A 54,027-nucleotide genomic window follows, 5' to 3' on the forward strand; every position below is an offset into this window, starting at 1 on the left:
GCGTTCGCGCGGGATCCTCGGGTGGCGCTGTGTGTGGATCTCGAGCAGCCGCCGTATGCGTTGGTCGAGGTCCAGGGGACGGTGACGTTGTCCGAGGATCTCGATGAGTTGGTGCGCACCGCTACCGCGATCGCCGCCCGGTATATGGGGCCCGAGAAGGCGGCGGAGTTCGGGAAGCGCAATGGGGTGCCCGGTGAACTCGTGGTGCGGGTGCGGCCGACGAAGGTCATCGCGCATTTCAACATGACGGGTTAGCCGGTCATCGGGACGGCGTCGGGGCCAGGGGGAGTCGGGTCGTACGGCGGGGGATTGTTGCGGTCGAACAGGGGCGACGAGCAGGTCGCGCCGACTTCCGGTGTGGTGTAAGGGTTTTCGCGCAGCGCGACGATGAACTGGTCGATGCGTTCGTCGTCGGCGGAGGTCAGGGGCAGTTGGTGTCCCCAGGATTGCAGCGAGATCGGGTGGTCCATGCCGGGGATGGGTGACATCAGGGTGTACTGGCGGTCGGTCACCCGCGCGCGCAACAGCGCCTGATCCGCCGCGCTCACCTTCGCCGGGTCGTAGGCGATCCAGACGGCGCCGTGTTCCAGGGCGTGCACGGCGTTCTCGGTGCGCAGTGCCTGCGCGTAGACCACGCCGGTGCAGGCCGCCCATTGCGCGTCGTGGGGTCCGCCCACCGGGGGGATCGACGGGTAGGCCACGCGTTGAGTGGGCCGCACGTGCGGCTGGCCCGGTGCGATCTCGGTGACGACGATGCCGGGGATCTGCAGGGACGGGTCCTGGTTCTCGGGGGCGGGCGCGTAACTGTCCCCCGACGCGGTGGCCTTGCCCTCGACGGTGGCCATCGAGCACCCCGCTGTCAGCGCGACGACCGCGACCGCCGCGGCACCGATCCCACGGACGAAGCCGCTCCTGCTCGAATCCTGCATCCCAGACCCCTTCGTCAGCACTGTCCGACACAGAACCTACTGGCTGCGCAACGGCGAGACCTACCGGCCGTGTTCCACGAAGTCGCCCTCACTACGTCCCGGTCCGCGGGATTGCCAGACGTCGACGCGAATTCCCTACACTCCTCCCCATGACGGTGCATTTCATCGGCGCGGGCCCCGGCGCGGCCGACCTGCTCACGGTGCGCGCGGTGAACCTGCTGCGCAACAGCCCGGTCTGCCTCTACGCGGGCACCTACCTCGACCCCGAGGTGCTGGCCCACTGCGCCCCCGGCACCGAACTGATCGACACTCAGCACCTGAACCTGGACCAGATCATCGAGCATCTGGTGCGCGCACACGAGGCGGGTCGGGACGTGGCGCGGCTGTGCTCGGGCGACCCGTCGATCTATTCGGCGCTGACCGAGCAGACGCGTCGACTGGATGCCCGTGCGGTCCCGTGGGACATCACCCCGGGCGTGCCCGCCTACGCGGCCGCAGCGGCGGTACTGGGCACCGAACTGACCGTCCCTGAAGTCGTCCAGTCCGTCGTTCTCACCCGAACCCAAGCCCGCTCCACCGCGATGCCGCAGGGCGAGGCCCTCGCGAACTTCGCCGCGACCGGCGCGACCCTGGTCCTGCACCTCGCGATCACCCGGATCGGGACACTCGCGCAGGAACTGATCGCCGAGTACGGCGCCGACTGCCCGGTGGCCGTGGTCTACCGCGCCAGCCAACCCGAGCAGCTCGTGCTGCGCGGCACCCTGACCGACATCGCCGATCAGGTCGAAGCCGCGGGCCTGCGGCAAGCCGCGGTGATCCTGGTCGGCCGGGCGCTGTCGGCATCGATCGACTGCGCGCAGTCGCACCTCTACGACCCCGCTCGCGTCCGCGCCGACCAGTAGTTCGACGGCTGCCCATCGCAAGCAGACCGGTCGGTGTGATCCATCCCTCAGTTCCCGCGCCGCGCAGCGGTTCCGGCGACGATGTGAGACCGCGGACAAGCGTCAGCAAACGCTGGTCGACGGGCTCACCTGGGCCGATGTCGGCCAGCTATGGACGTGGTTGGTTGCCGGGGGAGCGCACCGGTAGATTGGTGCGATGGTTTGCCACGTGCGGACCGGCGCTGGCGGTGAGGATGATCGCGGACATGGTCTCGGCTGTGTAACGAGATGGCCCTGACCGGCAGATAGTGCCAATGGACATTTTGCCTGATTGATTCGAGAACTGAACCCGAGACGCGGGCGCCACGCTGGACATGGTGGGCGCCCGCGTTCCGGTGTCGTCGGGGAGCGCCTGACCGGGCGTTCCGGAAACGAGGTTTGGGTTGGACCGGCTGGATTTCGGCGGAAACGGCGAAACTGGTGACGGACGTGGAGACTCTTCGGAGTACTTCCCGCTCTCGCCCGCACAGCTGGGTATCTGGTACGCGCAGCACGTCGACCCACAGGTGCCGATCAACATCGCCCAGTACGTCGACCTGCGTGGACGCCTCGACGTCGCCGCCCTGGAACGGGCGAGCGCCGGCGCGGCATCGGACCTGGAATCGGGCTGGTTGCGCATCGTCGAGGTCGACGGTGAGCCCATGCAGACCGTGGACCCCAGCCAGGACGCGACGCTGATCTATGTCGACGTGCGTGGCGAAGCCGACCCCGAAGCCGCCGCCGCCGCGTGGATGCGCGCCGAGTACAGCCGCCCGCTCGACATCGTCGCCGACCGTCTCGTGCAAGCCGCCGCGCTGCACCTGGCCGACGACCGCTGGTACTGGTATGCCCGCGTGCACCACATCGTGCTCGACGGTTTCGGCGCCAACAACTTCGTCAATCGCACGGCACAGCTCTATACCGCGGAGGTCACCGGCACCCCGGCCCCGCCGAACAAGGCGACCGATCTGCGGGCGCTGTACGAGTCCGAGATCTCCTACCGCGACAGCACCCGGTTCCAGTCCGATAAAGCGCACTGGGCGCAGCGTGTGGCGGGTCTGGAAGAGGGCAGCAGCCTCACCGGCCGCTCGGCCCCGCCCTCGCCGGTCAACGACATCACCAGCGCCGCACTGAACCCGGTACAGGACCAGCTGCTCACCGCGGCGATCGCCCGCCATGACAGCACCGCAGCGCCGTTGCTCATCGCCGGTTTCGCCGCGTATCTGGCCCAGATCACCGGCACCGAAGACGTGATCCTGAGCCTGCCCGTCACCGCCCGCACCACCGCGGTGATGCGACGCTCGGGCGGCGCGACCTCCAACATCGTCCCGCTGCGCCTGCGCGTGGGCCACGACACCACCGTCGCGCAGCTGCTGCGCGCGGTGACTACCGAGGTCTCCGGCGCCCTGCGTCACCAGCGCTACCGCCACGAGGACATCCGTCGCGATTCCGCGGGCGACGGCATGGTCTCCACGGAGTTCTTCGGCCCGTGGGTCAACATCATGCTGTTCGACAATCACCTGCAGTTCGGTGACATGGAGGGCACGCTCAACGTGCTGTCCACGGGCAGCATCGAAGACCTGGGCGTCAACTTCTATCAGTCGCACGGCGGCACCCGCTCGCACATCGACTTCGAGACCAACCCGAACCTGTACTCCGCGACCGAGGCACAGACCCACCACGGCCGGTTCCTCGAGTTCTTCGACCGCTTCCTGGCCGCCGACGCCGAGCTGCCGGTCTGGAGTCTGCCGGTCACCGGTGCGGCCGAGCTGGAACGCTCGCTGACCGAGTGGAACGACGCCGCGCACGAGGTCCCCGCGACCACGCTGCCCGCGCTGCTAGACGCGCAGATCCCGCTCACCCCCGACAACATCGCCTTGGATTTCGAAGGCGAAACCCTCACCTACGCCGAGTTCGCCGCGAAGGTGAACCGCCTGGCCCGTTTCCTGATCGCCGACGGCGTCGGCCCGGAATCGCTTGTCGCCCTTGGCATGCGCCGCTCGCTGGACCTGGTCATCGGCATGCACGCCGTGCTGCGGGCCGGTGGCGCATACGTGCCGATCGACCCCGATCACCCCGCCGATCGCACCGCCTACATCCTCGAGTCCGCGGCACCGGTCTGCGTGCTGACCACCAGCGCAGACGACCTGGACCTGCCCGAAAACGTCGCCCGCGTGGAGATCGATCGACTCGACACGACCGGTTTCGACGCCACACCTGTCACCGATGCCGACCGCCTGTCCCCGCTGCGCCCGGACAACACGGCCTACGTCATCTACACCTCGGGTTCCACCGGCCGCCCCAAGGGCGTCGCGGTCACGCACCACGCGATCGTGAACCAAGAGCTGTGGATGCTGGACGAGTACCAGCTCAGCGCCGATGACGTCTACCTGCAGAAGACCGCCACCACCTTCGACGTGTCGCTGTGGGGTTACTTCCTGCCGCTGATGGTCGGCGCGAAGCTGGTCATCGCCTCGCCGGACGGTCATCGCGATCCGCTGTACGTCGCGGACATGATCGCTCGGCACGGCGTCACCGTGACCGACTTCGTCCCGTCGATGCTGACGGTGTTCGTCTCGCACGCCACACGCGCCCAATGCGCAACGCTGCGTGCGGTTTTCGTCATCGGCGAAGCCCTGCCTCCCGAGACCGCCGCGGGTCTGCGCGCGATCTCCGACGCGGGCCTGCACAACCTCTACGGCCCCACCGAGGCCGCGGTCTCGGTGACCTACTGGGAGGCCACCGAAGCCGACACCACACAGGTGCCGATCGGTATCCCCGAGTGGAATGTCGAAGTCTACGTACTGGATTCGCGCCTGCGCCCGGCCGCGATCGGTGCCCCGGGTGAGCTGTATCTGGCGGGCCGTCAGCTGGCGCGCTGCTACCGCGGCCGCCCCGACCTGACCTCGGATCGCTTCGTCGCCAACCCCGTCGCCAACCCCGGCGAGCGCATGTACCGCACCGGTGACCTGGTGCGCTGGAACGCAAGTGGCGTGCTCGAGTACATCGGCCGCACCGACTTCCAGGTCAAGTTCCGTGGTCAGCGCATCGAGCTCGGCGAGATCGAAACCGACCTGCTCGCGCACCCGACCGTCAGCCAGGCCGCGGTCCTGGTGGTCGACACCGCGACCGGCCAGCAGCTGGTGGCCTACATCGTGCCCGCGCCCGGCCAGTCCGCCGATCCGGCGACGCTGACCCGCTTCGTGTCCGAGAAGCTGCCCGCCTACATGGTGCCCGCGTCGATCATGGTGCTGGACGCCTTCCCGCTCAACACCTCCGGCAAGCTGGACCGTAAGGGCCTGCCCGAACCCGTCTTCACCGCTGCCGCAGGCGATTTCCGTGCCGCGCGGACCCCCGCCGAGCAGATCGTGGCCGGCATCTTCGCCGACGTGCTCAGCCAGGAACGGGTGGGCGCCGACGACAACTTCTTCGAACTGGGCGGCAACTCGCTGGTCGCCACCCAGGTCGTGGCCCGCATCGGCGCCGCCTTCGGCATCCAGCTCGGCGTGCGCGCGCTGTTCGAGACCCCGACCGTGGCCGGGCTGGCCGCGCGGGCCGAATCCGCCACGCCCGCAGAGACTTCCGCTACCCGTCCGGCGCTGGTCGCGCAGCCGCATCCCGAGCGGGTGCCGCTGTCGCTGGCGCAGCAGCGGATGTGGTTCATCAACCAGTTCGATCCCGCCGCGCCCACCTACAACTTGCCGTTCGTGGTGCGGATGAAGGGTCGCGTCGAAGTCGACGCCCTGATCGCCGCGCTCAATGATGTTGTGGTGCGCCAGGAGTCGCTGCGCACGATCTTCCCCGACGCCGACGGCGGCTTCCAGCGGGTGCTGGGCCCCGACGAATTCGACCTCGGCATCACGGTCACCCCGATCGACCAGTCGCTGCTGCAGAACACGCTGATCGACTTCGCGTCGACCGGTTTCGACGTCACCCTCGAACTGCCCATCCGCGTGCAGATCTTCAAGGTCGTCGGTGGAAACACCAACGGCACACCGGAATACGCCGTCGCCTTCGTCGTGCACCACATCGCCGCCGACGGTTTCTCCTTCGGTCCGCTGGCCCGCGACGTCGCCTCGGCCTACCTCGCGCGCGCCGCGGGGGAGTCGCCCGCGTGGGTGCCGCTGCCGATCCAGTACCGCGACTACACCGTGTGGCAGCACGAGCTACTGGGCGCGGAATCCGACCCGGCATCCATCGCCGCCCGCCAGATCGATCACTGGCGTCGTGCCCTCGACGGCCTGCCCGACCAGCTCGACCTGCCCGCGGATCGCATCCGCCCGCAGCGGCAAAGCTTCCGCGGCGCGCAACTGGGCTTCGACATCGACCCCGCGCTGCACGCGGAACTGAACGCACTGGCACGGGCGCAGGGCGTCACGCTGTTCATGGTCATGCACGCCGCCCTTGCGGTGCTGTTGTCGCGACTGTCCAACACCCGCGACATCGCCGTCGGCACGCCGATCGCCGGTCGTGGCGAACAGGCCCTCGACGACGTGATCGGCATGTTCGTCAACACCCTGGTGCTGCGCTCCGACGTGGACCCCGGCCTGTCGTTCGCGGACTTCCTCGCCCGCACCCGCGAGACCGACCTGGCCTCGTTCGGCAACGCCGACGTGCCCTTCGAACGCCTGGTCGACGTGCTCAACCCGACCCGCTCGCAGGCGCGGCACCCGCTGTTCCAGGTGATGCTGTCGTTCCAGGAGATGTCGCACGGCGAACTGGAACTGCCCGGCCTCACCGTCAGTGCCGACGAGCTCGAGGTCGGCATCGCCAAGTTCGACCTGCAGTGGACCATCACCGAACAGCACAGCAGCACCGGCGCACCGCAGGGTCTGGCCGCGGTCGCGCAGTTCGCCACCGATCTGTTCGACGTGGAGACGGTGCAGTCGTTCATCGACCGGCTGATCTCGATCCTGCGGGCGATCACGGTCGACCCCACGGTCGCGGTGGGCGATATCGACCTGCTCGAGGCGCAGGAACGTCGCGATGTGCAGCAGCGGTGGGTGAGCTCGGCGCCCGACGGTGGTACCGGTCGGTTCGCCGACCGCGAGATCACCCTGGTCGACCTGTTCGAGTCCGCGGTCGCGGCGCATCCGCACAATATCGCCGCCCGCTACGGCGCGGAATCACTGACCTACGCCGAGCTCGATCGTCGCGCGAATGCGTTGGCGCGCAAGCTGATCGCCGACGGCGCGGGCCCGGAGTCGCTGGTCGCGGTGATCCTGCCGCGTTCGCTGGACCTGGTCGTCGCGCTGCTCGCGGTGGTCAAGACCGGCGCGGGTTACGTCCCGGTCGACCCGACCTACCCGGCCGAGCGCATCGCGTACGTGCTCGAGGACTCGCGCCCGACCAGCGTGGTCATCGACGCCGACACCGAGGTCGAGCTGTCCGACGACCTGCCCGTGCTGGTGCTGCGCGACTTCGACGATGTCGACGACGCCCCGATCACCGACGCCGACCGCCTGGCCCCGCTGTCGCCGGACAACGTCGCCTACGTCATCTACACCTCCGGCTCGACCGGCCGCCCCAAGGGTGTCGCCGTCGCGCACCGCAATGTGGTGCGCCTGTTCGCCAACACCGACCGCGACTTCGGTTTCGGACCCGACGATGTGTGGACGCTGTTCCACTCCTACGCCTTCGACTTCTCGGTGTGGGAACTGTGGGGCCCGCTGCTGTTCGGCGGCACCGTCGTGGTGGTCGACTACTTCACCTCCCGTTCGCCCGAGCAGTTCCTCGACCTGCTGCGGACCGAGCGGGTCACCGTGCTCAACCAGACGCCGTCGGCGTTCTACCAACTCGCCGAAGCCGACCGCAACGCCGGATCCACGGCCGCCCCGCTGGCCCTGCGCTACGTCGTGTTCGGTGGTGAGGCGCTCGAGCTGCGCCGCCTGTCCGACTGGGTGAGCAGGCACGGCGACGGCCACGGCCCCGACGCCACCGGTCCGATGCTGGTCAACATGTACGGCATCACCGAGACCACGGTGCACGTGTCCTACCGTGCGCTGGACGCGGACACCATCGGCGCGGCCTCGGGCTCGATCGTGGGTCGCGCGATCGCCGGACTCAGTGTGTACGTGCTGGATTCGCGACTGCGGCCGGTGCCGGTCGGTGTCGCGGGCGAGATGTATGTGGCGGGTCCGCAGCTGGCCCGCGGCTACCTCGGTCGCCCCGATCTGACCGCGACCAGGTTCGTCGCGAGCCCGATGGGCGACGGCGCGCGGCTGTACCGTTCCGGCGACCTCGCGCGCTGGAACCGCTTCGGCGAACTGGAATACCTCGGCCGCGCCGACGACCAGGTCAAGGTGCGTGGTTTCCGCATCGAACTCGGTGAGATCGAAGCCGCCGTGCTCGCGGTGCCCGGCATCTCCCAAGCCGCGGTCATCGTGCGCGAGGATCAGCCCGGCGGCCAGCGGATCGTGGCGTACGTCGTGGCCGATGAGGGCAGGCTCGATCTCGACGAGGTCCGCCAGTCCGCCGCCGAACAGCTCCCGGCGTACATGGTGCCGTCGGCCTTCGTGCAGATCGACACCGTCCCGCTGACCGTCAACGGCAAGCTGGATCGCCGTGCGCTGCCCGCGCCGGTGTTCGAGGTGCGCGAATTCCGTGCTCCCACCACGCCGATCGAGCAGATCGTGGCGCAGATCTTCGCCGACGTGCTCGGTGTGCCGCGCATCGGCGTGGACGACGACTTCTTCGAACTGGGCGGCAACTCGCTCATCGCGACCCAGGTGGTCTCGCGCGTGGGCATCGCCCTGGACACGCGTGTTCCGGTCCGGATGCTGTTCGAGGCGTCCACGGTCGCGGCGCTGGCCGCGCGGGTGGAGTCGCAGGCCGGCGACGGTGCGCACAAGGCGTTGGTCGCGCGCGAACGCCCCGATCGGGTGCCGCTGTCGCTGGCGCAGCAGCGCATGTGGTTCCTCAACCGCTTCGACACCGCCTCGGCGGTCAACAACATCCCCGTCGCGATCCGGCTGTCCGGTGACCTGGACGTGGCCGCGCTGCAGGTCGCGGTCATCGACGTCATCGACCGGCACGAGTCGCTGCGCACGGTGTTCCCCGACTCCGGCAACGGTCCCGTGCAGGTGGTTCTGGACGCCGCGCAGATCGTGCCCGACCTCACCCCGTACCGGGTCACCGAGGAAAACCTCATCGATCACCTGATCGATCTGGCCTCGATGGCGTTCGACGTGACCAGCGAAGTGCCGTTGCACGCACGGCTTTTCGAGGTGTCGGAGTCCGAGTACGTGCTCGGCATGGTGGTGCACCACATCTCCGCCGACGGCTGGTCGATGTCGCCGCTGTCGCGCGACGTGATCATGGCCTACGCCGCGCGCACCTCGTGGGAGGCGCCGACCTGGGCCGAATTGCCGGTCCAGTACGCCGATTACGCGCTGTGGCAGCGTGAGGTCCTCGGCTCGGAATCCGATCCGAAGTCGCTGATCTCCTCCGAGATCGCCTACTGGGCAAAAGAACTCGCGGATCTGCCCGACGAGCTCGTGCTGCCCGCCGATCACCCGCGTCCGCCCGCCGCCTCCTACCGTGGCGGCACGTACAGCTTCGTGATCGCCGGCGAAACCCAGCGCGCCCTGGTCGAATTGGGTCGCCGCTACAACGCCTCGCTGTTCATGGTCATGCACAGCGCGCTGGCCGTGCTGCTCGCGCGCGCCAGCGGCACCACCGACATCGCGATCGGCACCCCGGTCGCAGGCCGTGGTGACCAGGCCCTGGACGACCTGGTCGGCATGTTCGTCAACACCCTGGTGTTGCGCTCGCAGGTCGAGGGCGCCACCCCGTTCGCGACCCTGCTCGACCAGGCCCGCGAGACCGACCTGCAGGCCTTCGCGCACGCCGACGTGCCCTTCGAGCGCCTGGTCGAGGTGCTCAACCCGGCTCGTTCGCAGGCCCGCCACCCGCTGTTCCAGGTGATGCTGTCGTTCCAGAACAACAAGCAGGCCTCGCTGCAGCTGCCCGGCCTCGCCGTGAGCGGCATCGATTACGACCCGCAGCTGGCCAAGTTCGACCTGCAGCTCACGCTGACCGAGGTGCAGGACACCGACGGTGAAGTCGGCGGCATGGCGGCCGAGTTCTCCTATGCGCTGGACCTTTTCGAGGAACCCACGATCGCCGCGTTCGCGCGCAGGCTCGACAACATCTTCGCCGCGATCGTGGCCGATCCCGAGGTGTTCGTCGGCGATATCGACCTGCTCGCGCCCGAGGAGCACGCACAGGTCCTGGTCGACTGGAACGACACCGCGCACGCGGTGCCGCACGCCACCCTGGTGTCGCTGTTCGACGCGCAGGTGCAGCGCACCCCCGACGCCGTGGCCCTGGTCTTCGACAACGAGGAACTGTCCTACCGCGAGCTGCAGGAGCGTGCCAACCGCATCGCCCGCCGCCTGATCGCCGACGGCATCGGCCCCGGCGACCATGTGGCACTGGCGATTCGGCGTTCCACCGAACTGGTCGTGGCCATGTACGCGGTGCTGCAGACCGGCGCCGCCTACGTGCCGCTGGACCCGGATCAGCCCGCCGATCGCATCGGCCACATCATCGAGACCGCGCAGCCGCGACTGGTGCTCACCAGCCGTCGCGACGGTTTCTCCGCCGACGGTGTCACCGTGCACGCGGTGGAGAACATCGAATCGCCCGCCGAGTTCAGTGGCGCGCCGATCACCGATGCCGAACGCGTGCAACCGATTCGGGCCACCAACACCGCCTACGTGATCTTCACGTCGGGCTCGACCGGTCGCCCCAAGGGTGTGGCGGTCGACCACGCCGCGATCGTGAACCGCCTGCTGTGGATGCAGCACGAGTACCCGATCGACGCCGCCGACGCCGTGCTGCAGAAGACCCCCGCCACCTTCGACGTGTCGGTGTGGGAGTTCTTCTGGCCCTTGCAGACCGGCGCCCGCCTGGTGGTGGCCAAGCCCGACGGCCACCGCGACCCGGTGTACCTGGCCCAGATCATCGCCGAACGCGGCATCACCACCGCGCACTTCGTGCCCTCGATGCTGTCGGTGTTCGTGTCCACGCTGGGCACCAACGGCAACGGCACCGCCGTGCGCCTGCGCCAGGTGTTCGCCTCCGGTGAGGCGCTGCCCGCGCCGACCGCGCAGCGCCTGCGCGAGCTGACCGGCGCGCGCCTGCACAACCTGTACGGCCCCACCGAAGCCGCGGTCGACGTGACCTATCACGAGGTCACCGACGCCGACACCGAGTCGGTGCCGATCGGCCGCCCGGTGTGGAACACCCGTGTGTTCGTGCTGGATTCGCGTCTGCATCCGGTGGCCCCCGGTGTCGCGGGAGAGCTCTATCTCGCGGGCGATCAGCTGGCCGTGGGTTACCTCAACCGCGCCGACCTCACCGCCGACCGCTTCGTGGCCAACCCGTACGGCGCGGCCGGTTCGCGCATGTACCGCACCGGCGACCTCGTCACGTGGTCCTCGGTCTCCGACGGCTCGGGCCTGACCTACGGTGAACTGAACTACTTGGGCCGCACCGACTTCCAGGTGAAGCTGCGCGGTCTGCGCATCGAACTCGGCGAGATCGAAGCGACCCTGCTGGCTCAGCCGGGCGTCGCGCAGTCGGTCGTGGTCGTGCGCTCGGACCCGCACTCCGGTGACCAGCTCGTGGGTTACGTTGCGCCCGAAGCGGATACGGTGCTCGACGTGGCCGCCGTGAAGGCCGGCATCACCGCGGAACTGCCCGCCTACATGGTGCCCGCGGCACTGGTGGTGCTGGATGTGTTCCCGCTCAACGCTTCCGGCAAGCTCGACCGCAAGGCGCTGCCCGCGCCGGTGTTCGAAGCCAAGATGTTCCGTGCGCCCTCCACGCCGATCGAGGAGATCGTCGCCGAGATCTTCGCCGACCTGCTCGGTGCCGAACGCGTCGGCGTCGACGACGACTTCTTCGCCCTCGGCGGCAACTCGCTGGTGGCCACCCAGGTCGCCGCACGCCTGAGCAAGGCCCTGGACGCCGAGGTCGGCGTGCGTACCCTGTTCGAAGCGCCGACGGTCGGCGCACTGGCCGCACGCGTGGAATCGCACGCGGGCACCGGTCTGCGCGCCGAGCTCACCGCCGGGCCGCGTCCCGAGCAGCCGCCGCTGTCGCTGGCGCAGCAGCGCATGTGGTTCCTGAACCGCTTCGACGTCGCCGATACCGGCACCTACAACATCCCGGTCGCGGTCCGCCTGCAGGGCCTGCTCGACCTACCCGCTCTGCGCGGCGCGGTCGCCGACGTGATCGCCCGCCACGAAACCCTGCGCACGATCTACCCGGTGTTCGTCGCGCCGGAGTCCGCGCGCGCCACCATGCCCGACGGCACCCCCTTCCAGAAGGTGCTGTCCGCCGCCGCCTCGATTCCCGACGTGGAACTCATCGAGGCCGACGAAACCGACATGGCGTCCTCGCTCTACGAGTTCGCCCGCCGCGGTTTCGACGTCACCGCCAATGCCCCTGTGCGCCTTCGTGTCTACGAGCTCAGCGAACGCGAACACGTGCTGGTGATGGTGGTCCACCACATCGCCGCCGACGGTTTCTCGCTGCGCCCGCTGGTGCGCGACCTGATGACCGCCTACGTGGCCCGCACCGCCAACACCGAACCCGGCTGGCCGCCGCTGGCCGTGCAGTACGTGGACTACGCGCTGTGGCAGCGCGAAATCCTCGGCGACGAAGCCGACCCGACCTCGCTGATCTCCGAACAGCTCGACCACTGGCGCGGCGCGCTGGCCGACCTGCCCGACGAACTGCGACTGGGCTACAAGTCGCGGCCCGCACAGCCCAGCTACCAGGCGGGCACGCACCGCTTCGAACTCCCGGGCGAGCTCGTGGAGGCACTGAACCAGGTCGCCCACGACCACAGCACCACCCTGTTCATGGTGGTGCACAGCGCGTTCGCCGTGCTGCTGTCGCGCCTGTCGGGCACCGACGACATCGCCATCGGCACCCCCGTCGCCGGTCGCGGCCAGCAGGCACTCGACGACCTGGTCGGCATGTTCGTCAACACCCTGGTGTTGCGCGCGCAGGTCGACCCGGCCGCCACCTTCACCGAACTGCTCGGCCAGGTCCGCGAACACGACCTGGCCGCGTTCGCGCACGCCGACGTGCCGTTCGAGCGCCTCGTCGAGGTGCTCAACCCAGCCCGCTCGCAGTCGCGGCACCCGCTGTTCCAGGTGATGCTGTCGTTCCAGAACCTGGGCCGCACCACCCTGGAACTGCCCGGACTCACGGTCTCCGAGCTGGGCATCGACCAGCACATGGCCAAGTTCGACCTGCAGCTCGCGCTCAGCGAAGTCCCCGACGACAGCCACATGGAAGCCGAACTGGTCTACGCCACAGACCTTTTCGACGCCGAGTTCGCCGCGAAGTTCGGTGCCCGCCTGCTGCGCGTGCTCACCGCCATCGTCGTGGACCCCGCAGCCCCCGTCGGTGACATCGAACTCCTGGATACCGCCGAACGTTCGCTGGTGCTCGACCGCTGGAACGACACCGAATTCGCCGTCGACGCCGCGCTGAGCACCCCCAGCGACGACGACCCGGCCACCCTGCACGCCCTGTTCGAAGCCCAGGTCGCGCGCACCCCCGACGCGATCGCGCTCACGTTCGAGGGGACGAGTCTGTCCTACGCCGAGTTCGCGGGCAGGGTGCGTCAGCTGGCGCGCTGGCTCAAAGACGCCGGTGTCGGCCCGGAATCGTATGTGGCCCTTGGCATGCGGCGCTCGATCGACCTGCTGGTCGGCATGTACGCCGTCTCCGCCGCCGGTGGCGCCTACGTGCCGCTCGACCCCGATCACCCGGCCGAGCGCATCGAGCACATCCTCGACACCGCGCAGCCGGTCTGCGTACTGACCTCCGGCGAGAGCCTGCCCGCCGCCGCCGGTCGCGAAGTGCGCATCGACCAGCTCGACCTGTCCGGTCACTCGACCGAGCCGGTCACCGACGCCGACCGGCACCGCCCGCTGCGCTCGGACAACACCGCCTACATCATCTTCACCTCCGGCTCCACCGGTCGCCCCAAGGGCGTCGCGGTCAGCCACGCGGCCATCGTCAACCGCCTGGTGTGGATGCACGCCGCCTACGGCCTCGCCGCCGACGACGTGGTGCTGCAGAAGACCCCCGCCACCTTCGACGTGTCGGTCTGGGAGTTCTTCTGGCCCTTGCAAGTCGGTGCGCGCCTGGTCGTGGCCAAGCCGGACGGGCATCGCGACCCGGCCTACCTGGCCCGGCTGATCGCGGCCGAGCAGGTCACCACGGTGCACTTCGTGCCGTCGATGATGGCCGTGTTCGTCACCGAACCGCTTGCCGCCGACTGTGTTTCGCTGCGTAACGTCTTCGCCTCCGGTGAAGGCCTGCCCGCGCCGACCGCGCAGCGTCTGCGTGAGCTGACCGGCGCCGCACTGCACAACCTGTACGGCCCCACCGAAGCCGCCGTCGACGTGACCTATCACGAGGTCACCGACGCCGACACCGAGACGGTGCCGATCGGTGCCCCGGTGTTCAATACCCGTCTGTACGTGCTCGATTCGCGACTGCGCCCCGTTCCCGTGGGTGTCGCGGGTGAGCTCTACCTAGCGGGCGTGCAGCTGGCCCACGGCTATGTGGGCCGCGCCGACCTGACCATGGACCGCTTCGTCGCCGACCCGTTCGTGCTCGGCGAGCGCATGTACCGCACCGGTGACCTCGTCACCTGGACCGCGGACGGCGAGCTGGAGTACTTGGGCCGCACCGACTTCCAGGTGAAGTTGCGCGGTCTGCGCATCGAGCTCGGCGAGATCGAGTCCGCTTTGACGGCGCTGCCGGAGATCGCCCAGTCGGTGGTCGTGGTGCGTGCCGACGAGCACACCGGCGATCAGCTGGTCGCCTACGTCATCCCGGCCACCGGCGCCACCGTCGACACCGACGCGGTCAAGCTGGCCCTCGGCACCGAACTGCCCGTGTACATGGTGCCCGCGGCCTATGTCGTGCTGAATGCGTTCCCGCTCAACGCTTCCGGCAAGCTCGACCGTAAGGCGCTGCCGTCGCCGGTGTTCGCCGTGCGCGCGTTCCAGGCCCCGGTCACGCCGGTGCAGCAGATCGTGGCCGCCACCTTCGCCGAGGTGCTGGGTGCCGGTCAGGTCGGTCTCGACGACGACTTCTTCGAACTCGGCGGCAACTCGCTGATCGCCACTCGGGTCGCCGCGCGGCTGTCCGAGGCACTGGACACCCAGGTGCCGTTGCGCGCGCTGTTCGAAGCATCGACCGTGGCCGCGCTGGCCGCCCGCGTGGAAACGCACACCGGTCGCGGCGGACGCGTTCCCCTCGCGCCGCGCCCGCGTCCCGAACTGGTGCCGCTGTCGCAGGCCCAGCAGCGGATGTGGTTCCTCAACCGCTTCGACAACCGCACCGCCGTCAACAACATCCCGGTCGCGATCCGCCTCACCGGCGACCTCGACGTCGCCGCGCTGGAAGCGGCCATCGCCGATGTGGTGGCCCGGCACGAGTCGCTGCGCACCTTCTACCCGGCCGCGGACTTCACCGCGGGCGCGGTCGAAGAGGGCGCCGGTTACCAGCAGGTCCTGCCCGCCGACGAGGTCCGCTTCGCTCTGCCCGCCCAGCCGGTCGCCGCGAGCGATGTGGTCGCGCGCGTGATCGAACTGGCGAGCGTGCACTTCGACGTGACCCGTGAAATCCCGTTCCGCGCAAGCCTTCTGCGCGTCGACGACCGCACCCACGTGGCCGTGCTCGTCATGCACCACATCAGCGGTGACGGCTTCTCGCTGCGTCCGCTGCTGCGCGATGTCGTCATCGCCTACACCGAGCGCACCCGAGGCGAGATCCCCGCCTGGGCGCCCCTCGAGGTCCAGTACGCCGACTACACCCTGTGGCAGCGCGAAGTTCTCGGCGAAGAGTCCGATCCCGAGTCGGTCGCCGCGAGCCAGCTCGCCTACTGGACCGAGCAGCTGCGCGACCTGCCCGACCAGATCGAACTGCCCGCCGACCGCCCGCGCCCCGAGGTCGCCACCAATGCCGGTGACCTGCACCGCTTCTCGGTCGACGCGCAACTGCACCACGCGCTGACCGAGATCGCCCGCGCGCGCGGCGTCACCCTGTTCATGGTGATGCACGCGGCACTGGCCACCTGGGCCGCGCGCCTGTCCAACAGCACCGACATCGCCATCGGCACCCCCATCGCGGGCCGTGGCGAGCGCACCCTCGACGACCTGGTCGGCATGTTCGTCAACACCCTGGTGCTGCGCAGCGAGGTCGACTCGAGCGCCAGCTTCAGCGACCTGCTCGACCAGATCCGCAAGGTGGACCTGTCCGCCTTCGCCAACGCCGACGTGCCCTTCGAGCGCCTGGTCGACGTGCTCAGCCCCGCCCGCTCGCAGGCACACCACCCGCTGTTCCAGGTCGCGCTGACCTTCGAAGCGGCCACCGCCGCCGACACCGGCACCATCGCGCTGCCGGGTCTAGACCTCGATGTCGTCGACTTCGATCCCGGCACAGCGAAATTCGACGTGCAGCTCACCGTCGGCGAAGCAGCCGATGGCTCCCTCGCGCTGTCGTGGAACTACGCCACCGATCTGTTCGACGTCGAAACCGTCGCCGCCTTCGGTGACCGCCTCGTGCGCATCCTGCGCAGCGTCGCCGAGAACCCCGACGTGATCGTCGGCGACATCGACCTGCTCGGCGAGGCCGAACAGCGCGACGTCGCCCAGCGCTGGGTGTCCTCGGGCGCCGACGCCATCGGCCTGCCGGTCATCCACGACGCCAGCACCCCCGCCGGCTACCGGCGCGGCCTGTTCGGCAACAAGCACACCACCCTGGTCGACCTGTTCGACGCGGCGGCGCAGGCCTACCCGGACCGCATCGCCGCCAAGTTCGGTGTCGAATCGCTGACCTACGCCGAACTCGATCGTCGCGCGAATGTGTTGGCGCGCAGGCTCATCGACGACGGCGCTGGCCCGGAATCGCTGGTCGCGGTGATCCTGCCGCGCTCGCTGGACCTGGTCGTGGCGTTGCTCGCGGTGGTCAAGACCGGTGCCGGTTACGTGCCGGTCGACCCGACCTACCCGGCCGAGCGCATCGCCTACGTCCTGGAAGACTCGCGTCCCACCAGCGTCGTGCTCGACTCCACGGTCCAGGTGACCGTGCCCGAGCACCTGCCCTCAGTGATCCTGGACGGCTTCGCGGTGGAAACCGGCAATGTCGAAGACGCCGACGACGCCCCGATCACCGACGCCGATCGTCTCGCGCCGCTGTCGCCCGACAACGTCGCCTACGTCATCTACACCTCCGGCTCGACCGGCCGCCCCAAGGGCGTCGCGGTCGCGCACCGCAATGTGGTGCGCCTGTTCGCCAACACCGACCGCGACTTCGGCTTCGGCCCGCGCGACGTGTGGACGCTGTTCCACTCCTACGCCTTCGACTTCTCGGTCTGGGAACTGTGGGGACCGCTGCTGTTCGGTGGCGAGTTGATCGTGGTCGACTACTACACCTCGCGCTCGCCCGAACAGTTCCTGGAACTGCTGCGGGTGGAGCAGGTGACGGTGCTCAACCAGACGCCGTCGGCGTTCTACCAGCTGGCCGAGGCCGACCGGAATGCCGGACCGGGCCTCGAGCCCCTCGCGCTGCGCTACGTCGTGTTCGGTGGCGAGGCCCTCGAACTGCGCCGCCTGTCGGATTGGGTTGCGCGCCACGGCGACAGCTCGCCGACGCTGGTCAACATGTACGGCATCACCGAGACCACGGTGCACGTGTCGTTCCGTGCGCTCGATGCGAAAACCATTGCGGCCGCGGCCGGTTCGGTCGTCGGCCGGGCCATCGCGGGCCTCGGCGTGTACGTGCTGGACAACCGGTTGCGTCCGGTGCCGGTGGGTGTCGCGGGCGAAATGTACGTCGCCGGACCGCAGTTGGCGCGCGGCTACCTCGGCCGCCCCGACCTGACCGCCACCCGCTTCGTCGCCAACCCCCTCGCGGGTCCGAACCAGGGCGGCTCGCGCCTGTACCGCTCCGGCGACCTCGCGCGCTGGAACCGTTTCGGCGAACTCGAATACCTCGGCCGCGCCGACGACCAGGTCAAGGTCCGCGGCTTCCGTATCGAACTCGGTGAGATCGAAGCCGCCGTGCTGGCCCAGCCGGGCATCGCCCAGGCAGCCGTCATCGTGCGCGAGGATCAGCCGGGTGACCAGCGGATCGTCGCCTACGTGGTCGCCGAGGGCGAACTCGAACCCGACCTCGAAACCATCCGCAGCGGCGCCGCCGAACAGCTGCCCGCCTACATGGTTCCCGCCGCGCTCGTGCGGCTCGAGTGGATCCCGCTGACCGTCAACGGCAAGCTCGATCGCCGTGCGCTGCCCGCCCCCGCGGTGCAGGCGCGCGCCTTCCGCGCGCCCGTCACACCCGTGCAGGAAACCGTCGCCGCGGTCTTCGCCGACGTGCTCGGCCTGGACCGGGTCGGCGTCGACGACGACTTCTTCGACCTCGGCGGCAACTCGCTCATCGCCACCCGCGTGGTCGCCCGCATCGGCGCGGCACTGGGCACCACGGTTCCCGTACGCGCGCTGTTCGAGGCCTCCACCGTGGAAGCCCTTGCGGCACGGGTGGAATCGCACACCGGCGGCACCGCCCGCGCGGCGCTGGTCGCCCGCGAACGCGCCGACGGTGAACTGGTACCGCTGTCGTTCGCGCAGCAGCGCATGTGGTTCCTCAACAAGTACGACACCACGTCCGCGGCCTACAACCTGCCTGTCGCGATCCGCCTCACCGGCGAACTCGACACCGAGGCACTGTCTTTGGCCCTGGCCGACCTGGTCCGCAGGCACGAATCGCTGCGCACCCGCTACCCCGAACACGGTGGCACCCCGGTGCAGCAGATCGTTGCGGCGGAACGCATTTCGCTGGACCTGCGCCCGATCGCGATCGCGCAGGACGAGCTGTTCGCCACCGTCACCGAGTTCGTGTCCACCGGTTTCGATGTGGCCGAACAGGTTCCGATGCGCGCGCGCCTGTTCAAGGTGAACGGGGTCGACGAGCACGTGCTCGTCGTCGTGGTCCACCACATCGCCGCCGACGGATTCTCCATCGCGCCGCTGACCCGCGACGTGATGCGCGCCTACACCGCCCGCGCCCAGGGCACCGCCCCCGGCTGGGCACCCCTGCCCGTCCAGTACGCCGACTTCGCCATCTGGCAGCGCGCGGTCCTTGGCACCGAGGACGACACCGACTCGCTCATGTCGCGCCAGGTCGGCTACTGGCAGACCCAGCTCGCCGGTGTCCCCGACGAACTGACCCTGCCGTTCGACCGCCCCCGCCCGGCCATCGCCTCGCACATCGGCGCCAGCGTGCACCGCGAACTCTCGCCCGAGCTGATCGCCAAACTCGACGAGGTCGCCCGCCGCCAGGGCGCATCGCTGTTCATGGTCATGCACACCGCGCTGTCGGTCCTGCTGTCCCGCCTGTCGGGCTCCGACGACATCGCCATCGGCACCCCCATCGCGGGCCGCGGCGAGCAGGCCCTCGACGACCTGGTCGGCATGTTCGTCAACACCCTGGTCCTGCGCACCGGCGTGCGCCCGGCCGACTCCTTCACCGACCTGCTGGAACAGGCCCGCATCGCCGACCTCGACGCCTTCGGCAACGCCGACGTCCCGTTCGAGCGCCTGGTGGAACTGCTGGCCCCCGAGCGCTCGCAGTCGCGCAACCCGCTGTTCCAGGTGATGCTGGCCTTCCAGAACCTGGACCGCACCACCCTCGAACTGCCCGGCCTCGCCGTCTCCGCGCTCGACCTCGAGGAGAGCGTCGCCCGCTTCGACCTGCAGTTCACGCTGTCCGAGCTGGGCGAACCCGGCCACGGCGGCATGGCGCTGGCACTGAACTACGCCACCGAACTCTTCGACGAGGACACCGTCGCCGGCATCGCCGTGCGCTGGCAGCGTGTCCTGGAAGCGATCGCCGCCGACGCCACGATCCCGGTCGGCGCGATCGACGTGCTCGACGCCGCCGAGCGTTCCGACCTGGTGTTCCGGGTCGGCGAACCGCCGGTGCCCGCCCGCACCCTGCGCAACCTCCTGGCCGCGGCCGTCGCCCAGAACCCGACCGGCGATGCCGTGGTGTTCCAGGGGACAGCTGTGTCCTACGCGGAGCTCGACGAACGCTCGAACCGGTTGGCGCGCTTGCTGATCGCCGAAGGGATCGGCGCCGAAGACCTCGTCGCCATCGGTGTGCCGCGATCGGCCGACTCGGTGCTGGCCGCGTGGGCTGTCGCCAAGACCGGTGCGGCTTTCGTTCCGGTCGACCCGACCTACCCGGCCGACCGCATCGCCCACATGGTCACCGACTCCGGTTCGCCGCTGGGCATCACCGTCGCGTCGGTGCTGGGCGGACTGCCCGACATCGCCTCGGCCGGGTCGACCGCAGATGCTCCCGCGTCCGGTTGGCTCGTGCTGGACGAACTCGATCTCGCTCGCTTCGACGGTGGCCCGATCGCCGACTCGGAACTGGTCCGCCAGACCAGCCCCGAACAGCCCGCCTACGTCATCTACACCTCCGGCTCCACCGGCGTCCCCAAGGGCGTCGTAGTCACCCACGCCGGTCTCGCCAACTTCGGCGAAGAACAGGCCAAGCGTTACGGCCTCGACTCCGCAACGCGCGCACTGCATTTCGCGTCCCCCTCGTTCGACGCCTCGATCCTGGAACTGCTGCTGGCCCTGGCCCGCGGCGGCACCCTGGTCGTCGTCCCGCCGGGCGTCTACGGCGGCGACGAACTGTCCGAACTGATCCGCACCGAGCAGGTCACCCACGCCTTCATCACCCCCGCCGCGCTGGCCACCTTCGACCCCAGCGGCCTCGACTCCCTGCGCGTCCTGGTCGCCGGTGGTGAAGCGGTCCCCGCGGACTTGGTGTCGAAGTGGGCAGTTCCCCTGGAAGACGGCACAACTCGCGCCTTCCACAACGGCTACGGCCCTACCGAAACCACGATCATGACCAACATCAGCGCCGCGCTGGTGCCGGGCGAGCTGGTCACCATCGGTGGACCCACGCGCGGCATGCGGTCGCTGATCCTGGACGCCCAGCTCCAGCCCGTTCCGGTGGGTGTCGCAGGTGAGCTCTACCTGTCGGGCATCCAGCTGGCCCGTGGCTACCACGCCCGCGCCGGCCTCACCGCCGACCGGTTCGTCGCCGACCCGTTCCTGCCGGGGGAGCGGATGTACCGCACCGGTGACGTCGTGCGCTGGACCGCCGACCGCACCGTCGAATACGTCGGCCGCTCCGACTTCCAGGTCAAGATCCGCGGCTTCCGCATCGAACTGGGCGAGATCGACTCCGCCCTCGCCGCGCACGACACCGTCGACTTCGCCACCACCGTCGGCCACAAGAGCACCGCGGGCGCCGTCTCGCTGGTCGCGTATGTGGTTGCCGCACCGGGTCATTCGATCGACATCGCCGCTCTGACCGCGCACGTCGAGGACCGACTGCCCGCGTACATGGTGCCGTCGTCGATCATGGTGATCGACCATGTGCCGCTGACTCCGGTCGGCAAGCTCGACCGAAAAGCATTGCCGGAACCAGTGTTTGCCACCGAGGTCACCTTCCGTGCCGCGCGCAATCCGATCGAACAGACCATCGCCGAAGTCTTCGCCGAGGTCCTCGGGGTGGAGCGCGTGGGTGTCGACGATTCGTTCTTCGCCCTCGGCGGCGACTCGATCGTCTCCATCCAGCTCGTCTCCCGCGCCAAGGCACGCGGCGTGCTGTTCTCCCCGCGCAACGTCTTCGAACAGCGCACCGTCGCCGGACTCGCCTCGGTCGCCGAAACCGCCGATGTCGCAGCAGCTTCCGCGATCACCCTCGCCGAACTGCCCGGTGGTGGCGTCGGCGACATGCCGCTGACCCCGGTCGTCCGCTTCATGGCCGAGCGGGCCGGTTCGTACAACCGGTTCAACCAGACCATGGCACTGGAACTGCCGGTCGGCATCGACCGCGCGGGCATCGCCGCCACCGTCGGCGCGGTCATCGACCGCCACGACATGCTGCGCTCGCGCCTGCACCAGGTCGACGGCCGCTGGGTCGTCACCACCGCCCCCACCGGCACCGTCGACGCCACCGAGCTGATCGACCGCACTGTTTTCGACCCGAACGTCTCCGATGACGAACTGGTCGAAATCGCCTCGGCCGCACTGGATGCCAGCCTCGACCGCCTCGATCCGGCCAACGGCATCGTCGTGCGCTTCGTCTGGCTGGAACCGGATGTCGCGTCCTCTCGCGCAGGTCGCCTGATCGTCGTCGCCCACCACCTCGTGGTCGACGGTGTTTCGTGGCGCATCCTCGTGCCCGACTTCGTGTCCGCGTGGGGTCAGCTCTCTTCGGGCCAGCAGCCCGAACTCGGCGCCCCCGCCACCTCCATGCGCGCCTGGGCGCACGCACTGGCCGACGAGGCGCGCAGCACCGACCGCGCCGCCGAGCTGGACTTCTGGCGTGCGGTTGTCGAAACCCCGGACCCGCTGCTCACCGAGCGGCCGATTGACCCCGCGGTCGACGTCTCCGGTGTCGTGGAGAAGCTGCCGGTCGAGGTGTCCGCCGAGGTCACCAAGGCCCTGCTCACCACCGTTCCCGCCCTGTTCCACGGCGGCGTCAACGACGGCCTGCTCACCGCGCTGGCCCTCGCGGCGGCGAAGTGGCGCTCCACCCGCACCGGCGCGCTCGGCAACGGCCGCCGCACCGACGCGGACAACGACGCCCTGCTCGTGCGCCTCGAAGGCCACGGCCGTGAGGAAGAGGTCGCGCCCGGCGCCGACCTGTCCCGCACCGTCGGCTGGTTCACCGCCATCTTCCCGGTCCGCCTCGACCTGGCAGGCATCGACATCGACGCCGCCCTCGCCGGTGGCCCCGCACTGGGCCAGGCCGTCAAGGCCGTCAAGGAACAGCTGCTTGCGGTGCCAGACAAGGGCATCGGCTACGGCCTGCTCCGCTACATGAACGCCGAGACCGCCGCCGAACTGCCCACCCAGCTCCCCGGCCAGATCAGCTTCAACTACCTGGGCCGCGTCGCCGACAGCGATGTCCCCGACGCCCTGCGCGGCTTCGGCTGGATCCCCGCACCCGAGCTCGCTGCCCTCGGCGGCGCCTACGACGCCGACATGCCCGCCATGGCACCCCTCGACGTCAACGCGATCGTCGTCGGCGACAAGCTCAGCGCCAATATCGGCTACCCGAGCACCCTGCTCGCCGAAGCCGAGGTCCGCGAATTCGCCGACCTGTGGATCACCGCACTGGAAGCCGTTGCCCGGCACGCCAACTCGGCCGACGCGGGCGGCCACACACCGTCCGACTTCGCCCTCGTGCGCGCCACCCAGCGCGACATCGACACCTGGGAAACCCGCTACCCCGAACTCACCCAGGTGTGGCCCCTCGCCGCGCTGCAGGCAGGCCTGTTCTTCCACGCGCGCCTGGCCGCCACCTCGGTCGACGTCTACACCGCCCAGGCTGTCCTCACGCTCACCGGTCGCGTCGACGCCACCCGTCTGCGCGCGGCAGCCCAGGCCCTGCTGGACCGCCACGAAACCTTGCGCACCGCGTTCGTCACCGACCACGACGGCAATGCCGTGCAGGTCGTCCTCGACACCACCCGCGTGGCCTGGACCGAACACGACCGCATCGAGACCGGCGAATACGCCGACCTCGTCGAGGCCGACCGCACCGCACGCTTCGACCTCGCGAACCCGCCGCTGATCCGGTTCACCCTGATCCAGATCGCCGAGCACGAATGGCGCTTCGTGGTGTCCAACCACCACATCCTTCTCGACGGCTGGTCCACCCCGCTGGTCATGCGCGACCTGCTCGCCCTCTACGCCCTGCACGGCGACGCGAGCGCGCTGCCCGCCGTTCGCTCCTACCGGCACTTCCTGGAATGGGTTGCCCGCCAGGATCATTCGGTCTCGGTCGAAGCCTGGTCGCACGCGCTGCGTGGCGTCACCGAGCCGACCATGCTGGCCCGCCCCGACGCGAGCCGCGAGATCGCCGCCCTGTCCGACGAGTACCTGTTCGACCTCGACGAGGCCACCACCGCGCGCATGGTCGCGCTGGCCGCCGACCTCGGCGTCACCCCGAACACCGTCCTGCAGGTCGCCTGGTCGATCGTGCTCGGTCGGATGACCGGCCGCGACGACGTGCTCTTCGGCACCACCGTCTCGGGTCGCCCCGCGCAGCTGTCGGGCGTGGAATCCATGGTCGGCCTGTTCATCAACACCGTCCCGGTGCGCGTGCGCTTCGACGCCGCCGAATCGGTGCGCGACGTGCTCACCCGCACCCAGGGCGAGCAGGCCGACCTCCTGGATCACCACTACATCGGCCTCGCCGAAATCCAGACCGCCGCCGGTATCGGCGGCCTGTTCGACTCCCTGGTGGTCTTCGAGTCCTACCCCGTCGACGCCGAAGGCATCAAGGCCCAGGCCGCCGACATCGACGGCATGGCCGTCACCGGCCTCGACGCCGCCGACGCCACCCACTACCCGCTGTCGCTGATCGCCCAGCTCGACACCCAGCTGCGCATCCGCGCCGGCTACCTGAGCGACCTGTTCGACGCCGCCACCGTGCACCGCATCGCCGAACGCCTCATCCGAGTGCTCACCGCGATCACCACGGAACCGACTGTGGCAGTGGGCGATATCGCACTGCTCGATGCCGCCGAACGCGAACTGGTTATGCGCGAGTGGAACGCGACCGCGCACGAGGTCGACCAGCAGGCAACCTTGGTCTCGATGTTCGAGGCCCAGGTCGCCCGCACACCGCAGGCGATCGCCCTGTCCTTCGAAGGCACGAACCTCACCTATGCCGAATTCGCCCACCGCGTCTACCGCCTGTCGCGCTGGCTGATCGACCGCGGCGTCGGCCCGGAAACCTATGTGGCACTGGGTATGCGCCGCTCGATCGACCTGGTCGTGGGCATGTACGCGGTGAGCATGGCCGGTGGCGCCTACGTGCCGCTGGACCCCGATCACCCGGCCGAGCGCACGGAATACATTCTGGCAACGGCGGATCCGGTGTGCGTGCTCACCTCGGGCACCGATCTGGACATCGACACCGCGCAGGTCCGCATCGACCTGCTGGACCTCGACGGCTACACCGACACCCGCGTCACCGACGCCGAGCGCATCGCCCCGCTGCGCCCGGAGAACACCGCGTACGTGATCTTCACGTCGGGTTCGACGGGTCGTCCGAAGGGCGTGGCGGTCAGCCATGGCGCGATCGTCAACCGTCTCGTGTGGATGCAGGAGGCTTACGGTCTGACCGAGGCCGATGTTGTTCTGCAGAAGACGCCTGCCACGTTCGACGTGTCGGTGTGGGAGTTCTTCTGGCCCTTGCAGATCGGCGCTCGCCTCGTTGTGGCGAAGCCCGACGGCCATCGCGATCCCGCGTACCTCGCGGAGATCATCCGTGCCGAGGGTGTCACTGTCACGCACTTCGTGCCGTCGATGCTCGCGGTGTTCGTCGCCGATGCCGCTGCCGCACAGTGTGATTCGCTGCGAATGGTGTTCGCCTCCGGTGAAGCGTTGCCGCCCAAGCCCGCTCACCGTCTGCGCGAGCTCACCGGTGCCGCGCTGCACAACCTGTACGGTCCCACCGAAGCCGCGGTCGACGTCACCTTCCACGAGGTCGTCGACACCGATGTGGACACCGTCCCGATCGGCGCGCCGGTCTTCAACACCCAGGTCTACGTCCTCGACGCGCGCTTGCGCCCCGTCCCAGTCGGCGTCGCGGGTGAGCTGTACCTCGCCGGTGATCAGCTGGCGCGTGGTTACGTCGCACGGCCGGATCTGACCGCGGACCGCTTCGTCGCCAGCCCGTTCGGTGCGGACGGCGAACGCATGTACCGCACCGGTGACCTCGTCGCCTGGACCGAACAGGGCGAGCTGGAATACCTGGGCCGCACCGACTTCCAGGTGAAGCTGCGCGGTCTGCGCATCGAACTCGGCGAGATCGAATCGGCACTGACCGGCCTCGACGAGGTCGCGCAGTCGGTGGTCGTCGTGCGCGGCGATCAGCACACCGGCGACCAGCTCGTCGCCTACGTCATCCCCGCGACCGGCCGCACCGTCGACATCGAGGACGCCCGCGAGGAACTGGGCAACAACCTGCCCGCCTACATGGTGCCCGCGGTGATCATCGTCCTCGACGAGTTCCCGCTCAACGCCTCCGGCAAGCTCGACCGCAAGGCGCTGCCCGCGCCGGTGTTCGAGGCCGCGGTGTTCCGCGCCCCGACCACACCGGTCGAGGAGATCGTCGCCGCCACCTTCGCCGGTGTGCTCGGCCTTGACCGGGTCGGCCTCGACGACGACTTCTTCGCCCTCGGCGGCAACTCGCTCACCGCCACCCAGGTCGCCGCCCGCCTGTCGTCCGCGCTCGACACCGATATCGGCGTGCGCGAGCTGTTCGAGTCCTCCACCGTCGCCGGGCTGGCCGCCCGCGCGGAGACGCACTCCGGTACCGAACGCCGCGCGCCGCTGGTGCCGCAGCAGCGTCCGGAACGGGTGCCGCTGTCGCTCGCGCAGCAGCGCATGTGGTTCCTCAACCGCTTCGACCCCGAGTCCGCGGTGGACAACATCCCCGCCGCCGTTCGTCTCTCGGGCCTGCTCGACCGCCAGGCGCTGCAGGTGGCCGTGGCCGACGTGCTCGCCCGGCACGAATCCCTGCGCAGCTACTACCCGGAGGTCGCGGGCGCCGGCTACCAGGTGATCGTCCCGACCGGCAAGGTCATCCCCGACCTCGCGCCGATCGAGACCACCGCCGCCGAACTGCCGCAACGCCTTTCGGAGCTGGTGCTCACCGCGTTCGACGTCACCGCCGAGGTGCCGTTCCGCGCCGCCCTGTTCGAGATCAGCCCCACCGAACACGTGCTCGCCCTTGTCGTGCACCACATCTCGGCCGACGGCTTCTCCATGGGCCCGCTGACCCGCGACGTGATGACGGCCTACAGCGCCCGCGTCGAAGGCGCCGAACCGGCTTGGCGACCCCTCGACGTCCAGTACGCCGACTTCGCCCTGTGGCAGCGTTCGGTACTCGGCGACGAGGACGATGCGAAATCGGTGATCGCCCAGCAGATCTCGTACTGGGGCTCGACCCTGCGCGGCCTGCCCGAGCAGCTCGACCTGCCCGCCGACCGACCGCGCCCCGCGGTCGCCAGCGGACGCGGCGCCACCCACACCTTCGAGATCGACGCGAAAACCCATGCGGCACTGACAGATCTGGCCCGCGCCCGCGGCGCGACGCTGTTCATGGTCACCCACGCCGCCCTGGCCCTGCTGCTGTCGCGCCTATCCGGCGAGCACGACATCGCCATCGGCACCCCCATCGCGGGCCGCGGTGAACGCGCCCTCGACGACCTGATCGGCATGTTCGTCAACACCCTGGTGCTGCGCACCGAGGTCGACAGCGACGCCACCTTCACCGACCTGCTCGGCGAAGTCCGCGCCGCCGACATCGCCGCCTTCGGCCACGCCGACCTCCCCTTCGAGCGCCTGGTCGAGATCATCAACCCCGCCCGCTCCCAGGCCCGCCACCCGCTGTTCCAGGTCATGCTGGCCTTCCAGAACACCGCCCAGAACAGCCTCGAACTGCCCGGCCTCACGGTCAGCGGCGTAGACCTGCCGATCGACGTGGCGAAGTTCGACCTGCAGGTCGTGCTCACCGAGAAGCCGGGCGACGCCTCCGGCATCGTCGCCGAGCTGATCTACGCGACGGACCTGTTCGACGCGGCGACGATGGATCGCTTCGGCGCCCGCTTCGCCCGCCTGCTCACCGAGATCGCGGCGACCCCGAACCGCGCTGTCGGCGACATCGAGCTGCTCGATTCCGCCGAAACCGCACTGGCCGTGCACGGTTGGAACGACACCGCACGCGAGCTGCCCGGCGCGGGCACGCTGGTGGACGAGTTCGCCCGCCAGGCCGCGGCCACGCCGGACGCGGTCGCGATGGTCGACCCCGCCACCGGCGAAACCCTCACCTACGCCGAATTCGCGTCGCGCGTGCACCGCTTGGCGCATCGCCTGATCGAAGCAGGTGTCGGCCCGGAGACCCTGGTCGCGCTCGGCCTGCGCCGCAGCATCGACCTGGTCGTCGCCGCCTACGCGGTGCAGGAAGCAGGCGGTGGCTACGTGCCGCTCGACCTGGACCAGCCCGCCGACCGCATCGCCTACGTGCTCGAGACGGCCGCCCCGGTCGCCGTCCTCACCACCACCCGCGACGGGTTCGGACTCGACGGCGGCGCGGCTGATAATGCCGCCGGATCGCGGGCCGTCACAGACGCTGCCGCGGCCGACGCGGCCGACGCGACCGGCCCGGCCGCGAACCCGGTCCCCGCGACCGGGGACGTTTCGGGCTCGTCGATCAACGATGTACCGGCGAGTGCGCCGCAGACGCTGGTCATCGACGCACTCGACCTCGCGGCGTACCCGGCGACCCCGGTCACCGACGCCGAGCGGATCGCACCGCTGCTCCCGCAGCACCCGGCCTACGTCATCTTCACCTCCGGCTCGACCGGCCGCCCCAAGGGCGTGGCCGTGCCGCACTCGGCCGTGGTCAACCAGATCCGCTGGATCACCGGCGAATACGGCATCAATGCCGACGATGTGGTGCTGTTCAAGACCCCCGCCACCTTCGACGTGTCGGTGTGGGAGCTGTTCGGCCCGCTGAGCACCGGCGGCCGGATCGTCGTGGCCAGCCCCGACGGCCACCGCGACCCGCAGTACCTCGCGGATGTCATTGCCGCGCAACGGGTCACGATGACCTCGTTCGTACCCTCGATGCTGACCGTTTTCGCAGGCAGCATCGATGAAGCCGCCATCGAGGGCGGAGCTCTGTCCTCACTGCGTGCCCTGTTGATCGCCGGTGAGGCGTTCACCGCCGACACCGTCGTCGCGTTCCGCAAGGTGAGCGACGCGGCCCTGTTCAACCTGTACGGACCCACCGAGTTCACCGTGCACGCGACGCACGGCCCGGTCGCCGACCAGGTCGACGGCGCCGTCCCGATCGGCTCGCCGGTCTGGAACTCGCAGGCCTACGTCCTGGACTCGCGCCTGCACCCGGTCCCCGCCGGTGTCGCCGGTGAGCTGTACCTCGCGGGTGCCCAGCTGGCCCGCGGCTACTTCGGCCGCCCCGACCTGACCGCCGACCGCTTCGTCGCCGACCCATTCGCCACTGGCAGCACCGCCCAGACCATCGCGGGTTCGCGCGCCGGTTCCGCCGAGGGTTCGCACACCGACTCCAGCGACGGCACCGCAGGCGCCCGCATGTACCGCACCGGTGACCTCGTCCGCCGCGACGAGAACGGCGTGATCACCTACCTCGGCCGCACCGACTTCCAGGTCAAGCTGCGTGGTCTGCGTATCGAGCTCGGCGAGATCGAGGCCGCGCTCACCGCGCAGAACACCGTCGCGCAGGCCGTGGTGGTCGTGCGTTCGGATGCGCGCACCGGTGACCAGCTCGTCGGCTACGTCGTTCCCGCCGCCGGCGAGACCGTCGACATCGACTCGCTGCGTGCGCATCTCGCCGCACAGCTGCCGTCCTACATGGTCCCGGCCGCGTTCGTCGTCATCGACGAGATGCCGCTCAGCGCCAACGGCAAGCTCGACCGTCGTGCCCTGCCCGATCCGGTGTTCGAGGCGCGTGAGTTCCGTGCGCCGCGTACCCCGATCGAGGAGATCGTCGCCACCACCTTCGCCGAGGTGCTCGGCCTGACCGGCGACAGTGCGGTCGGCCTCGACGACGACTTCTTCGACCTGGGCGGCAACTCGCTCATCGCCACCCAGGTGGTCGCCCGCCTCGGTGCGGCACTGGACACCCGCGTCCCCGTGCGCGTGCTGTTCGAGGCGCCGTCGGTGGCCGCACTGGCCGCCAAGGTGGAAACCCACGCGGGCAGCGGCAGCCGTCGCGAGCTCGTCGCCGGATCGCGCCCCGAGCAGATCCCGCTGTCGCTGGCTCAGCAGCGCATGTGGTTCCTCAACCGCTTCGACAGCGCCACCGGCGTCAACAACATCCCCCTCGCCGTCCGCCTGACCGGCGACCTCGACATCGACGCCCTGCGCCAGGCCGTCGTCGACGTGGTCGAACGCCACGAGGTCCTGCGCACCGTCTACCCCGAAACCGCTGACGGCCACGGCGTGCAGGTCGTGTTGCCCGTGAGCCAGATGCCGATCGCGCTGAACCCGATCACCGTGGGCGAGGACGAGATTCGCGATCGGATCAGCGAACTCGTGCTCGCCGGATTCGACGTGACCGCCGAGGTCCCGGTGCGCGCCGAACTGCTGCGCATCGCGGGCTCGATGGACGGCTCGCACCCCGACACCCACGTGCTGGTCTTCGTCGTGCACCACATCTCCGGCGACGGTTGGTCGGTGCGTCCGCTGGCCCGCGACGTGATGATCGCCTACGCGGCCCGCTCGCGCGGTGAGGCGCCCGGTTGGGCGCCGCTGCCCGTGCAGTACGCCGACTTCGCCCTGTGGCAGCGCGAAACCCTTGGCTCCGAAGCGGATTCGGCGTCGATGATCGCCCAGCAGGTGGCCTACTGGTCGCAGAATCTGGCCGGGCTGCCCGACCAGCTCGACCTGCCCGCCGATCGCGCCCGTCCTGCCGTCGCGTCCAATCGCGGTGGCGTGCACGAGTTCTCGATCGACCCGACCCTGTCGGCCAGCCTCAATGCCCTGGCTCGCGAACACGGCGCCAGCCTGTTCATGGTCGTGCACGCCGCGTTCGCGGCCCTGCTGGCCCGCCTGTCGGGCAGCGACGACATCGCCATCGGCACCGCCGTCGCGGGCCGTGGTGAAGCGGTCCTCGACGACGCCATCGGCATGTTCGTCAACACCCTTGTCCTGCGCAGCACCGTCGACCCGGCCCAGCCGTTCGCCGACCTGCTCGCCCAGACCAGGGAGAACGACCTCGCCGCCTTCGGCCACGCCGACCTGCCGTTCGAGCGCCTGGTCGAGATCCTCAACCCGGCCCGCTCGCAGGCACGGCACCCGCTGTTCCAGGTGATGCTGTCGTTCCAGAACACCGGCGAGGCATCCTTCGAACTCCCCGGCCTCGAGGTCGCGGGCGTGCCCCTTGATGTGGTCACCGCCAAGTTCGACCTGCACCTGAACCTGACCGACCGGCACCGCGCCGACGGTTCCGCCGACGGCATGACCGCCGAATTCGCCTACGCGACAGACATGTTCGACGCCGCGACCGTCGCTGCCTTGGCGCAGCGACTGGTGCGGATGCTGACCGCGGTCGTGGCCAAGCCCGATCGCGCGATCGGCGAGGTCGGGCTGCTGGCCCCGGCCGAATACCGCCAGGTGGTCACCGACTGGAACGCCACCGAGCACCCGGTCGACCAGGCCGCGACGCTCGTGTCGATGTACCAGGCACAGGCCGCGACCAGCCCGAACGCGACCGCCCTCACCTTCGAGGGGACGAGTCTGTCCTACGCCGAGTTCGACGCTCGCGTGAACCGCCTGGCCCGCCACCTCATCGCCCAGGGCGTCGGCCCCGACACCATGGTCGCGCTCGGCATGCGCCGCTCGCTCGACCTGGTGATCGGCATGTACGCGGTGAGCGTGGCCGGTGGTGCTTACGTGCCGCTGGACCCCGACCACCCGGCCGAGCGCACCCACTACGTGCTGGAAACCGCAGCGCCGGTGTGCGTACTGACCACTGCCCGCGACGAATTCGACGCCGGTTCGACCACGGCGCTGAACATCGAGAGCCTCGACCTGTCCGGCTACTCGGCCGAACCGGTCACCGATGCCGAGCGGATCGCCCCGGTGCGTCCGGAGAACACCGCGTACGTGATCTTCACGTCGGGCTCGACGGGTCGCCCGAAGGGCGTTGCGGTCAGCCACGGCGCGATCGTCAACCGTCTGGTCTGGATGCAGGAGCAGTACGGCCTGACCGAGGCCGACGTGGTCCTGCAGAAGACGCCTGCCACGTTCGACGTGTCGGTGTGGGAGTTCTTCTGGCCCTTGCAGATCGGTGCGCGTCTCGTTGTCGCCAAGCCCGACGGTCACCGCGATCCGGCGTACCTCGCCGAGATCATCGCGACCGAGGGCGTCACCACCGCGCACTTCGTGCCGTCGATGATGTCGGTGTTCGTCGCCGAACTCGCCGACCGTGCCGCTGTCGCTTCGGCCGGCACCGCGACCGCACCCGCCGACGGCACGGTTGCCGATTCCGTGGTCGCGGGAGCGACCGCAGGCACCGTGACGGCGTCGACCTTGCGTTTGGTGTTCGCCTCCGGTGAGGCGCTGCCCGCGCCGACCGCCCAGCGGATGCGCGCGCTCACCGGCGCGGCCCTGCACAACCTGTACGGCCCCACCGAAGCCGCCGTCGACGTCACCTTCCATGAGGTCGTCGACGCCGACATCACCTCGGTGCCGATCGGTGCCCCGGTCTTCAATACCCAGGTGTACGTGCTGGATTCGCGCCTGCACCCGGTACCCGTCGGTGTCCCCGGCGAGCTGTACCTGGCCGGTGTCCAGCTGGCGCGCGGCTACGTCAACCGACCCGACCTCACCGCCGACCGCTTCGTCGCCGACCCGTTCGCCGCTGTGTCCGGCGGCGGATCAGCAGCGAGCCCAGAGTCCGGGACCGCCGACACCCTCGCGGTCGGTGCCCGCATGTACCGCACGGGTGACCTCGTCGCTTGGACGGCCGACGGCGAGCTGGAGTACTTGGGCCGCACCGACTTCCAGGTGAAGCTGCGTGGTCTGCGCATCGAACTCGGCGAGATCGAGTCCGCGCTCACCGCACTGCCGTCGATCGCCCAGTCGGTCGTGGTCGTCCGGTCCGACGAGCGCCTCGGCGACCAGCTGGTCGGCTACCTGATCCCGGCCGCCGGTACGAGCATCGACCTCGACGCTGTGCGCGCCGAACTCGGCAGCGCGCTGCCGACCTACATGGTCCCCACCGCGTTCGTGATCCTGGAAGCCTTCCCGCTCAACGCTTCCGGCAAGCTCGACCGCAAGGCGCTGCCCGCGCCGGTGTTCGAAGCCAAGGTCTTCCGCGCGGCGTCCACCCCGATCGAAGAGATCGTGGCGGGCACCTTCGGCGATGTGCTCGGCGTGACCCGCGTCGGTGCCGACGACGACTTCTTCGAACTCGGCGGCAACTCGCTGCTGGCCACTCAGGTCACCGCCCGCATCGGCGCAGCCCTGGACACCCAGCTGTCGGTCCGCGATCTGTTCGAGGCCTCGACCGTGTCCGCGCTGGCCGCCCGCGCCGAGCACAACGCCGGTTCCGGCCGGGCCCGTCCGCGCCTGGTCGCGGGGGAGCGGCCCGCCGTGATCCCGCTGTCGCCGGCCCAGCAGCGCTACTGGTTCCTCAACCAGTTCGATACCTCCACCTCGGCGGTGGACAACATTCCGTTGGCCGTCCGCCTCACCGGCGACCTCGACGTGCCCGCGCTCGAGCAGGCGATCGGCGACGTGTTCGCCCGCCACGAGATGCTGCGCACCACCTACCCGGCGTCGGCCGACGGCCCGCGTCAGGTGATCCTGCCGAACTCGCAGGTCAGCGCGCAGGTGCACCACATCGACGTCGACGAGTCCGAATTGCTCGGTGCCGTCATCGAATTCGCGATGACCACCTTCGACGTCACCCGCGAGGTGCCGCTGGCCGTCGCACTGTTCGAGCTCAACTCCACCGACCACGTGCTCGCGTTCACCGTGCACCACGTCTCCGCCGACGGTTCGTCGATGGGCCCCCTCGCACGCGACATCATGGCCGCCTACGTGGCCCGCGTGCAGGGCGAAGCGCCGCAGTGGGCGCCGCTGCCCGTGCAGTACGCGGACTACGCGTTGTGGCAGCGTGAGGTTCTCGGCGACGAGTCCGACACCGAATCCCTGGCCGCCAAGCAGGTCGCCTACTGGACCGAAGCCCTCGCCGGGCTGCCCGACCAGTTGGAACTGCCCACCGACCGGCCGCGCCCGCCCGCGCAGTCGTTCCAGGGCCAGGCCATCCGCTTCGAGATCGACCCGGTCCGCCACGCGGCCCTGCACGACCTGGCCAGGGCGAACAACGCCTCGCTGTTCATGGTCGTGCACGCCGCACTGGCCGTGCTGCTCGCGCGTCTGTCCGGCACCGACGACATCGCCGTCGGCACGCCGATCGCGGGCCGTGGTGAACGCGAACTCGACGACCTGATCGGCATGTTCGTCAACACCCTGGTGTTCCGCACCGCCGTGAACCCCGGCGCCTCCTTCGCCGAACTGCTCGCCGACGTGCGCAACCGCGACCTGGAAGCCTTCGCCAACGCCGACGTGCCGTTCGAGCGCCTGGTCGAGGTCCTCAACCCGGTCCGCTCCACCGCGCGCAACCCGCTGTTCCAGGTGGGCCTGTCGTTCCAGAACCTGGCCGACACCACCTTCGAACTGCCCGGCCTGACCGTCAGCGCCGTCGACTACGACTCCCAGCTGGCCAAGACCGACCTGCACGTCACCCTCTACGACCGCTACACCGACGACGGCGCACCCGCCCAGCTGGTCACCGAATTCGGCTACGCCATCGACCTTTTCGACGAGTCGACGGTCCAGAGCTTCGCCGACCGCTTCCTGCTCGTCCTCGACGCGGTAGCCGCCGACGCCACCATCCCGGTCGGCGACATCGACCTGCTCACCACGCCGGAATCCACGCAGATCGTCACCGCGTGGAACGACACCGCGCACGCTGTCGACACCGACGCCACCCTGGTCTCGCTGCTCGACGCGACCGTGGCGGCCACGCCCGACGCGATCGCCCTAGTTGTGGACGCCACCGAGGGGCGTATTCCCGTCGGCCTCTCCTCGGAGACGTTCGCTTCGGTCAGCGCGACAGCTGTCGAAACTGCCGGTCGTATCGAGCTGACCTATGCCGAGTTGGACGCGGAAGTGAACCGCCTCGCCAGGCACCTGATCTCGCTCGGTATCAGCTCCGAGGATCGGGTGGCGCTGGCGATGCGCCGCTCGGCCGAACTGATCATCGCGATGTACGCGGTGGCCCGCACGGGTGCTGCGTATGTGCCGATCGACCCGGATCAGCCCGCCGAGCGCACCGACTACATCCTGGAAACCGCAGCCCCGGCTGTTGTGCTGACCACGGCTAACGCCGAATTCAGCACGGCGGCAGCCGAAGTGGTCGTCCTCGACGAGCTCGACCTGAGCGATGTCAGCGATGCCGCGATCACCGGTGTGACGCTGGTCCCGGCGAACACCGCGTACGTGATCTTCACGTCCGGCTCGACCGGTAAGCCCAAGGGTGTCGCGGTCTCGCACGGCGCGATCGTCAACCAGTTGCTCTGGGAGACAGCCGAATTCGGCATCGGTGCCGACGACGCGGTGCTGCTCAAGACCGCCGCCACCTTCGACCTCTCGGTCTGGGAATTCTGGACCGCCGCCGTCGCGGGCGCCCGCCTGGTGGTCGCCACTGCCGACGGTCACCGCGACCCGGCCTACCTCAACGACCTGATGCGGGCCACCGCCGTCACCACGCTGCACGCGGTGCCGTCGATGCTCGACGCGCTGCTCACCGAATCCGGTGCGGCACTGCCACGTACGCTGCGTCGCGTCCTCGCCATCGGTGAGGCGCTGCCCGCCGCGACCGCCCAGCGTTTCCGCGCGGCCAACACCGCCGCGCTGTTCAACCTGTACGGCCCGACCGAGGCCGCGGTCTCGATCACCAGCCACGCGGTCACCGACGCGGACACGGTGTCGGTCTCGATCGGCGCCCCGGAGTGGAACAGCCGTGTGTACGTGCTGGATTCGCGCCTGCGCCCGGTCCCGGTCGGCGTCTCCGGCGAGCTGTACCTGGCCGGCGCCCAGTTGGCCCGCGGCTACTACGGTCGCGCCGATCTCACCGCCGACCGCTTCGTCGCCGACCCGTTCTCGGCAACCGGCGAGCGCATGTACCGCACCGGTGACCTCGTCGCCTGGAACGCCGACGGCGAACTCGACTACCGAGGCCGCACCGACTTCCAGGTGAAGATTCGCGGCTTCCGCATCGAACTCGGCGAGATCGAGGCCGCGCTGCTGCGTCAGCCGGGCATCACGTCGGCTGCCGTGCTTGCCCACACCGACCCCGTCGTCGGCGATCGCCTCGTCGCCTACGTCGTTGCGGATGCCGCTGCTGTCGCCGACGGCACTGCTGCTGCCAACTCGGCCGATGCCGCTGTCGCCGCCGATGACGTTGCAGCCGACGACGCTGCCGTGGACGCCGCATCTGCGGATGCCGCCGTTGCCGCGCAGACTCGCGCCACCGCCGAGCTCGACAAGCTCGCCCTGCGCACAGCACTCGCCGCCGAACTGCCCTCCTACATGGTCCCCACCGTGTTCCTGCAGCTCGACGCCCTGCCGCTGAACGCCAACGGCAAGCTCGACCGCAAGGCCCTCCCGGAGCCCGAGGTCGAGAAGGCCGTGTTCCGCGCGCCGGTGAGCCCGAGCGAACAGCTCGTCGCCGCCACCTTCGCCGAGGTCCTTCGCCTCGACGCCGACAAGCAGTTCGGCCTCGACGACGACTTCTTCGCGTGGGGCGGCAACTCGCTGCTGGCCACACAGGTCGCCGCCCGCTTGGGCGAAGCCCTGGATACCCGCATCCCCGTGCGCTTGCTGTTCGAGGCGTCCACGGTCGCTGCCCTGGCCCAGCGGGTCGAGCAGCATGCCGAAACCGGTGACCGCAAGGCACTGAAGGCGGGCCCGCGTCCCGAGTTCATCCCGCTGTCGCTCGCGCAGCAGCGGATGTGGTTCCTCAACCGCTTCGACACCCAGTCCGCCGCCTACAACGTGCCGGTCGCGGTGCGCCTCACCGGCGAGCTCGACGTGAACGCGCTGCGCACGGCGGTCACCGACCTGGTGGCCCGCCACGAGATCCTGCGCACGATCTACCCGCAGACCGAAGCTGGTGCGGCACAGGTGATCCTGTCGCCCGCGCAAGCCGCGCCGGAACTGCTCGAGCGCACGGTCGCCGCCGACGAGATGGAAACTGCTGTCGCGGAACTGATGTCGACGATGTTCGACGTCACCACCGAGGTTCCGCTCAAGGTCGCTCTGTTCCGTGTAGAGAACACCGACGAGTTCGTCCTCGCCCTGGTCATCCACCACATCTCCGGTGACGGCTCCTCGGTCGCCCCGCTGACCCGCGACCTGATGACCGCCTACGCCGCCCGCTCCATGGGCACCGAACCCGGCTGGGCGCCCCTCGCGGTCCAGTACGCGGACTACAGCATCTGGCAGCGCGACCTCCTCGGCAACGAGGACGACGCCGACTCCATGGCGGCCAAGCAGGTCGCGCACTGGAAGCAGGCACTGGCCGACCTGCCCGATCAGCTCGACCTGCCCGCCGACCGTCCGCGCCCGGCGGTGCAGACCTTCGCCGGTAGCAAGGTCGACGTCCAGATCGACGCCGACACCCACCGCGCGCTGGTCGAACTGGCCCGCGCCGAAGGTGCGACGCTGTTCATGGTCGTGCACACCGCCCTCGCGGTGCTGCTCGCGCGCCTGTCGGGCACCGACGACATCGCCATCGGCACCCCGATGGCCGGTCGTGGCGAGGCCGCCCTGGACGACATGATCGGCATGTTCGTCAACACCCTGGTGTTCCGCACCAAGGTCGACGGCGGCGAAGCCTTCACCGAGCTGCTGGCCCGCCAGCGCGAGGACGACATCGCGGCGTTCGCCAACGCCGACGTGCCGTTCGAGCGCCTGGTCGAGGTGCTCAACCCGGTCCGCTCCACCGCGCGTCACCCGCTGTTCCAGGTCGGCCTGTCGTTCCAGAACCTCAGCCGCGCCACCCTGGAACTGCCCGGTCTCACGGTCTCCGGACTCGACATCGACTCCAAGCTGTCGCAGTTCGACCTGCACCTGATCGCCACCGACCGCTACACCGATGCCGGTGAGCCCGAAGGCATTTCGGGTCTGTTCACCTACGCCACCGACCTGTTCGACCACGCCACGGTCGAAGGTTTCGTGGAGCGGTTCGTCCGCCTGCTCGGCGCGATCGTCGCCACCCCGCGCACCGCGGTCGGCGACATCGAACTCCTCGCACCGGCCGAACGCACCCAGATCCTCGACGGCCGCAACTCCACCGCGTACGCGGTCGACACCGAGGCCACTCTGGTCTCGCTACTCGACGCGACTGTGGCCGCCGATCCGAAGGCGACCGCGCTGGTCACCGACGACGGCGCCCAGCTCACCTACGCCGAACTCGATGCAAAGGTGAACCGCCTTGCGCGGCACCTGATCTCGCTGGGTGTGGGTCCGGAGTCGCGGGTCGCGCTGGCGATGCGTCGCTCGGTGGATCTGGTTGTCGCGATGTACGCGGTCGCCAAGTCCGGTGGTGCGTATGTGCCGGTCGATCCCGATCAGGCGGCGGAGCGCACGGACTACATCCTCGAGACGGCGGCACCGGTCTGCGTGTTGACCAATGCCGAGTTCGCCACCGATGTCGCCCCCGTGGTGCGCATCGACGAGCTCGACCTGGAATCACTCAGTGCCGCACCGGTTTCCGATGCCGAGCGCACGGAGCCGTTGCGTCCGGAGAACACCGCGTACGTGATCTTCACGTCCGGCTCGACCGGCCGCCCGAAGGGTGTCGCCGTCCCGCACGGCGCGATCGCCAACCAGCTGCAGTGGAAGCTGATCGAGTTCGGCATGGACGCCGCCGACGCGGTCCTGCTCAAGACCGCCGCCACCTTCGACCTGTCGGTCTGGGAATTCTGGTCGGCCGCGGTCTGTGGTGGTCGCCTGGTGATCGCCTCGGCCGACGGCCATCGCGACCCGGCCTACCTCAACGAGCTGATGGCCCGCGAATGGGTCACCACGCTGCACGTGGTGCCGTCGATGCTCGACGCGCTGCTCGCTTCCGGGATGCCCGATTCGCTGTGGCGGGTCCTCGCCATCGGTGAAGCGCTGCCGGGCTCGCTGGCCCAGCGCTTCCGCGCCGAGTTCAGCCGCACCGAGCTGTTCAACCTGTACGGGCCGACCGAGGCCGCGGTCTCGATCACCTCGCACCGGGTCGACGCCGCCGACCAGGGCTCGGTCTCCATCGGTTCGCCCGAATGGAACAGCCAGGTCTACGTCCTCGACGAGCGCCTGCGCCCCGTGCCCGACGGTGTCGCCGGTGAGCTGTACCTGGCCGGCGCCCAACTGGCCCGCGGCTACTACAGCCGCGCCGATCTGACCGCCGACCGTTTCGTCGCGAACCCGTTCGCCGACGGTGCCCGCATGTACCGCACCGGTGACCTGGTGGCCTGGCACAACGGCGAACTCGACTACCGGGGCCGCACCGACTTCCAGGTGAAGATCCGCGGCTTCCGCATCGAACTCGGCGAGATCGAGGCCGCACTGCTCGCGCTGCCCGAGATCGCCCAGGCCGCGGTCATCGCCAAGTCCGATCCGCTCACCGGCGACCGCCTCGTGGCCTACCTGGTCGGCGCACAGCCCAAGGGTGAAGCGCCGTCCACTGACGGCACCATTGCCCGCGCGGCAGTGGAAGTCGATGTGGCCGAGGTCAAGTCGACGCTGGCCGCCGGTCTGCCGTCGTACATGGTGCCCGCCGCGTTCGTCGTGATGGACGCCCTGCCGCTGAACGTGAACGGCAAGCTCGACCGCAAGGCCCTGCCGGAGCCGGAGTTCGAGGCGCAAGCCTTCCGCGCACCGTCGACCCCGATCGAAGAGATCGTGGCCGGTGTCTTCGCCGACGTCCTCGGCGCCGAACGTGTCGGTGCCGACGACGACTTCTTCGCCCTCGGCGGCAACTCGCTGCTGGCCACCCAGGTCGCGGCCCGCCTCGGCGCCGCTCTCGACAGCCGCGTGCCCGTGCGCCTGCTGTTCGAGGCATCGACCGTGGCCGGTCTCGCGGTCAAGGTCGAGCAGGGTGCGGGCGCCGGTGGGCGTCGCGCGCTGGTCGCCGGACCGCGCCCGGAGCAGGTGCCGCTGTCGCTCGCACAGCAGCGCATGTGGTTCCTGAACCAGTTCGACACCGAATCCTCGGTGAACAACATCCCCGTCGCCGTCCGACTGTCGGGCGCGCTGGATGTCGACGCGCTGCAACTGGCCGTGGCCGACGTGCTCGCCCGCCACGAAACCCTGCGCACGGTGTACCCGTCGGCCGATGGCACACCGCACCAGGTGATCCTGCCGGTCGAAGGCAATGTCCCGGACCTGACGCCGGAAACTGTTACGCCCGAACAGGTTCGCGACAAGATCGCCGAAGTCATCTCCACCGGCTTCGACGTACTCAGCGAAGTTCCCTTGCGCGCCAAGCTGCTTCAGGTAGAGGACGACGACTACATCCTCGTGTTCGTCGCCCACCACATCAGCGCCGACGGCTGGTCCATGGGCCCGCTGACCCGCGACGTGATGATCGCCTACGCCGCCCGCGCGGCCGGTGAACGCCCGGGCTGGGCGCCGATGCCGGTGCAGTACGCCGACTTCAGCGTCTGGCAGCGTGAGGTCCTCGGCTCCGAAACCGACGCGACCAGCCTGATCGCCCAGCAGGCCGACTACTGGAAGCGCGCCCTGGCCGGCGTCCCCGACGAGCTGAACCTGCCCCTCGACAGGCCGCGTCCGAGCACGCAGTCCTTCGCCGGTGGCCGGGTGCTGTTCCCGATCGGCGGCGACATCCACGCCGGACTGTCCGCCATCGCCCGCGAACAGAACGCAACCCTGTTCATGGTCGTGCACACCGCGCTCGCGGTATTCCTGGCACGCATGTCGGGCACCGAGGACATCGTCATCGGCACCCCGATCGCGGGCCGTGGCGAGGCCGAACTCGACGACGTGATCGGCATGTTCGTCAACACCCTCGCCCTGCGCACGCAGGTCGGCGGCCAGCTCACCTTCGCCGAGCTGCTGACCCAGGCCAAGGAAGCCGACCTGGCCGCCTTCGCCCACGCCGACATCCCGTTCGAACGCCTGGTGGAACTGCTCAACCCCGAGCGCTCCACCGCACGACACCCGCTGTTCCAGGTGGCGCTGTCGTTCGAGAACCTGCCCGACGCCGGCTTCGAACTGCAGGGTCTGTCGGTCTCGGCCGTCGACTTCGACGTCGACACCGCCAAGTTCGACCTGCTGCTCACCGTGCGTGAAGCCGCAGCAGGCGACGAAGCGGGCGCCTACGCCGAGTTCTCTTACGCCAGTGCGCTGTTCGACCAGTCGACCATCGAGAAGTTCGCGCAGCGTTTCCAGCGTCTGCTCGCCGAGGTCGTCGCCGACACCACCACCCCGGTCGGCGATCTCGAACTCCTCGACGCGACCGAGCGCACCGAACTACTCACGCGCACAGGCGGTCCCGCCGCGGCGGTGAGTACCCTGCCCGAGCTGCTGGCCCAGGCCGTGACGACCAACCCGACCGGTCAGGCCATCGTCGCGACCGGCGCGTCGCTCACCTACGCCGAGCTGGACGCGGCCTCCTCGCGTCTGGCACGGGTCCTCATCGAGCGTGGTGCGGCACCGGAAACGGTCGTCGCCATCGCCATGCAGCGCTCCCTCGACACCACCCTCGCCATCTGGGCCGTCATCAAGACCGGCGCCGCGTTCCTGCCGGTGGACCCGAAGTACCCGGCCGAGCGCATCGCGCACATGATGTCGGACTCCGGTGCGGCACTGGGCATTACGGTGTCGGCCGAGGTCGACCACCTGCCCGCACCCGCACTGGGTGACTGGCTGGTGCTCGACGACAAGGCCACCCGTGTCGAGATCGCCGCACAGTCCGACGCTCCGATCGCCGATGCCGATCGCCGCGCAGCCGTGCGTGCGAGCAACACGGCCTACATGATCTACACCTCGGGTTCGACGGGCCTGCCCAAGGGTGTCGTCGTCACCCACGCCGGTGTGCCCAACTTCGCCGCCGCCCAGGTCACGCAGTTCGACCTCGACTCCAGCACCCGCACCCTGGCCTTCGCCTCCCCGTCGTTCGACGCGTCGATCCTCGAGTTCCTCCTCGCGGTCGGCTCGGCGGGCACCCTCGTGATCACGCCGATCGGCGTGGTCGGCGGCGAGGAACTGGCCGAGATCATCCAGAGCCAGCAGCTCACCCACGTGTTCCTCACCCCGCTGGTCGCGGCGTCGATGGAACCCGCGGCGCTGGCCGGCCTGGAAGCGCTGATCGTCGGTGGCGACAAGGCCCCCGTCGACCTGGTCGCGAACTGGCACAGCGCGGGCACCCACCCCGCCCACCACCGGTTCTTCAACGCCTACGGCCCGACCGAGGCGACCATCGCGACGAACCTGTCCGATCCGCTGCTCCCCGGCGACATCATGAACATCGGTGGCCCGATCCCCGGCGCGACCGTGTACGTGCTCGACAACCGCCTGCGCCCGGTCCCCGAGGGCGTGGCCGGTGAGCTGTACCTCGGTGGTGTCCCGCTGGCTCGCGGCTACCACGCGCGGCACGGCCTCACCGCCGAGCGTTTCGTGGCCAGCCCGTACGTGGCAGGCGAGCGTCTGTACCGCACCGGTGACGTGGTCGCCTGGCGCACGGTCAACGGCAAGCCCGTCGTGGAGTACGTGGGCCGCAACGACTTCCAGGTCAAGATCCGCGGTTTCCGTATCGAACTGGGCGAGATCGACGCGGTCCTCACCGCGCACGACAACGTCGAGTTCGCTGCCACCATCGGCCGCAAGACCGACGCGGGCGCCACCATCCTGGTGTCCTACGTGCGCGGCAACGTCGACCCGGCCGCCCTGATCGAGTACGCGGCGCAGCACTTGCCCGCGCACATGGTCCCGGCCGCGGTGATGGTCCTCGACGAGATCCCGCTGACGCCTGCGGGCAAGCTCGACCGTCGCGCACTGCCCGAGCCGGTCCTCGCCCCGCGCGAGTTCCGCACTCCCACAAGCGAAGTCGAAGCGATCATCGCGACCGTCTTCGCCGAGGTGCTCGGTGTGGACGCGGTCGGCTTGGACGATTCGTTCTTCGCCCTCGGCGGTGACTCGATCCTGTCCATCCAGCTCGTCTCCCGCGCCAAGGACCGCGGCGTGCTGTTCAAGCCGCGCGACGTGTTCGAAAAGCGCAGTGTCGCAGGGCTTGCCGAGATCGCCGTGCTCGCGGGCGACGCCGAGCAGATCGTGCTGGAAGAACTGCCGGGCGGCGGTGTCGGCGACATCCCGATGCTGCCGATCATGCGCCAGATCCTGGCGAGCGGTTCCACCTACGACCGGTTCTCCCAGTCGATGGTGCTGCGCCTGCCCGAGAACATCACCGCCGACGTCCTGCACGCCACCATCGGCGCGGTCTTCGACCACCACGATGTGCTGCGCTCACGGGTCGCCAACGACGAAAACGGTTGGGTCTTCGAGGCTTTGGCGCCGGGCGAGGTCGACGTGACCACGCTCGTGCGTCGCGTCGAGGTCGCCGGTGACATCGCCGACGACCAGCTGTCCAAGCTGGCCAGCGTCGAATACGACGAGGCCATGGGCCGACTCGACCCGGCCAGCGCCGCCATGGTGCAGTTCGTCTGGTTCACCTTCGGCGAGCCGACGCAGGGCCCGCGCCGTCGCGACGCGTTGCTCATCGTCGGCCACCACTTCGTGATCGACGGCGTCTCCTGGCGCATCCTGATCCCGGACCTCGGCATGGCCTGGGGGCAGATCGCCGCAGGTCAGCAGGTCACGCTGCCCGCCAACGGCACGTCGATGCGCCGCTGGGCACACAGTCTGGTGGAGCAGTCGGCCGACCGTCGCGTGGAACTGCCGTTCTGGCGTGAGGTCGCGGCCACCGCCGATCCGCAACTCGGCAAGCGCGCGTTCGACCCGTCGGTCGACACGTTCGCCACCGTCGACCGGGTGCAGGTCACCCTGTCGCCCGAGGTCACCGACGCGGTCCTCACCGCGATCCCCGGGCTGTACCACGGCGGCGTCAACGACGGCCTGCTCACCGCACTCGCGCTGGCCGTATCCCGTTGGCGCGGTGACGAATCCGGTACCACGGCGCTGATCAAACTGGAGGGCCACGGCCGCCAGGAAGAGATCGTCGCCGGTGCGGATCTGTCGCGCACCGTGGGCTGGTTCACCACCGCCTTCCCGGTCCGCCTCGACCTGGCAGGCGCCGACCTCGACGACGCGTTCGCCGGTGGCGCCGTGCTCGCCGACGTCATCAAGTCGGTCAAGGAGCAGATGCTGGCCGTGCCCGACAAGGGCATCGGCTACGGCATGCTGAAGTACCTCGACGGTGCGGACCTGCCCAGCGTGGGCCAGATCAGCTTCAACTACCTCGGCCGCGCGACCGCCGGTGAGATCCCCGCGGAACTGGCCGAACTCGGCTGGGTGCCGGTGGCGGATCTGGGCCAGCTCGACGCCGAGATGGACCTGGACATGCCCGCCAACGCGACCCTGGACATCAACGCCATCGTCAACGACGGCGACCAGGGCCCGCAGCTCGGCGCGAACATCGCCTTCCCGACCGGCCTGCTCACCGTCGACCAGGCGCAGGAATTCGCCGACCTGTTCGTGGCCGCGCTCACCGCGCTCGCCACCCACGCGCAGCGCGCCGACGCGGGCGGTTTCACCCCGTCCGACATGTCGCTGGTGCGGGTCGGCCAGTCCGACCTCGAACTGTGGGAACGCGACTACCCCGCGCTGTCGGAGGTCTGGCCGCTGTCGCCGCTGCAGGCGGGCCTGATGTTCCACGCCATGCTCAGCTCGGCCACCGTCGACGTCTACACCGTGCAGGCCGTGCTCGACCTGACCGGACCGCTCGACATCGACCGACTGCGCGGCGCGGCCCAGGCCGTGCTCGACCGGTACCCGAACCTGCGGACCGCGTTCGTCACCGACTCCGCCGGTCAGCCGGTGCAGGTGGTGCTGTCGCAGCTCGACGTGCCGTGGCGCGAAACCGACCTCACCGACCTGCCCGAAGACCAGCGGATGCCGCGCATGCGGCAACTGCTGCAGGCCGACCGCGCCGACCAGTTCGACATGGCCACCGCGCCGCTGATCCGCTTCGGTCTCTACACCACCGGCGAGGGCACCGCGCACCTGGCGATCACCGTGCACCACATCCTGGTCGACGGCTGGTCCATGCCGCTGCTCATGCGCGACCTGCTGGTGCTGTACGCGGTGCGCGGTGACCTCACCGCACTGCCGCGGGTGGCCTCCTACCGCAACTTCCTGTCCTTCCTGTCCGGGTGGGATCGTGAAGAGTCGCTGCGGGTTTGGGCGAAAGCACTGGCCGGGGTCGAAGGCCCCACCCAGCTCGCGCCCGCGCCGCGCACCGAGGAACGGTACGACCTCGACAAGATCATCGTCGAGATCGACACCGACCGGACCAGGGCGCTGGGCAAGTTCGCCGGTGAACTCGGTGTCACCGTGAACACGCTGCTGCAGACCGCGTGGGGCATCGTCGTGGGCCGTCTCACCGGCCGCGACGACGTGGTGTTCGGCGCGACCGTGTCCGGTCGCCCGGCGGAGCTGCCCGGCGTGGAATCCATGGTCGGCCTGTTCATCAACACCCTGCCCGTGCGCATCCAGATCGACGACCGGATGACCGCGGAGAAGCTCACCCAGCGGGTGCAGTCCGAGCAGGCCGACCTGCTCAGCCACCACTTCGTCGGCCTGTCCGACATCCAACGGGTGGCAGGCATGGGCGCGCAGTTCGACACGCTGGTGGTGTTCGAGTCCTACCCGATGGACAAGGACGCCGTCACCGCCGCCAGCTCGATCGACGGCATGCAGGTCACCGGTGTGGGCCTGGACGACGCCACCCACTACCCGCTCACGCTGGTGGTGATGGCCGAATCCACCATCGAGATCACGATGAAGTACCTGACCAGCACCTTCACCGCCGACGAGGTCCGCACGCTGTCGCAGCGCCTGCTGCGCGTGCTCGACGAACTGCTCGACAACCCGACCGGCCTGGTCGGCGACATCGACATCCTCGACGCGAGCGAACGAGCCCAGCTGCTCGCCGAATCCGGTGTGGCAGCGGCGGTTTCGGCCCCGGTCACCACCGGTGTCGGCGCTCAAACGGTGGCCAAGGTGCTCGCCGAAGTCGTCGAAGCCGACCCGCAGGCACCCGCTCTGCTACGCGGCGACGACGAAATCGCCTACAGCGCACTGGATCGCAAGTCCTCGCAGCTGGCCCGCGTGCTCATCGCCCGCGGTGCGGGCCCCGGCGACGTGGTCGCGATCTCGCTGCCCCGCAGCGTGGATTCGGTCCTGGCCGCCTGGGCCGCACACAAGGCAGGCGCCGCGGTGCTGTTCGCCGGCGAACTGTCCGGTGTCGAAATCGCCGCCGCCGGAGCAGGTTTCGGCATCAGCGCGACACCGGTAGCCGGCGTGGCAGGCCACTGGCTGACCCTGGCCGACATCGAAGACGAGATCGCCGCAGCCCCGGCCCACCCCGTCTCCTACGCCGACCGAGTCCGCCCCCTGACCGAAGAGCACCCCGCCTTCGTCCAGGTCGCCGGTGACACGATCTCGACCCTCACCCAGAGCGCCGCGATCACCCTCGCCGAACGCCTCCGCGACGAACACGGCATCGACTACGAATGCACCACCTACACCACCCACGCCTCCGGCCCAGCCGCCATCGGAGAATTCCTGGTCTCGTCCACCGCAGGCGCGCTCTCGGTGCTGCCGGATGGTTCAGTCGAAGACGACCTGTCCAACGGCGAGGTCACCCACTGGTTCGTGGTCGCGGGCGATGCGACCGAGGCGGCCGACAGTGAAGTGACGGTGATCATCGCGGAGTAGGTATCCGCCCCGGAGAGGTTGTTGGCTAGCTGGCTAGCAGGTGAAACTGCTAGCCAGCTTGCCGCTGAGGGTGCTACCTTGATAGCGTTGATCAATGATTGCGGAGCAACCGACCAGGAAGGTCCTGCAAGCCCTGAAGAAGGAGGGCTGGTCGAAACTGCGCGATGGAGCGGGTAGCCACTCGATATACGGCTGCCGCGCAGGCAAGCACGACGTGAGCGTTCCCGATGGTCATCGAACTATCTCGCCAGGGGTGGTTCGAACCATCAACAAGGCGATGGCGGCGTGCGATTGCCCGGAGGAGGACGAATCATGAGCACTGCAATCACCTACGACGTACACGCGAACCGGGTCGGCCGGTGGTGGGAAATCACCGTCCCCGACGTGTACGGCGACGATCCGTGTGGGCAGGCGAGGCATCTTACGGATGTGGGCTACGAGGCGCGCACGATCATCGCCGCAAAGCTGGATGTGCCGCTGTCGCAGGTCGAAACGAGACTGATCGTCGATGACTTCGGCGACGCACGTGATGTCAGCGGCCGGGTTGAGCACATCAGCGACCTCCGTTCGAAGATCGAGCGTCTCACCGAAGAATTGAACGAAGAGCAGCGTTCGCTCGTCAGGGAACTGCGCCGTGAGGAAGTTCCCGATGTCGATGTCGCGACGTTGCTCAACGTCGCGCGTCAGCGGATCGGCCAGCTCGCGAAGTAGGGGGCGGCCCGGGCGAAATCGTGACGTCGGGTCCTTCTGCTCGCAATGTGCTCGAAGCATAACCGGGATAGGGTCCGGTTCTCTTCGAGAACAGGATGGGAGCGGTCGGTATTACGCTTCGGGTTTGGCTGAGCAGTGCTGGTGCGGCATCGGTTCAGGTTATGCGGTTGCTGCGGGAGAATCCCGATGGCGTCGAGGTCAGTATCTATGCCAGCAATGTGGATCCGAGTGCGGTCGCGTTGTCGGCGTGCGATGTGGCGGGGATCGAACCTCGGCATGTCAGCAATGAGGAATACGCGCAGTTCGCGCTCGAGTTCTGTCGGGCGCACCGCATCGACGTGCTCATTCCGCCGCGTCGGCTGGACGCGCTCGCGGGCCGGATCGCGGACTTCGCGGCGATCGGCACCGCGGTGATGTGTTCACCGTTGTCGGCGGTGACGGCGTTGACCAGTAAGGTGCTCACTTACGAAATCGCCGGTGCGGCGGGCATTCCCGTGCCACCGTGGCGGGAGGTGACCACCGCGGACGAGTTCCACACCGCAGTCGACGAGTTGTCGCTGACGGGGGAGACGCTGTGCATCAAGCCCAGCGGTGAGTATTCGGCCTTCGGGTTCCGCATCCTCGACGATCGCCCGCTGACCATGGCGAACCTGCGCGTGGCGCCACGGCCGGTCGCCTCGGTCGAGGCGGTGGCGGGGGCGATGCGACGGGCCGCGGCGGAGGGCGAACCCGCGCTGCCGCTGCTGGTGATGCCGTTCCTGGAAGGGCCGGAGATCAGTATCGACTGCCTGTCCGCGCCGGGAGGTGAACTGCTGGTGGGCATTCCGCGCGCCAAGCAGGGTCGCTTCCGCATTCTGTTGGACGATCCTGCGGCGGTCGCCATCGCGCGAGACATGGTCGAGCACTTCGAACTGGCCTATCTGACCAATGTCCAATTGCGTTATCGTGCTGGACAACCGGTGCTGCTCGAGGCGAATCCACGTCCCTCGGCCGGCCTGTTCCACACGGAATTCGCCGATATGAATCTGCCGTGGGCGGCGGTTCGGCTTCTGGTGCAGGGTGATTCGGGTCTGCGTGAGCCGCCGAGGCTGGGTGCGCGTCTCGCGGTGGCCGAGGCGGTCATGGAGGTCACGGCTGGGCTGGACAGGCCTGTGCCCAGCGGGTTGCGCAGGAGTGTGGACTTGGTCGCGGGCTGATTCTCAGCGGGACCCACTCTGAATCAGGCGGCTCAACCCGTCCAGGAGTAGATCGAGGCCGAACGTGAAATCGGCTGTACCGGAGTGGGTTCCGTTGATGACCAGGCTGGCGAGGGCGTGCATGTGGGGGTGGGTCTCGATGGGGATCAGGGGCAGGAATTGTTGTGCCGCGCTCGCGTATTCGTCGGGGGCGAGGGGGAAGTTGATGGCCTGCAGCGTGAATCCGTAGATGTGGCTGTCCAGGGCGTTCCAGGCGCGATCGGCCTGTTCGTAGGTGAAGCCCGCGGCGAGTAGGCAGCCCAGCGTGGCGTCGACGTAGCGGAGCATGGCGGGGCCGACATTGACACGGGAGCCGAGCAGGCCGGTGGCCCAGCGGTGGCGCAGCAGGACCTCGTGGGCGGAGGTGGCGCGCTGGCGCAGCTCGGCTTGCCAGTCGCCGCCGGTTTCGGGCACGTAGATCTCGGCGACGACCAGGTCGATGATGCCGTCGAGCAGGTCGTCCTTGTTGGCGACGTGGTTGTACAGCGACATCGCCTCCACCCCGACCGCCTTGGCCAACCTGCGCATCGACAGGGCGTCCAGGCCCTCCTGGTCGGCGAGGTCGATCGCCGCGCGCAGGACTCGTTCTCTGGTGAGGGGAGTGCGCGGCATGTGGGGTTCCTTCCTTGACCTACTTACGGCGTAAGCGTACCGTCTCGCAGTAGAGACTTACGCTGTAAGTGCGAGATGAGGGACGTCATGACCGATGTGGATACGGCTTCGATGACCGCGTGGATTGCGCCCCGGTACGGCGGCGGTGAGGTGTTGCGCAGCGAGATCGTGCCGCGGCCGACGCCGGGGGAGTGCGAGGTGGTGGTCCGGGTGCGGGCGGCGTCACTGTGTAGCGGGGACCTGCATCTGCTCACCGGGACGCCGTATCTGCTGCGGTTGGGGTTCGGATTGCGCAGGCCCAAGCATCCGATGATCGGGCAGAATCTGGCGGGCGAAGTTGTCGCGGTCGGTGGGCGTGTGACCGAATTTGCCGTCGGTGACCGGGTTTTCGGCGAAGTGCCCAGTGGTGCATTCGCCGAATATGTCCTCGCTGATGTCGGGTGCTTCGCTGCTGTTCCTGCCTCGATCGGATGGGAAGAGGCTGCGGCCGTACCGGATTCAGGCATGACCGCGCTACAAGGCCTCCGTGACATCGGCAAGGTTGGCCCGGGGCAGCGGGTGCTGATCAACGGCGCATCGGGCGGAGTCGGCAGTTTCGCGGTGCAGCTCGCGAAAGTACTCGGCGCGCACGTGACCGCCGTCTGCAGCACCCGGCACATCGAGATGGTGCGAAGCATCGGCGCGGACGTCGTAATCGACTACACCACTGACGATTTCGCGGCATCGCCCTTCCGCTACGACGCGATCTTCGACCTCGCCGGCAACCGCAAGCTGCGCGACTACCTCCGCGCACTCACCCCCGACGGCGTCTACGTCTCCTCCGCCGCAGCCCCCGGCGACAACTGGCTGGGCCCCGTCCGCTGGCTCGCCTCGGTCGTGCTCGTCAACCTGTTCACCCGCCGAACCCTCAAACCCCTCCTGATGCGCCCGGCGTCCGGCGACCTGAACTACCTGGCCACGCTGGTCGTCGAAGGCACACTCCGCCCGGTCATCCAGCGCCGATACCCCCTCGCCGAAGCCGCCGCCGCCATCGCAGCCTTCGCCGAAGGCCACGCATCCGGCAAAACCGTCCTCCTCGCACTGGACGATTGATCACCACGCTCTCAGCGAGGCAAAACCCAGAAATGGCCACGCTGAGAGCGTGATGATCTTGATCGGTCAGTCTAGTTCGCCTGCGGTGCGCCAGGATTGGCGTTCTTCGGCGAAGGCTTCGGCTTGGGTGGCGCGGAAGTCGGTGATGGACGTGTCGTTGTCGGCTAGGAACTTGCGGTAGTCGGCTAGGCGGAATTCGCCGGATTCGGTGGGGATGTCCACCTTGCCTGCGGCGAAGTCGGCGCGCAGGTCCAGGAGTTCGTAGGGCTCGACGGGGTGCCAGCGGATTCTGTCGAAATAACGTAGGAGCCAAGGAGTTTCGGTGGGGAAGTGGTCGACGCCGGGGCCCGCGGTGCCGGTGGGGCGGGCTCGGTGGTTCCAGACCTGGGTGGTGCGGCCCACGAATTGGTAGCCGCCGGGGCCTTCCATGCCGTAGATGCACAGGTAGGCGCCGCCGATGCCGACCGCGTTTTCGGGGGTCCAGGTGCGGGCGGGGTTGTATTTGGTGGTGACCAGGCGGTGGCGGGGGTCGGTGGGGGTGGCTACGGGGGCGCCGAGGTAGACGTCGCCCAGGCCCAGGACCAGGTACTCGGCGTCGAAGACGGTGTTGTAGACGTCGTCGACGGAGTCCAAGCCGTTCATGCGGCGGATGAATTCGATGTTCCACGGGCACCAGGGGGCGTCGGCTCGGACGCCGTGCATGTAGCGGGTGATGGCTTCGCGGGTGGCGGGGTCGTCCCACGACAGGGGCAGGTGGACCGTGCGACTCGGGACAACCAGTTGGTCCGAATTCGGTAGTTGCGCTTCGGCTTCGGCGAGTAGGTCGAGTAGGTGGGGGATCGGCAGGACGGCCGGGTCGACCCTGATCTGCAGTGAGCGGATGCCGGGGGTGAGCTCGATGACGCCGCGTAGGCCGATCGCGATGAGGTGCTGGTGTAGGGCGTGGACTCGGGCGCGCAGGCCCAGATCCAAAGTGAGGGTGCCGTATTCGACGAGGACGCCGTCGTCGCCTTGGCGGCGGTAGGTCACGCCGGTTTCGTCGTCGACTTCGGTGCGGCGCAGGATGCCGTCGTCGCCGTCACGGCCTGCTGAGAGGACGGAACCGAAGCCGGCACGCCGTCGCGCGCCGAGTTCGGCTGCGGGAGCGGCATGTTCGGAGCGGATGGGGACGAAGCGGACTTTGTCGCCGGGGGTGAGTTGGCCCAGTTTCCAGCGGTCGGCGGCGACAACTGTTACGGGACAGACGAATCCGCCGAGGCTGGGGCCGTCGGGGCCGAGCAGGATCGGGGTGTCGCCGGTGAAGTCTAGGGCGCCGACGGTGTAGGCGTTGTCGTGGATGTTCGACGGGTGCAGGCCCGCTTCGCCGCCGTCGGTGCGGGCCCATTCGGGTTTGGGGCCGATGAGGCGGACACCGGTGCGGTCGGAGTTGAAGTGCACTTCGTAGTCGGTGTTGACGATGGTGTCGAAGTCGTTGCGGGTGAAGAACTCTGGTGCGCCGTGGGGACCCTCGGTGACGGCGAGTTCCCAGCGGTGGGAGAAGGCGGGATGGTCGGACATCGGGATGGCGGGGGCGAGGCGGGTCGACGGTGCGCCCAGCGCGAGCGAGTCATCGGTGCGCAGTGCGGCACCCGTTCCGCCGCCGAACTTTCCGAGAGTGAATGTTGCCGCGCTGCCAAGGAATTCGTCTACGTCGATGCCGCCGGAGATCAGGATGTAGGTGCGCATGCCGGGACCGCGGATCGCGCCGACGTCGAGCACGCCGCCCGCCGGGACCTCGACGGTCCGCCATTGCTCGACCGGGACGCCGTCCACACGGACATCGGCGACCGCGCCGGTCACACACACCCAGGTCGCCGCCGAGAAGCGCAGTGCGGGTCCGCCGAGCGTGCACTCCAAACCTGCTGCGCCTTCGGCATTTCCGAGTACTCGGTTGCCGAGTCGGAAGGACAAGTCGTCCATCGGGCCGGACGGTGGAACTCCGATGTGCCAGTAGCCGATTCGGCCCGGCCAATCTTGCACGGTGGTCTGCATTCCGGGGCGTATGACATCTATGCGCCGCTGAATGGGCGACGACACCGACGGAGTGTTGGCCGTCGTTACCGGGACCGCGCCTGCCGTCTCGACTTCGCCGGTGCCTGCGACAGGGGACTTGTTCTGGCCGACAACCGACGTCGTGGTCGACGATGCGATTGTGGTGCCCTGCGTGGGGATCTCGGCCGCGTCGACGCCCGAGCTCTGGGCGGGGGCGTCGGTGAGCTCGCCCGGCGCCAGGGGATTCGACGGGGCGAGGTCGGCAGCGCACTCGACCTGGGTGTCGGTGACGCTCATCGGGTCACCACCATGTGTACGGGCGTCGGGTCGAAACCGTTGCAGGGGTTGTTGATCTGGGGGCAGTTGGAGACCAGGACCAGGGTGTCGATCTCGGCGCGGAGGGTGAGTTTCTTGCCCGGGGCGGACATGCCGTCGACGATGCCGAGGGTGCCGTCGGGTTCTACGGGGACATTCATGAACCAGTTGATATTGGAGACCAGGTCGCGTTTGCCAAGGCCCCATTCGAGGGCTGCGGTGAGGAAGTTCTCCACGCAGGCGTGCTGGTGGCGGGTGTGGTGGCCGTAACGCAGGGTGTTGGACTCCTGGGAGCAGGCACCCGCGATGGTGTCGTGGTTGCCGACCTCGTCGGCGACGACCGTCATCAACGGGGTGCCGTTCTCGGTCAGCAGGACACTGCCGGTGGTGAGGAAGATGTTGCGCTGGGCGGCGACGGTGGCCTGGGCGCTGTAGCGGTCGGTGTGGTCGGCGGCGGAGTAGAGCAGGCAGTCCACGGCCTGGTTGCCGTGCAGGTCGATGATGTCGAGGTGGTCGCCCGCGCGGACGATCGCCGACCACGGTGCCAGGGCGGGGACGGTCTCGTCGAGGACGACGGTGCGGGTGGCGGTCATGCCGGAACCTCCCAGTTCTGTGCGGCCGACCAGGCGGCTTCGGTGTTGTCCACTGCGCGTTGGTATTCGGGGTCGGAGTTGGTGGTGTTCAGGTCGGCGGGGGAGGGCCAGGCGAGGAGGTCGAGGTCGCCGGTGGGGCGGTCGTCTAGGGGGTGGGGGGCGTTGGCGATGAGCAGGGTGACCGGCAGGTGGACGATCAGGTCGAGGGTCGCGCCCGCGGGGCCGTTGCCGGTCGACTCGATGGCACCGTTGTTCGCGACCCGCGCGCCGCGGAACAGGGCGATCGATCCGCCGATGTCGCGGGGTTCGAGGCCCTGTTTGGCAGCGGCGAGGTGGAGTTGGTGGCGGGCTGCGGTGGTGGGGCCGCACAGGGTGTCGTGGTGGGCTGATGTGTCGTCGAGGACGGTGGCCAGGACTCGGCCCTGGTCCGACAGCAGGGGGTGGCCTTGGCTGAGGTAGGCCTGCCACGGGACCTTGATGGTGTCGGCGACGTTGAGGCGCTCCCAGGGGGAATCGGCGCGTAGGAGGAATAGGTGGGCGCAGGTGGTGCCGGAGGGGTCGGCGAGGTGGATGTGGGTGCCGCGGCCGAGCACGAGGTTGGCGTAGCCGCCGGGGGGGATGCGTTGTGCGACGAGGAGGTTGGTGGGGTTGATGCCTTGTGGGGGTTCGGGGAGGGTTGGGGTTGCTGTTGCGGCTTGGGCGCGGGCGTGGGTGCGGGCGGCGGTGGTGGAGTGGGTGGTTGTCATCGGTACCTCCTGTGGTGGTGGGTCCAGGCAGGTTGGTGGGTGGGGCAGAGCTTCAGGGTTTGGGTGGTCCCGGGTTGTTTGAGGCTGTGTTTTTGGAGCGCTGGCGCGCTCGAGCGCGGCCCCTGGGGGGCCGCGAGTTAGCCACCGTTGCTTGAGGCTGCGCCTCGGACGCAACGG

General features: G+C 69.1%; 12 protein-coding genes (1 of these 12 cut by a window edge). 7 read left to right on the plus strand and 5 right to left on the minus strand.

Annotated features, from left to right (window positions below; all coding sequences use genetic code 11):
- Nucleotides 1–255, plus strand: the 3' portion of a protein-coding gene (locus ACFWU5_RS09210) for a PPOX class F420-dependent oxidoreductase (protein WP_379239734.1). The gene continues 171 nt to the left of window position 1, outside the view; the window shows 255 of its 426 coding nt (coding positions 172–426); its start codon lies off the left edge, out of view; its stop codon occupies nucleotides 253–255.
- Here ACFWU5_RS09210 and ACFWU5_RS09215 read toward each other — a convergent pair.
- The gene (locus ACFWU5_RS09215) at nucleotides 252–929 is read right to left on the minus strand and encodes a DUF3105 domain-containing protein (RefSeq protein WP_379239735.1); all 678 of its coding nucleotides are present in this window, start codon (nucleotides 927–929) and stop codon (nucleotides 252–254) included. The genes ACFWU5_RS09210 and ACFWU5_RS09215 overlap by 4 nt on opposite strands.
- Before the next feature lie 149 nt (nucleotides 930–1,078).
- Here ACFWU5_RS09215 and cobM point away from each other — a divergent pair, with 149 nt between their 5' ends.
- The 5 genes from cobM (at nucleotide 1,079) to ACFWU5_RS09240 (ending at nucleotide 48,422) form a co-directional block, all read left to right on the plus strand.
- Entirely contained in the window at nucleotides 1,079–1,831 is a 753-nt protein-coding gene (gene cobM / locus ACFWU5_RS09220) for a precorrin-4 C(11)-methyltransferase (protein WP_379266692.1), read from the plus strand.
- Between the two features lie 422 nt (nucleotides 1,832–2,253).
- Nucleotides 2,254–46,515, plus strand: a complete 44,262-nt coding sequence (locus tag ACFWU5_RS09225) for a non-ribosomal peptide synthase/polyketide synthase (RefSeq protein ID WP_379266693.1) — start codon at nucleotides 2,254–2,256, stop codon at nucleotides 46,513–46,515.
- Nucleotides 46,516–46,609: 94 nt separating this feature from the next.
- Nucleotides 46,610–46,831: a type II toxin-antitoxin system HicA family toxin gene (locus tag ACFWU5_RS09230; RefSeq protein WP_379239739.1), complete on the plus strand. Its 222-nt coding sequence runs from the start codon at nucleotides 46,610–46,612 to the stop codon at nucleotides 46,829–46,831.
- Nucleotides 46,828–47,226, plus strand: a complete 399-nt coding sequence (locus tag ACFWU5_RS09235) for a hypothetical protein (protein ID WP_379239740.1) — start codon at nucleotides 46,828–46,830, stop codon at nucleotides 47,224–47,226. Before ACFWU5_RS09230 ends, ACFWU5_RS09235 begins: the two co-directional genes overlap by 4 nt.
- Before the next feature lie 161 nt (nucleotides 47,227–47,387).
- Nucleotides 47,388–48,422 (plus strand): ATP-grasp domain-containing protein, encoded by a 1,035-nt coding sequence (locus tag ACFWU5_RS09240; protein ID WP_379266694.1) that lies wholly within the window; start codon nucleotides 47,388–47,390, stop codon nucleotides 48,420–48,422.
- Nucleotides 48,423–48,425: 3 nt separating this feature from the next.
- Here ACFWU5_RS09240 and ACFWU5_RS09245 read toward each other — a convergent pair whose 3' ends face one another.
- Nucleotides 48,426–49,073 (minus strand): TetR/AcrR family transcriptional regulator C-terminal domain-containing protein, encoded by a 648-nt coding sequence (locus tag ACFWU5_RS09245; protein ID WP_379266695.1) that lies wholly within the window; start codon nucleotides 49,071–49,073, stop codon nucleotides 48,426–48,428.
- Between the two features lie 87 nt (nucleotides 49,074–49,160).
- On the opposite strand from ACFWU5_RS09245, the gene ACFWU5_RS09250 reads away from it, so the two are divergent.
- Nucleotides 49,161–50,165, plus strand: coding sequence for an NAD(P)-dependent alcohol dehydrogenase (locus tag ACFWU5_RS09250; RefSeq protein ID WP_379266696.1), 1,005 nt, complete (start codon nucleotides 49,161–49,163; stop codon nucleotides 50,163–50,165).
- A gap of 66 nt (nucleotides 50,166–50,231) precedes the next feature.
- Here the strand turns inward: ACFWU5_RS09250 and ACFWU5_RS09255 are convergent, their stop codons facing one another.
- The 3 genes from ACFWU5_RS09255 to ACFWU5_RS09265 form a co-directional block, all read right to left on the minus strand.
- On the minus strand, nucleotides 50,232–52,229 hold the full coding sequence (locus tag ACFWU5_RS09255; protein ID WP_379266713.1) for a 5-oxoprolinase/urea amidolyase family protein: 1,998 nt from the start codon (nucleotides 52,227–52,229) through the stop codon (nucleotides 50,232–50,234).
- 260 nt (nucleotides 52,230–52,489) lie between these two features.
- Nucleotides 52,490–53,104 (minus strand): urea amidolyase associated protein UAAP2, encoded by a 615-nt coding sequence (locus ACFWU5_RS09260; RefSeq protein ID WP_379266697.1) that lies wholly within the window; start codon nucleotides 53,102–53,104, stop codon nucleotides 52,490–52,492.
- Entirely contained in the window at nucleotides 53,101–53,850 is a 750-nt protein-coding gene (locus tag ACFWU5_RS09265) for a DUF1989 domain-containing protein (protein ID WP_379266698.1), read from the minus strand. The genes ACFWU5_RS09260 and ACFWU5_RS09265 overlap by 4 nt, the downstream gene beginning before the upstream one ends.
- Nucleotides 53,851–54,027: the final 177 nt, after the last annotated feature.

The organism is Nocardia sp. NPDC058640 (assembly GCF_042716995.1).
Taxonomy (GTDB): domain Bacteria; phylum Actinomycetota; class Actinomycetes; order Mycobacteriales; family Mycobacteriaceae; genus Nocardia.

Excerpts from the sequence above, each read along its gene's own strand:
- ACFWU5_RS09235 (WP_379239740.1), top strand. The coding sequence starts at position 46,828 with ATGAGCACTGCAATCACCTACGACGTACACGCGAACCGGGTCGGCCGG.
- ACFWU5_RS09240 (WP_379266694.1), top strand. The coding sequence starts at position 47,388 with ATGCGGTTGCTGCGGGAGAATCCCGATGGCGTCGAGGTCAGTATCTAT.
- ACFWU5_RS09260 (WP_379266697.1), bottom strand. The coding sequence starts at position 53,104 with ATGACCGCCACCCGCACCGTCGTCCTCGACGAGACCGTCCCCGCCCTG.
- ACFWU5_RS09265 (WP_379266698.1), bottom strand. The coding sequence starts at position 53,850 with ATGACAACCACCCACTCCACCACCGCCGCCCGCACCCACGCCCGCGCC.
- cobM (WP_379266692.1), top strand. The coding sequence starts at position 1,079 with ATGACGGTGCATTTCATCGGCGCGGGCCCCGGCGCGGCCGACCTGCTC.
- ACFWU5_RS09215 (WP_379239735.1), bottom strand. The coding sequence starts at position 929 with ATGCAGGATTCGAGCAGGAGCGGCTTCGTCCGTGGGATCGGTGCCGCG.
- ACFWU5_RS09250 (WP_379266696.1), top strand. The coding sequence starts at position 49,161 with ATGACCGATGTGGATACGGCTTCGATGACCGCGTGGATTGCGCCCCGG.
- ACFWU5_RS09230 (WP_379239739.1), top strand. The coding sequence starts at position 46,610 with ATGATTGCGGAGCAACCGACCAGGAAGGTCCTGCAAGCCCTGAAGAAG.
- ACFWU5_RS09245 (WP_379266695.1), bottom strand. The coding sequence starts at position 49,073 with ATGCCGCGCACTCCCCTCACCAGAGAACGAGTCCTGCGCGCGGCGATC.